General features: G+C 32.7%; 47 protein-coding genes, 2 tRNA genes and 1 pseudogene (2 of these 50 cut by a window edge). 18 read left to right on the plus strand and 32 right to left on the minus strand.

Annotation, left to right across the window (positions count from 1 at the left end; all coding sequences use genetic code 11):
• The 3 genes in view from F596_RS0101010 to F596_RS0101020 are tightly spaced (at most 20 nt apart) and all read left to right on the plus strand, a layout consistent with a single transcriptional unit that may run on beyond the window.
• Nucleotides 1-375, plus strand: the final stretch of a protein-coding gene (locus tag F596_RS0101010; RefSeq protein WP_019035521.1) for a glycoside hydrolase family 18. 726 nt of this gene lie to the left of the window's left edge; only the last 375 of its 1,101 coding nucleotides appear in the window; its start codon lies off the left edge, out of view; its stop codon occupies nucleotides 373-375.
• A 19-nt stretch (nucleotides 376-394) separates the two neighbouring features.
• Nucleotides 395-1,564 (plus strand): DUF1735 and LamG domain-containing protein, encoded by a 1,170-nt coding sequence (locus F596_RS0101015; protein ID WP_019035522.1) that lies wholly within the window; start codon nucleotides 395-397, stop codon nucleotides 1,562-1,564.
• A 20-nt stretch (nucleotides 1,565-1,584) separates the two neighbouring features.
• Nucleotides 1,585-2,589, plus strand: coding sequence for a DUF1735 domain-containing protein (locus F596_RS0101020; protein WP_036857729.1), 1,005 nt, complete (start codon nucleotides 1,585-1,587; stop codon nucleotides 2,587-2,589).
• Between the two features lie 168 nt (nucleotides 2,590-2,757).
• Here F596_RS0101020 and F596_RS0101025 read toward each other — a convergent pair whose 3' ends face one another.
• On the minus strand, nucleotides 2,758-4,284 hold the full coding sequence (locus F596_RS0101025; RefSeq protein ID WP_019035524.1) for an alpha-L-fucosidase: 1,527 nt from the start codon (nucleotides 4,282-4,284) through the stop codon (nucleotides 2,758-2,760).
• A gap of 104 nt (nucleotides 4,285-4,388) precedes the next feature.
• Between F596_RS0101025 and F596_RS0101030 the strand changes: the two genes are divergently transcribed.
• Nucleotides 4,389-5,660 (plus strand): MFS transporter, encoded by a 1,272-nt coding sequence (locus F596_RS0101030; RefSeq protein ID WP_019035525.1) that lies wholly within the window; start codon nucleotides 4,389-4,391, stop codon nucleotides 5,658-5,660.
• A gap of 40 nt (nucleotides 5,661-5,700) precedes the next feature.
• Entirely contained in the window at nucleotides 5,701-7,338 is a 1,638-nt protein-coding gene (locus F596_RS0101035; protein ID WP_019035526.1) for a beta-N-acetylhexosaminidase, read from the plus strand.
• An 18-nt stretch (nucleotides 7,339-7,356) separates the two neighbouring features.
• On the opposite strand, the gene F596_RS0101040 is transcribed toward F596_RS0101035, so the two are convergent.
• The 15 genes from F596_RS0101040 to ftsY all read right to left on the minus strand — a co-directional run bounded on the left by F596_RS0101040 (nucleotide 7,357) and on the right by ftsY (nucleotide 25,688).
• Nucleotides 7,357-8,043, minus strand: a complete 687-nt coding sequence (locus F596_RS0101040; RefSeq protein ID WP_019035527.1) for a tetratricopeptide repeat protein — start codon at nucleotides 8,041-8,043, stop codon at nucleotides 7,357-7,359.
• A gap of 100 nt (nucleotides 8,044-8,143) precedes the next feature.
• Nucleotides 8,144-10,111: an NAD(+) synthase gene (locus F596_RS0101045; protein WP_019035528.1), complete on the minus strand. Its 1,968-nt coding sequence runs from the start codon at nucleotides 10,109-10,111 to the stop codon at nucleotides 8,144-8,146.
• 32 nt (nucleotides 10,112-10,143) lie between these two features.
• Nucleotides 10,144-11,370: a DUF2027 domain-containing protein gene (locus F596_RS0101050; RefSeq protein WP_019035529.1), complete on the minus strand. Its 1,227-nt coding sequence runs from the start codon at nucleotides 11,368-11,370 to the stop codon at nucleotides 10,144-10,146.
• Between the two features lie 32 nt (nucleotides 11,371-11,402).
• Nucleotides 11,403-12,674: an S-adenosylmethionine:tRNA ribosyltransferase-isomerase gene (locus tag F596_RS0101055; RefSeq protein WP_019035530.1), complete on the minus strand. Its 1,272-nt coding sequence runs from the start codon at nucleotides 12,672-12,674 to the stop codon at nucleotides 11,403-11,405.
• 20 nt (nucleotides 12,675-12,694) lie between these two features.
• A complete protein-coding gene (locus F596_RS0101060; protein ID WP_019035531.1) occupies nucleotides 12,695-13,384 on the minus strand; it encodes a phosphatase PAP2 family protein in 690 nt (229 codons plus the stop codon).
• Between the two features lie 32 nt (nucleotides 13,385-13,416).
• A complete protein-coding gene (locus F596_RS0101065) occupies nucleotides 13,417-16,002 on the minus strand; it encodes a BatD family protein (RefSeq protein WP_036857728.1) in 2,586 nt (861 codons plus the stop codon).
• Nucleotides 16,003-16,006: 4 nt separating this feature from the next.
• A complete protein-coding gene (locus F596_RS0101070) occupies nucleotides 16,007-17,707 on the minus strand; it encodes a VWA domain-containing protein (protein ID WP_019035533.1) in 1,701 nt (566 codons plus the stop codon).
• A 32-nt stretch (nucleotides 17,708-17,739) separates the two neighbouring features.
• Nucleotides 17,740-18,696: a vWA domain-containing protein gene (locus F596_RS0101075; RefSeq protein WP_019035534.1), complete on the minus strand. Its 957-nt coding sequence runs from the start codon at nucleotides 18,694-18,696 to the stop codon at nucleotides 17,740-17,742.
• 14 nt (nucleotides 18,697-18,710) lie between these two features.
• Nucleotides 18,711-19,778, minus strand: coding sequence for a hypothetical protein (locus F596_RS0101080; protein ID WP_019035535.1), 1,068 nt, complete (start codon nucleotides 19,776-19,778; stop codon nucleotides 18,711-18,713).
• Nucleotides 19,775-20,647: a DUF58 domain-containing protein gene (locus F596_RS0101085; RefSeq protein ID WP_019035536.1), complete on the minus strand. Its 873-nt coding sequence runs from the start codon at nucleotides 20,645-20,647 to the stop codon at nucleotides 19,775-19,777. Before F596_RS0101085 ends, F596_RS0101080 begins: the two co-directional genes overlap by 4 nt.
• 21 nt (nucleotides 20,648-20,668) lie before the next feature.
• A complete protein-coding gene (locus F596_RS0101090) occupies nucleotides 20,669-21,664 on the minus strand; it encodes an AAA family ATPase (RefSeq protein ID WP_008448819.1) in 996 nt (331 codons plus the stop codon).
• 146 nt (nucleotides 21,665-21,810) lie between these two features.
• Nucleotides 21,811-23,106: an HU family DNA-binding protein gene (locus F596_RS0101095; protein ID WP_019035537.1), complete on the minus strand. Its 1,296-nt coding sequence runs from the start codon at nucleotides 23,104-23,106 to the stop codon at nucleotides 21,811-21,813.
• Complete coding sequence (locus F596_RS0101100; protein ID WP_008448826.1) at nucleotides 23,106-23,396, minus strand: HU family DNA-binding protein; 291 nt, start codon at nucleotides 23,394-23,396, stop codon at nucleotides 23,106-23,108. The genes F596_RS0101095 and F596_RS0101100 overlap by 1 nt, the downstream gene beginning before the upstream one ends.
• A gap of 11 nt (nucleotides 23,397-23,407) precedes the next feature.
• The gene (gene rimO, locus F596_RS0101105; RefSeq protein ID WP_008448814.1) at nucleotides 23,408-24,706 is read right to left on the minus strand and encodes a 30S ribosomal protein S12 methylthiotransferase RimO; all 1,299 of its coding nucleotides are present in this window, start codon (nucleotides 24,704-24,706) and stop codon (nucleotides 23,408-23,410) included.
• Nucleotides 24,707-24,734: 28 nt separating this feature from the next.
• Nucleotides 24,735-25,688: a signal recognition particle-docking protein FtsY gene (ftsY, locus tag F596_RS0101110; RefSeq protein WP_019035538.1), complete on the minus strand. Its 954-nt coding sequence runs from the start codon at nucleotides 25,686-25,688 to the stop codon at nucleotides 24,735-24,737.
• A 654-nt stretch (nucleotides 25,689-26,342) separates the two neighbouring features.
• Between ftsY and F596_RS0101115 the strand changes: the two genes are divergently transcribed.
• Genes F596_RS0101115 through F596_RS0101140 form a run of 6 tightly spaced genes read left to right on the plus strand, consistent with a single transcriptional unit; the run spans nucleotide 26,343 to nucleotide 32,498 of the window.
• Nucleotides 26,343-26,759 (plus strand): PaaI family thioesterase, encoded by a 417-nt coding sequence (locus F596_RS0101115; protein ID WP_019035539.1) that lies wholly within the window; start codon nucleotides 26,343-26,345, stop codon nucleotides 26,757-26,759.
• Nucleotides 26,760-26,791: 32 nt separating this feature from the next.
• Nucleotides 26,792-27,850, plus strand: a complete 1,059-nt coding sequence (locus F596_RS0101120; RefSeq protein ID WP_019035540.1) for an isochorismate synthase — start codon at nucleotides 26,792-26,794, stop codon at nucleotides 27,848-27,850.
• A gap of 9 nt (nucleotides 27,851-27,859) precedes the next feature.
• Complete coding sequence (menD, locus tag F596_RS0101125) at nucleotides 27,860-29,524, plus strand: 2-succinyl-5-enolpyruvyl-6-hydroxy-3-cyclohexene-1-carboxylic-acid synthase (RefSeq protein ID WP_008448857.1); 1,665 nt, start codon at nucleotides 27,860-27,862, stop codon at nucleotides 29,522-29,524.
• 51 nt (nucleotides 29,525-29,575) lie between these two features.
• Nucleotides 29,576-30,403 (plus strand): 1,4-dihydroxy-2-naphthoyl-CoA synthase, encoded by an 828-nt coding sequence (menB, locus tag F596_RS0101130; protein ID WP_008448685.1) that lies wholly within the window; start codon nucleotides 29,576-29,578, stop codon nucleotides 30,401-30,403.
• A 31-nt stretch (nucleotides 30,404-30,434) separates the two neighbouring features.
• Nucleotides 30,435-31,472: an o-succinylbenzoate synthase gene (locus F596_RS0101135; protein WP_019035541.1), complete on the plus strand. Its 1,038-nt coding sequence runs from the start codon at nucleotides 30,435-30,437 to the stop codon at nucleotides 31,470-31,472.
• A 24-nt stretch (nucleotides 31,473-31,496) separates the two neighbouring features.
• Nucleotides 31,497-32,498, plus strand: a complete 1,002-nt coding sequence (locus F596_RS0101140) for an AMP-binding protein (RefSeq protein ID WP_019035542.1) — start codon at nucleotides 31,497-31,499, stop codon at nucleotides 32,496-32,498.
• Nucleotides 32,499-32,747: 249 nt separating this feature from the next.
• Here the strand turns inward: F596_RS0101140 and F596_RS0101145 are convergent, their stop codons facing one another.
• The gene (locus F596_RS0101145) at nucleotides 32,748-33,347 is read right to left on the minus strand and encodes a Crp/Fnr family transcriptional regulator (protein WP_019035543.1); all 600 of its coding nucleotides are present in this window, start codon (nucleotides 33,345-33,347) and stop codon (nucleotides 32,748-32,750) included.
• Between the two features lie 33 nt (nucleotides 33,348-33,380).
• A complete protein-coding gene (gene lepA, locus F596_RS0101150) occupies nucleotides 33,381-35,162 on the minus strand; it encodes a translation elongation factor 4 (protein WP_008448838.1) in 1,782 nt (593 codons plus the stop codon).
• Nucleotides 35,163-35,686: 524 nt separating this feature from the next.
• Here lepA and F596_RS0101155 point away from each other — a divergent pair.
• Nucleotides 35,687-36,235 (plus strand): glutathione peroxidase, encoded by a 549-nt coding sequence (locus tag F596_RS0101155; RefSeq protein ID WP_019035544.1) that lies wholly within the window; start codon nucleotides 35,687-35,689, stop codon nucleotides 36,233-36,235.
• Nucleotides 36,236-36,656: 421 nt separating this feature from the next.
• Here the strand turns inward: F596_RS0101155 and rprY are convergent, their stop codons facing one another.
• Nucleotides 36,657-37,364 carry a response regulator transcription factor RprY gene (gene rprY / locus F596_RS0101160; RefSeq protein WP_008448673.1) on the minus strand — a complete coding sequence of 236 codons (708 nt, stop codon included), beginning with the start codon at nucleotides 37,362-37,364 and terminating at the stop codon, nucleotides 36,657-36,659.
• A 46-nt stretch (nucleotides 37,365-37,410) separates the two neighbouring features.
• Entirely contained in the window at nucleotides 37,411-38,973 is a 1,563-nt protein-coding gene (locus tag F596_RS0101165) for a sensor histidine kinase (RefSeq protein WP_024992621.1), read from the minus strand.
• Between the two features lie 408 nt (nucleotides 38,974-39,381).
• Between F596_RS0101165 and F596_RS10725 the strand changes: the two are divergent.
• Nucleotides 39,382-39,657, plus strand: a pseudogene (locus F596_RS10725) (transposase); the annotation flags it as partial.
• A gap of 37 nt (nucleotides 39,658-39,694) precedes the next feature.
• On the opposite strand, the gene F596_RS0101175 reads toward F596_RS10725, so the two are convergent.
• Nucleotides 39,695-41,698 carry a phosphatidylinositol-specific phospholipase C gene (locus F596_RS0101175; protein WP_024992620.1) on the minus strand — a complete coding sequence of 668 codons (2,004 nt, stop codon included), beginning with the start codon at nucleotides 41,696-41,698 and terminating at the stop codon, nucleotides 39,695-39,697.
• Nucleotides 41,699-42,013: 315 nt separating this feature from the next.
• Here F596_RS0101175 and F596_RS0101180 point away from each other — a divergent pair, with 315 nt between their 5' ends.
• Nucleotides 42,014-43,213: a C1 family peptidase gene (locus F596_RS0101180; RefSeq protein ID WP_008449816.1), complete on the plus strand. Its 1,200-nt coding sequence runs from the start codon at nucleotides 42,014-42,016 to the stop codon at nucleotides 43,211-43,213.
• A gap of 110 nt (nucleotides 43,214-43,323) precedes the next feature.
• On the opposite strand, the gene F596_RS0101185 is transcribed toward F596_RS0101180, so the two are convergent.
• From F596_RS0101185 to F596_RS0101195, 3 genes are all read right to left on the minus strand, one after another.
• Entirely contained in the window at nucleotides 43,324-44,793 is a 1,470-nt protein-coding gene (locus tag F596_RS0101185) for a trypsin-like peptidase domain-containing protein (protein ID WP_019035547.1), read from the minus strand.
• A gap of 404 nt (nucleotides 44,794-45,197) precedes the next feature.
• Complete coding sequence (locus tag F596_RS0101190; protein ID WP_008449814.1) at nucleotides 45,198-45,674, minus strand: ferritin; 477 nt, start codon at nucleotides 45,672-45,674, stop codon at nucleotides 45,198-45,200.
• 243 nt (nucleotides 45,675-45,917) lie between these two features.
• The gene (locus F596_RS0101195; protein ID WP_019035548.1) at nucleotides 45,918-47,666 is read right to left on the minus strand and encodes a phospho-sugar mutase; all 1,749 of its coding nucleotides are present in this window, start codon (nucleotides 47,664-47,666) and stop codon (nucleotides 45,918-45,920) included.
• 191 nt (nucleotides 47,667-47,857) lie between these two features.
• On the opposite strand from F596_RS0101195, the gene F596_RS0101200 reads away from it, so the two are divergent.
• Nucleotides 47,858-48,181, plus strand: coding sequence for a DUF4491 family protein (locus F596_RS0101200; protein WP_008449820.1), 324 nt, complete (start codon nucleotides 47,858-47,860; stop codon nucleotides 48,179-48,181).
• On the plus strand, nucleotides 48,178-48,648 hold the full coding sequence (rlmH, locus tag F596_RS0101205) for a 23S rRNA (pseudouridine(1915)-N(3))-methyltransferase RlmH (RefSeq protein ID WP_019035549.1): 471 nt from the start codon (nucleotides 48,178-48,180) through the stop codon (nucleotides 48,646-48,648). Before F596_RS0101200 ends, rlmH begins: the two co-directional genes overlap by 4 nt.
• Nucleotides 48,649-48,833: 185 nt before the next feature.
• Here rlmH and F596_RS10730 read toward each other — a convergent pair whose 3' ends face one another.
• From F596_RS10730 to pncB, 4 genes are all read right to left on the minus strand, one after another.
• Nucleotides 48,834-49,796, minus strand: a complete 963-nt coding sequence (locus F596_RS10730; protein WP_019035550.1) for a glycosyltransferase family 2 protein — start codon at nucleotides 49,794-49,796, stop codon at nucleotides 48,834-48,836.
• 52 nt (nucleotides 49,797-49,848) lie between these two features.
• Nucleotides 49,849-50,823: an aminodeoxychorismate synthase component I gene (locus tag F596_RS0101215; protein ID WP_019035551.1), complete on the minus strand. Its 975-nt coding sequence runs from the start codon at nucleotides 50,821-50,823 to the stop codon at nucleotides 49,849-49,851.
• Entirely contained in the window at nucleotides 50,820-51,392 is a 573-nt protein-coding gene (locus F596_RS0101220; RefSeq protein WP_019035552.1) for an anthranilate synthase component II, read from the minus strand. The genes F596_RS0101215 and F596_RS0101220 overlap by 4 nt, the downstream gene beginning before the upstream one ends.
• 89 nt (nucleotides 51,393-51,481) lie before the next feature.
• Nucleotides 51,482-52,687, minus strand: coding sequence for a nicotinate phosphoribosyltransferase (gene pncB / locus F596_RS0101225; RefSeq protein WP_024992619.1), 1,206 nt, complete (start codon nucleotides 52,685-52,687; stop codon nucleotides 51,482-51,484).
• A gap of 273 nt (nucleotides 52,688-52,960) precedes the next feature.
• Between pncB and F596_RS0101230 the strand changes: the two genes are divergently transcribed.
• Together F596_RS0101230 and F596_RS0101235 are read left to right on the plus strand one after the other, a co-directional pair.
• Nucleotides 52,961-53,776, plus strand: a complete 816-nt coding sequence (locus tag F596_RS0101230; RefSeq protein ID WP_024992618.1) for a Nif3-like dinuclear metal center hexameric protein — start codon at nucleotides 52,961-52,963, stop codon at nucleotides 53,774-53,776.
• Between the two features lie 39 nt (nucleotides 53,777-53,815).
• The gene (locus F596_RS0101235) at nucleotides 53,816-54,640 is read left to right on the plus strand and encodes a zinc ribbon domain-containing protein (RefSeq protein WP_008446935.1); all 825 of its coding nucleotides are present in this window, start codon (nucleotides 53,816-53,818) and stop codon (nucleotides 54,638-54,640) included.
• 158 nt (nucleotides 54,641-54,798) lie between these two features.
• Here F596_RS0101235 and F596_RS0101240 read toward each other — a convergent pair whose 3' ends face one another.
• The 4 genes from F596_RS0101240 to F596_RS0101255 all read right to left on the minus strand — a co-directional run.
• Entirely contained in the window at nucleotides 54,799-55,263 is a 465-nt protein-coding gene (locus tag F596_RS0101240) for a MaoC family dehydratase (protein WP_008446957.1), read from the minus strand.
• Between the two features lie 115 nt (nucleotides 55,264-55,378).
• Nucleotides 55,379-55,449, minus strand: a tRNA-Gly gene (locus tag F596_RS0101245).
• Nucleotides 55,450-55,455: 6 nt separating this feature from the next.
• Nucleotides 55,456-55,528 (minus strand) — tRNA-Thr (locus F596_RS0101250).
• A 130-nt stretch (nucleotides 55,529-55,658) separates the two neighbouring features.
• Nucleotides 55,659-57,671 carry the 3' portion of a tetratricopeptide repeat protein gene (locus tag F596_RS0101255; RefSeq protein WP_019035555.1) on the minus strand. The gene runs 162 nt beyond the window's last position, so the window shows 2,013 of its 2,175 coding nt (coding positions 163-2,175); its start codon lies beyond the right edge, outside the window; it ends in the stop codon at nucleotides 55,659-55,661.

Below are 57,671 nucleotides of genomic sequence, written 5' to 3' on the forward strand. Positions count from 1 at the left end.
GGTAGCTATTTCGACTATTTTATCCTACAAGCATACGGTAATAGCTCTAATTCGGGATTAGATAGAAGAGTAACAGGACAAATACGGCATTTTAAAGGAACTCTTAAAGTGGAAGAGATTGCTAAAAAAATTATAGTATGTGAGAACTTTGAAAGCTATGCAAGCTCAGGTGGTGTGGCTTTTAGAGACCCTCATGGTAAAACAATGCCATCTCTATGGGGCTTTGCACAATGGGAGCCTACCTACGATGGTAAGACTTATAGAAAAGGTGGTGTAGGTACTTTCCACATGGAATATGAGTATGGACCTAAAAACTCTATTACTTACCCATATTTGCGCAAAGCTATTAATATAATGAACCCTATTATTAAATAACGATTAATAAGAAAAGAAAATGAAAAATTATCTACCAAAATACGTTTTAGGTGGCTTAATAATGGGCACTGTGGCTTTTTCTTCTTGCAATAATGCAGAATATTCTGAATTGACACATCAAGCATATATAGCACAGACAGCCACAAATGGTAATTCTTCTACAAAGATAACATTAGGACAGAAAGCTGTTACACAAAACATCAGTGTGCGCCTTTCAGACATAGCTCAGGAAAACAGCTCTTTCGAGCTAACTCCTGACCCTGAAGCTCTAAACGCTTTTAACAAGCATAACGAGACAAGCTACACCTTTTTACCAGAAGGTAGTTATAGCTTATCGGCTTCTGAAATTACCGTGGGCAAAGGGAAAGTTACTTCACAACCAGCTATCCTCACTATAAACCCACTTTCTAAGGCTTTAAAAGATAGCGGAAAGAAGTATGCCATAGCGTTCAAGCTAAAGGCTAAAGATGCTGAAGAGCAGGTGCTTACATCTGGTAGCACCATGGTATATATTTTAGACCAGGTAGTATATCAGGCTGTTCCTACTATTAACAGTAGTAGCAACATTAAGCTAAACTTTAGAAAAGAGCTTTCGCTTAAGGAGTGGACTCTCGAGATGAACGTAAACATCAGCATGCTTGGCACTCGTGTAGGCGAGCTTAACAACCAGACCCTCTTTGGCTGCTGGGCACCAGAAGGTAAAGACGGAGAGATATATACACGCTTTGGAGATGCTCCTATAGAGGGTAATCGCTTACAGGTAAAGACACAAGGTACACAGATGAATAGCAATATGCTCTTTAAGCCTAACACATGGTACCACTTAGCTTTTGTATGTCAAGGGACAAAGTTATATCTATATGTTAACGGCACATTAGACAACTCTATGGACTTACCCGGTAAGGTGGTAAACCTTAAAGACCATGCACAGTTTGGAAATCAAGATTATCTTAAAGCAAATGTTATGGTTAGCGAACTTCGTTTATGGACTAAAGCACGTTCTAAATCGGAAATTGCTAATAATATGTACTCTTGCGACCCAACAAGTCCTGGCTTAGAGGCTTACTGGAAACTAAACGAGGGAGAGGGACAAGAGTTTAAAGATGCTACAGGGCATGGCAAACCTGCTACTGTTCCTACTGCTATAACATGGACTAAAGATGTTCGTATAGATGGACATAATAACTAATAACCTATAAAAAATATCTCATGAAACTATTTTCAAAAACAACAATATTAGTAGCCACTGCCCTAATGCCTTTCTTGGTATCGTGCCAAAGCGAACCAGAAGTGGGGAGCGGACTATATCCTGAAGAGAAAGAAGACTATTCGGCTATAGCTTTCATAGACAATCTTGGCAAGGAAAGCTATATCAACTTTACCCAAATAGTAGGTACTAAGATGTTAGAAGTGCCTAAAGATGACCTAAAGTTTAAAGTTCGCCTAACAGCAACAGCAGATAAAGACCTTACTTTTAATATTAAGGTAGATAACAGTAAGCTCGCTACAAAGAAAGGTGTTACTTCTTTAGGTGAAGATGCTGTAAACTTCTCATCAAAGACCGTTACTATAAAGCAAGGTGAAACCTCGTCTAAAGATGTTGTTATAACACTTAACAAAACATCAAAATCGCTGCTCGACATGCAGAAAGATGGACGTATAGCATTCACTATAGTGTCAAATGACGGCACAAGGGTAAGTAAGCAATATAGTCATTATGTATGGAACGTTACTAAAAAGCAAAGCTATATCAACTCTGCCGGAACTTTAGATGGTAAAACATTAATACCTGTAACTGACTATACCATACCTAACGAATATTCTGGCTCAAACTATATACAAGATGAAAATGGGTTATTTAAAGGTAGTTTTTTCAACTTCAACCTTAATTATGATGATTCTTTTATCAATATCAATCTAACAAATGAGCAAGAAGTAGCAGGGTTTGAATTTCTTTTACCTATTAAATATGGATATGATGATGTTTCTAATTTTATCCCTACGCACATTATAGTATATGGTGGCACAGATGAAAATAATATGGAAAAATTAGGGGAGGCTTCTTTAAAGAAGAAACCTACTACCGAAAACGAAGCTTGGGGTATTGTGTTTTCAAAACCTATAAAATTGAAATATCTTCGAATCAATCCTACAGAGCGATTTGATAAGTCTACAGGATATTCATTTATTAGCGGTTTCAAACTCTATAAATAAAGTATTATTTGTAAATGAAGAACTTTTTATAGCATAGAGCTAATATAAAAGAAAACCTCCTTAGAGCAAATTTTAGACGACTCTAAGGAGGTTTTTATATAATTAAAACTACTATATATAGTAGTTTTGCCACTTACAAAATAAATGCGTTTAAGAAAAGATAATGGTTTATTCCATATATAAGCCAAACTCTGATAAATATACCTTACCACGTGTTTGCTTGATAACAAGTCGTATTTCTTGAGCAGTTACGGTATTAAAACGCAAAAGACGCTTATAACCTATAGTAGTGCCTTCTGCCACTTTTTCCCAGCTACCTCCTACTCTTCTTGCCTCAACTATAAACGATTCTACACGTTGCCCTTTACTGATATCTTCCTGTAAGGCACAAACATTAAACGTAATAGGCGACTTTAAATAATAGGTAAGCACTTTGTTTTTAGCCTTATTTTCATTATCAGCTAAAACAGAAGAAGTTTCATAACGTCCATCTATGCTTGGCTTAAGAGCCTTAAAAACCTTTACTCTGTTTTTATCTATATACTTGGTTAACAAATTAGTCTTAAAGATATTATCTATATTTTCCTTAAAAGACTTTAAAGACTTTACGTCTTCAGCAGAAAGGCGTCCTTCCTTATTAGGAGGAATGTTAAGCAAGAGCACACCATTACGCCCTACCGATGAAAAATAAATGTCGGTTAGCTCTTTTGACGATTTTACCTTATTGTCTTCAGCCTTATGATAAAACCAACCAGGACGTATAGATACATCTATTTCAGCAGGATACCACGCCAAAACCTTTGCTTTTAATATCTTACTCCTACTACCTATATCGTCGCCTACCATATCGCCTTCAGGGGGTAAAAGTTCTGTCTGCTGCGAATGTTTAGCTATTAATGTAGGGTCGAGGTTGTCTTTAGGCACTACGCTCCATTCTGTTTCACGTCCACGCCCCGTCTCTGTACCTACCCAACGCACATCTGGCCCCATTACGGCAATAACAGCTTGTGGCTGTAGCTTGCGTATAAGCTTATACCAACGCACAAAATCGTATTTCTGCTTCTTACCATTAGGACCCTCTCCATTAGCCCCATCAAACCACACTTCGCTAACATGACCATACTGGGTAAGCAGCTCTTCAAGCTGTTTTATAAAATAATCATTATAGGCTTTGCCCTGCCCATATAGCAGAGAGTTACGATCCCATGGTGAGAGATATACACCAAAACCTACTCCATACTTCTTACACGCATTGCTAACCTCGCGCACAACATCGCCCTTTCCTTGTTTCCATGGCGAGCTTTTTACGCTATAATCGGTATAAGCACTTGGCCAAAGACAAAAGCCATCATGATGCTTACAGGTAAGAATAACACTCTTAAAACCTGCATCTCGCAAGGTCTTAACCCACTGCTCTGCATCAATCTCAGTGGGACAGAACAGGCTCGGACTATCTTTGCCATCTCCCCACTCCTTATTAGTAAATGTATTCATTCCAAAATGAATAAAAGCAGTTAGCTCCTGACGCTGCCATAAATACTGCCTCAACGAAGGCACGACATTAGCAGCCTTAGAGATAATAGAAGAAGGTGTGTCTTGAGGCGATATAACTACCATGTTTTGCCCTTTAACATAAACAGGCAATGATGATAAGCATAAGGGTAACACACCAGAGATAATAGATTTTAATATCATAATAGGTTTTATTTTATATATATACAAAAGTAAAAAAAATATCGTACCTTTGCAACAACTTTTGTAAAAATATAATCAACTAATAACCTAAAAACAAAAAAACAATGGATCAGATCACTTCTGAAAGAAAAAAAACGAGTCCTATAACTTGGGTACCTACTCTTTATTTTGCCATGGGTATACCATTTGTTGTACTTAACATGGTATGCACCTTAATGTATAAAGGTATGGGGGTATCTGATACTAAGATAGCTTATTGGACCTCTTTAATCATGCTTCCATGGACATTAAAGCCCATCTGGAGCCCATTTCTTGAGATTTACAAAACAAAAAAATTTTTTGTTGTCACTACGCAGCTGCTTTCAGGTATCATGTTTGCATTGATAGCTTTTGCCTTAGGGGCATCTTCTTTTTTTGCTATTACCATTGCCATGCTTGCAGTGGTAGCATTAAGCGGTGCTACTCATGATATAGCAGCCGATGGCACTTATATCTCTGTGCTTTCAAAAGAGGAACAAGCACGTTGGATAGGCTGGCAAGGAGCATTTTATAATATAGCAAAGATAGCAGCCACAGGTGGTTTGGTATATCTTGCAGGCATATTTATTAAGATGTTTGGTGTTGCTAAAGCGTGGATGATAATAATGCTCATTATAGGTATTATAATGATAGCTTTAAGCATTTATCACTACGCTTTCTTACCTAAAGAAGAGAAAACAAATAAGAAAATAACTACTTTCAAGCAAACTTTAAACGAACTGTTATTCTTTTTTAAAGAGTTTTTTCAGAAAAAGCATATATGGTATTATATTATCTTCATTATCCTCTATCGGTTTGCTGAAGGGTTTGCTATAAAGATAGTTCCTCTTTTTTTAAAAGCATCTACTACTGTAGGTGGATTAGGATTGAGCGAAAAAGAAATAGGCTTATGTTATGGCACTTTTGGGGCAGCAGCTTTTGTTATAGGAAGTATCCTCGGAGGAAACTATATTGCTAAACGAGGACTTAAAAAAAGTCTTTTCTCTTTAGCATTGATTTTTAACATACCTTTTGTAGCTTATACCTTATTAGCCGTATATCAGCCCTCTGATATTTGGATTATAGGGTGCGGTATAGTTATGGAATACTTCGGTTACGGTTTTGGCTTTGTAGGTCTTACACTGTTTATGATGCAACAAATAGCTCCGGGTAAACACAAAATGGCACATTATGCCTTTGCAAGTGGTATAATGAACCTTGGCGTGATGCTTCCAGGTATGCTTAGTGGTGTAGTAAGTGATGCAATAGGTTATAAACACTTCTTTATCTTTGTGCTATTCTGTACCATTCCTGCACTGCTTATTACATGGTTTGTACCTTTTACTTACGAAGATTAATATCTACTGAAAATCTTTTATATATTTAATTTACAAAAATATGACAAAAAAAATATTACTATCCTTAGTACTAAGCCTTTTTGTGGCAACAGGTTTTGCTACAGATGCGTCTTATGATGTAATACCTCTACCACAAAGTATTGTAATGGTAAAGGGAAAATCCTTTATTCTAAATAACAACACCACTATTTTTTGCTCTTCTAAAGACGATTTAATGCAAAAAAACGCATGTTTTCTGTCTTGTTATATAGCAGACCTAACAGGATTAAAACTCAAAGTATCTGACATTAAACCAAAGAAAGGTAACTACATAGAATTATTATTAAACAACAAAAACATAAAAGGCAAAGAGGCGTACACTATAAATATTAATAATAAAAATATTAAAATTAGTGGTTTTACATCAGCAGGAGTTTTTTACGGTATACAAACATTAAGGAAATCGCTCCCTATATGCAATGCTACTAATAATCCTATCGTATTACCAGCAGCAGAAATTAAAGATGCACCTCGATTTAAATACAGAGGAATGATGTTAGATTGCTCTCGCCATTTCTTCTCTATAGATTTCATTAAGAAATTTATTGATCTCATAGCCTTACATAACATGAACACCTTTCATTGGCATCTTAACGATGATCAGGGATGGCGCATAGAGATAAAAAAATATCCTAAGCTCATAGAAATAGGGTCTGTACGCACAGGCACCGTGATGGGACGTAATAGCGATGTAGATGATAGTATTAAGTATGGTGGCTATTACACGCAAGAGCAATGCCGTGAGATAGTGGAATATGCACGTCAGCGTCATATCACTGTTATACCTGAAATAGATATGCCTGGACATATGAAAGCTGTGCTTGCATCATATCCTAATCTTGGGTGTACAGGCGGTCCATATAAAGTGGGACACAACTGGGGAGTATATTATGATGTTTTATGTATAGGCAACGAAGATACCTTTAAGTTTGTAGAAGGTGTTCTTGATGAGATAATAGATATTTTCCCTTCGAGGTATATTCATATAGGAGGAGATGAAACTCCAACAAAACGCTGGAGCGAATGTTCAAAGTGTGAAAAAATTATGCAAAAGGAAGGTCTTCCTATTAATAAATTACAAGCTTATTTTACCAATCGTATAGAAAAATATCTTAACAGTAAAGGAAGATCTATAATAGGTTGGGACGAAATACTTGATGGAGATATTAACAAAAGTGCAACAATAATGAGTTGGCGTGGTATTGAGCCTGGCGAAAAAGGAGCTAAAATGGGACATGATGTTATTATGTCGCCCACCTCACATTGTTATTTCGACTACGCTCAAACAAAAGAACAATATTCTGAACCTTTAACACAGGTGCACTCCTTAGATGTAGAGCAAGTATACAGTCTCGATCCTGCTCCTAAAACAATGTCTGAAGAAAGTAAAAAGCATATTTTAGGTGTACAAGCAAACCTTTGGACAGAATACATTAGCAATCCAAACCTTGCCACTTATATGCTTCTTCCACGTATGGCAGCACTCTCAGAGGTGCAATGGACGAGTCCTGCGCAAAAAGACTTTAAACAATTTAAGATTCGTGCTACTCGCCTTTCAAAGCTATACGACAAATACGGCTATATATATGCTTTACATCTATGGCAAGAAAGATATAAGCATAATAGGGAAAACTGGTAAGAAGAGGTCGAATACATATTATATTTTATTTTTCAGCTTATCTAAAAAAGGCTTTATATCACAGAAAGAAGCTCCTAATTTTTTAAGCAAGTCAACATCTCGTTTGGCTTGCTTATATTTTTTTTGTTTAATATATACCTCTATACGTTGAATAATATAATCAATATTATTAACATCTCTTATAATAGCCTGAGTATAATCGTATTCTGCTAATGTAAGAAGTCCCCTTTCTTTCTCTATTCCTGCTCTAACAGCATAGGCTATAGCACTATCAGGAGCCTGCTCTATTAAGCTATTAATACCGTCCATAGCCTCAGTGTAATGCTTATCCTTCTCGTTTAATAAAACCAAACCTAATTGTGCTTCAAAATGTCCTGGAGCCAACTTTAAAAGGTTATTATAATCTTGTCGTGCAAAGCCATACCTACCTAAACGCTCATTAGCATAAGCACGAAAAAACAACGCTCCAATATTATTAGGATTATGATTAAGAATTATATCATAATCATCTTTAGCCGAACTCCATTTTTCAAGCAATAAATACCATGAAGCACGCTTTAAACGCAAATCTACTGAAGCAACATTCTCCTCTAACCTATGCGTTGCTACTAATAAAGAGTCGCGTAAAGGGTTTACTTGAGCACTTACATTATAGCCCTCTAATAACACGATTATCACTAAAAAGACTTTTTTTATATTTACCATATACCTTTTTTAATGTGAATATTTATGTCTTATAAATGTAGCAAATATAGTGTTAATAGTCTATAAATTACTCTTATTATTAATATTAATAATTAAAAACTTAGCTCTCTATATTCTCAAGATCTCGTATCCATTCAGAGTACATAGCATCGGAAGGCATTCTCCAATCGCCTCTTGGAGAAAGGCTTACACTTCCCACCTTAGGGCCATCAGGCAGACAAGAACGTTTAAACTGTTGTGAAAAGAAGCGTTTATAAAATATACGAAGCCAATGAAGAATAATACCATCAGCATATTCTCCTTTAAAAGCTTGCTGTGCTAACCAAAAGATCTTTTTCGGACGAAAGCCAAATCTTAACATATAATATAAAAAGAAATCATGCAGCTCATAAGGTCCAACAAGATCTTCTGTCTTTTGTATAATATTACCATTTTTATCTGCCGGAGTTAGCTCTGGTGATATTGGAGTATTTATAATATCATTAAGTGTACACTTAGTAACCTCTTCTGTACTATCTTTTGCTATATAATATACTAAATGCTTTATCAATGTTTTAGGAATACCTATATTTACTGCATACATACTCATATGATCACCATTATAAGTACACCACCCAAGAGCTAATTCGCTCAAATCTCCTGTGCCTATAACAATCCCTCCCGCTTGATTGCTTATATCCATTAATATTTGTGTACGTTCGCGAGCCTGCGAATTTTCATATGTGGTATTATGCAAATTTATATCATGCTCTATATCAGCAAAATGTTGCTTAACAGATTCTGAAATGTTTATTTCACGAATAGTTATATCTAATTTTTGCATTAATGTAATAGCATTGCTATATGTGCGGTCTGTAGTTCCAAAGCCTGGCATAGTAACACCTATGATACCTTTACGATTATATCCTAACTTGTCAAAGGCAAGAGATGCAACAAGTAAAGCTAAGGTAGAATCTAATCCTCCACTCACTCCTATAACTACTGTTTTACAATTAATATGCAATAAGCGTTTGGCCAAACCACATACTTGGATATTTAGTATCTCTTCACAATGCTCACGAAGCTCTTCTCCTTTAGGTATAAAAGGATACTTATATACAGAACGAGTAAGAATAAACTCTCGCTGGATAGATGGTGGTATACAAGTGGGGATATTGCTTAAAATAGCTTGATTATTAGCTCTTAGACGCTGCATCATAGTGGGACGTTGAGCATTAACAAAAGTAGTATTAGCTCTACGCTCTATACGCAACCTATCAATATCTATTTCTGAGATAATAATCTGTGCTTCCACTTCAAAACGTTTAGCTTCTGCTAATAACTTACCATTCTCATATATTAAAGCATTGCCTCCATAAACTACGTCCTGTGTGCTTTCGCCAAAACCACAGCTACTATATACATAACCACAAATAGTTCGTGCACTTTGTTGAGCCACTAAAGTTTTAAGATAATTATGCTTGCCTATAAGATCATCACTTGCTGAAAGATTAAAAATAAGTTCTGCTCCTGCCAATGTTAACTGATTACTTGGTGGAAGAGGAGACCATAAGTCTTCACAGATTTCTATGCCAAACCTAACTCCTTGAGAGGTAGAAAACAGCTGAATATCTGTAGAAATATCTATCTTATCACCTACATAATAAATACTTTGCAGCTGCAAATCTTGCGAAGAAGCAAACCAACGTTTTTCATAAAATTCACCATAATTAGGTAAATAAGTCTTTGGAACAATACCCAACAATTTGCCATGCTGTATCACTAAAGCACAATTAAGCAAAACAGAGTTGACACAAATAGGTGCCCCTACTATGATAGTTATATCCAGTTGCCTTGTAAAATCTAATAGCTGTACTACTGCTATTTCTATATTATCAAGCAAAACCTGCTGTTGAAAAAGGTCTTGACACGAATATCCTGTAAGAGATAATTCTGGAAAAACAATTATTTCTACACCTTCTCCTTCTGCCTTTATAACTTGCTTCTCTATCTCTGATAGATTATACTGTATATCTGCTACTTTTACAGCAGGTATAGCTGATGCTACTTTTATAAATCCGTATTTCATAACACTTAGGTATAAGATAGAACAAATATTTCTTATTTTATAGTAACTTGCGTTGCCCCATAACCATATTCACGAAAGGACGCATCTTGATAAGAATAATGCTTATAACGATAGTTCAGCTCATGTAGTAAAGATTGTCGTAAAACACCCTCTCCTTTTCCATGAATGAATATTATTTTTTGACCTTTAATATTCTTATATTCTTCTAAGGTTTTACGAAAAAAATCTAATTGATATTCTAAAATATCAGCTGATGTCATTCCTTGAATGGTTTCTAAAAGAGAATCAGCATGTAAATCGATAATAATTTTATCTTCACGCATCAACTTCTTTACTTTCCTAATAGGCAAAATTGGAGATGTTTCTGTAAAATGCTTCTGCAAAGTTTCTAAATTATCCTTATTAACCGATTTTTGTATACGAGCAGGTTTACATACGGAATCTTTTCTTGTATCTACTTCCAAACAATATTTTTCAGGTTTAACAGTTGCATTATATCTCTGCTTATCATCTAATACTAAATTACAAAGAATAGCTGGTTTATTAAAAAAAATATTTTCATGGAAGGAATTCTGGTTATAAAATTTTATTGCATCAAGTTTCAATTGAACATCATATACTGACTTTAATTCAAAATCTTTATCTTGTTTATATGCAATAAATTGCACATTCCCTCTTAATAAATCATTTAGTTCTTCTTTTCCAAACTGTTCTAATACCATTTTTGTATTTGGCTCTACTTCACCATGAGCATGAAGAGTCCATTTATTATCACTTTCATTTGCTATTTGATAAGTAAATGTAATATAATAATTAGAATCATTAATTATATAAGATTCAAATCGAGTAGCAGAAAGATTATCCTTATCAATAGGAACATACGCAATATATACCGAAAGTTTATCTCCACCTATACGCTCTTGTACAGGAATCTTAAAACCTACAGAAGGATCTTCGTCAGGCTTAACATCAGCATCTATATTACGCCAATTATCTAAACTTTCTTCAGGATCTAAGGAAAGTTGCTGCTTAATACTTTTATTAGTTTTATTTGCATCAATATTTTTTTCTTTCTCTTCTATGCGGCTTAATGCTTTCTCTTCAGCACATGAATCTTCTATAACAATAACATCTTTTATATTTGTAGGTATTTGAAACCCATCTTCATCTTCTATTAATACTATATTCTTATTCTGGAAGCCAGCAATTATGCCTCCTCCTTTCTCATTAAGAAATCTTACTTTATCACCTTTTTTCATAAATAAAATCTTTTTTAAATTATAACATTTGTTTAAGGAATTAATAAAGAAGAGTCACCATAACTCAAAAATCGAAAATCATGATTAAGAGCATAATCATATATGTTACGCCAATCGCCCTTAACAAAAGCACTTACTAATAATATAAGTGTTGATTGAGGTTGATGAAAATTAGTTATAAGAGCTTTTACTATCTTATATGTATATCCAGGAGCGATAATAATCTGCGTACTTGAGTGAAGTGCTTGTAAATTATCTTTTTTTAAATAAAAAAGTATGTTCTCTATAGCCTTTCTTACTGTTATTGCCACACCTTTTATTATTACAAGTCCTTCTTCATTATGTGGTAAATCATAAGGTTCCCACTGCTTTATGTGCAAATCTGCTTCAGAAGCGTTAGGATTTTCTTCAAGATGTATACCCATATAATATAAACTTTCCAATGTTCTTACACTTGTTGTTCCAACAGCTATAGCAGAACAATCATGTAAAAGTAATTGCTCTAAAGTGTGTCGTTGCACTACAACATATTCAGAATGCATATTATGTCCTTCTATCTCTTCGCTTTTTACAGGTTTAAAAGTACCAGCTCCCACATGTAGTGTAAGTTCATCACGAACAATACCACATTCATCTATAGCTTTCAATACTTCTGGTGTAAAATGAAGGCCTGCAGTAGGCGCAGCTACTGATCCTTTTATTTTGGAATATACTGTTTGATAAGTTTCTTTATCGCTTTCCTCTGTATCACGGTTAAGATAAGGAGGTATTGGCAGTTCACCCACTATTTCTAATATTTCAGCAAATGATACATTTTCATTATCCCATGTAAAGTCTATCCAATGATTAGTTCCTCCTAAAGTGTTAAGAGTTTTTTCTTTATTTAACGAAGCTATTAATGTTAATTTTTCGCCTTTTATGTCAAACTTACGCTTTAATTTACCATCCTTCCATTTTTTTAAATTACCTACCATACAAAGCCATGAACAATTATGAGTAGTTTGAAACATCAATTCATAGTCCACTGGATCAGCAGGTTCCAAAAGGAATATCTCTATTAAAGCCCCTGTTTCCTTGCGAAAATGGATACGTGCTTGAATAACCTTTGTGTTATTACAAACCATCAATCCTCCACTTGGTAGATATTTTGGTAAATTATAAAAAACGTCTTCTGTTATTTTACCTTGTCTATATAACAACAATTTACTATTATCACGTTTAGCTAAAGGATACTTAGCTATACGACTATCAGGTAAATGATAGTTATAATCGGAAATGCTAATATGTTTTGTTTCTTCTGACATAATAATATTTTTATTTATAGTTATAATATTGCATGAAACATTGTGTATATTAATATCAACATTAAAATATTTAATACAGTATCTATATCTGATAGGCTATATCCTGTTTCTGTATATTTAGCAGATATAAAATGTAAATGTTCGTTTGTTATTTTATATATTTTATAAAATGAAAAATATCCTAATACTGCTAATGAAATACCTAAAAATACTCCCATTATAATATCAGTAGGGTAATGTACTCCAAGATATAATCTTGTCCAAGCAATGGTTATAGCCCATAATAAAAGAAAAAAAGACAAAGTTTTATTACGTATAAGTAATGTTAGAAATGTGAATATAAAAAAGCTATTACTTGTATGTGAAGAATAAAAACTAAATCCTTTAGCAGTATAGCCATTAATTAAAGGTAATAAAGAATGTAAATGTGGGTCATTAAAAGGACGAAGACGCTCAAAAGAAGGTTTAACTATAACGTTATTTATAATATTACTTAATATGATAGTAACGGCAAAAATGCCTAAGATAAGTGATATCTTTCTCCAGCTTTCATTATTTTTAATTATCAACAATAATAGTGATAAATAAAGTGGTATCCATATATAAGAAGTAGTAAAGATAATGGCAAATTTGTCTAAAAACAAATTGTTACCACCATGTAAGGCAATAACTAAATTATTATCCAAGTGCCTAAGAAATTCTATACCCATTCTTTTTCTTCCTATCTTTTAAATGTGAATAATTAAATTACTTCTGCAACACCTTTTTCTATCCAACCTTTCCTTCCATCATCAAGAACAACTTCCCACCATTGATCCATTGAATTATCTATAATTTTCAATTTAGTCCCTTCGTGTATGATAAACGCTTTACTTGCTGCTGCATCTGGTGTTGTTTTCACAACAACAGAAGGAGATATTACAATAGCAAAATCATGCGAACATATAAAACTTTTTTGTTGAAATGCAAAAAAGATAGAAAACACAAATAGTATTATTAATATGACAAATATCTTAGTTAAAGTCTTTCTAATACTAAGTTTTTTTATCTGTATAAAAGCACACATTCCACAAATAATAAGTATAAGAGAAAATATAGAAATCCATGCCCAACCATCAATACTCAATAAGTTCACTAACGATTTATACCATGTTATAAAAAACATTTCTGATTTAGATGGTATATTATCTATAGTTTTAGATTGAGCTAATTGGAGATTAAATTTTATATCATTATCATCAGGAGACAAACGTAGAGCACGTTCATAAGCTATTACAGCCTTAGCTATACTATCCTGTTTATAATAAGCATTACCTAAGTTATAATAAAGAGATGGTGATATATTCTTTTGTAAAAGGAATTCATATACCTGCGCTGCAGCTGCATAATTACCTTTATTATATAGTCTATTAGCTTCATTTTTTGATGTATTTATTCCAAATGAAGACAATGTAAATATAGTAAGAATGCCAAATAAAAGCAATAACGATTTCATTTTTCTTATTTTCTTATTTCTTTTTGAAACATCTTCTATAGAACTAATAGCTGTTATAGCTTTATCATAAGTACGACGCATATTCCCACGCTCATCACCAGGAGCATAACGTTCATACTCACATTCATCTAAAGCAGATATAAATTTTTCAATCACATTATTTGGAATATTAATATAAGCAAGCGATTCTGTGATATTTTCACGCGATAGTTCTCCTACAGCTATATGTAGCTTATCACTAACATAGCCCCAAAGAGCATGAGATATTTCTTCATAAAATTCTATATTATCACCTTTCAACATCATAGCATAAGCCGAATCTAATCGTGATGTTGCTGTTTTATTGGCATTTTTTTCCAACTTTAAAGAAAAATCAGCAGAACTACTCTTTAACCCATCTCTAAAAAAATAGATTATTAATACTATAATTACAAATAAGATAAATATAAAAAACCAATAAAGAAATGAATTAAAGAAAGTATATTTAAAGTTATTAAAAGAACTTTCTTCTAATTTCAGTGGATGAATATCATTATCTAAAGAAGCAGCATCATCTACTTCCTTATTTTTTATACTTTTATTTTTTAATATTTTTAGACAAAGTTTTTCTGTCTCTATTGTAACATATTTCTGCTGAGACACATCAAAATATGTAAACTTTATAGGGTTAATGGTGAATCTACCTTCATTATGAGGTACTACTATTTGGTCATAAATCATATTACCCTCTGTACCTTTTACAGTCAATCGAGTTTTATCAGAAATATTAACATCGTATGCCTCAAAAGATTTTGGATAAATTATTTTAGGTTGCTTAATAAGTTTTAAGTTACCATTACCACTTATAACTACACGAATAGATAAAGGATCGCCTGCTTTAACTTCTTTTTTATCAGCCTGAATAGAAATATTAAAGTGCCCTACTCCACCTGAAAAATTAGCTGGTTTATTAGGTAAAGGTAATACTTTAATGGCTAAACTTGGCGCAATTATATCTTTTTGAATATCACGACTATTATCTATGCCAAAAGCTTCAAAAGGATTAAAATCAGGATCACTTATTTGGACAATACCTTTAAACGTCAACGATGGTACTTTTAGAATTCCTGTCATTTGTGGATATATAACATATTGACTCCATGTAACAGTGTTATAAACTTTATTTTTTACACGTTCCTTATGGAAGGACTTTTGCTGTGGCAAATTTATTTCCTGTACATGAAAACCTACAAGATCAGGCATTTTGCCTGCAAGTTGTTTCAAGTTTTTAGTAGTATAAACTTTATAAGTCAATAATACTGGTTCTTGTTCATGCACAATAGTCTTATTTGCTATAACTTTAATAAATAAATCTTTAGATGTTATAGAAGATGGAGATGAAGAATAATCTGTATTTTCATCTTCACTCATAGAAGAGGATCCTTTAGAAGAAGCTCTTGAGGTATTTACATTTCCTACAGCCGTAATTCTAACTGGTGTAGAAGCCAGCATTTGCCCTCCTATATCAATACGAGCTGGACCAACAGTTAAAAGACCTTTCTTATTTGCTACAAAAACATAGGCAAAAGAGATAGACGAAGAGCTACTTGTATGTCCATCAACAAAACGAATACTTCGCTGAGAAGAGGTAGCTGGTCCATAAATCTTTTCTAAGCCAGATGAAATCTTTCCCAAATGAAAACGTCGCACATCTTGAGTATATACAGTATATTCTATTTGAAATTCTTCACCTACTGATACTCTTCTTGGTGCTACGACTCGTACATGTTGTGCCATTATTATTTGAAAGCATAACAATAATAGTAATAAAAGAAGATGACGCTTAATATTCATTGTATTACCAGTTTTTATTTAATTGATGATCAGATGGCTGATGCATTGCCTTAGATAAGCGTTTTTGAGTAAGTTTTTCTTGCTGCATAGCTGCATCTAAAAGTCTCTCAGCATTATCTTTACTCATTTCCTTATCACGTTTCTGATCACGTTTATTAGAATTATTCTTGTTCTTTTTATTTTTGTTCTGCTGTTTACTATTGTTTTTTTTGTTTTTAGATTTTTGTTGCTGTTGTCGTTTTTGTTGTTGTCGTTTTTGTTGTTGTTTACAAAGTTCTAAATTATATCTGGCATTATTATTATTTGGATTATTTCGTAATGCATCTTTATATGATTCTATTGCTTCGTCATATTTTTTTTGTCCTTGAAATATAGTTCCAATATTATAATATGCTTTCGACTTATGCAAAGAATTTTCACTTACCTTTGTTGCTTTTTTATATTCACTTAAAGCTTCCTTATTTTTTTTCTGAGCTTGTAATGCACACCCTAAGTTATAAATAGTAATATCGCTTTTATTATTTTTAATTAAACTTTTACGGAAAGCTATCTCTGATTCTAAATAATTTTTAGATCTAAAAAACTTATTACCTTTTCTAATAAGTTGGTTTTCTGACTGTGCATAAATCATAAAATTACAGAAAAAAGATAAGAAAAATATACAAATTAATAGCTTTGCAAAATTATTTTTTATCATATACCATTTTTTCTTTTTTGTATTTTTACGTTCAAGTATGCATACCTCTCCTATTATTAATATTATAAGGATTATAGCAATAGCTTGGAATTGTTCATCATAATCGCTATAAACAATATTATTAATGTCATCTTTTTGTAATTTAGATAACTGTTTTTTTAAGATCTGTTGTGCGTCGCTATTATTATCTACATGTATATAAATACCTTTACCTGCATCAGCTATACCTTTGCACATATCTTCATTAAGATGTGATACAACAATATTTCCTCTTTTATCTTTCAATTTTTCACCATTACCAATAGGAATTTCTGCTCCAGATGTAGATCCTATACCAAGGATATAGATATGAAAACCTGCTTCTTGAGCTTTTTTTGCCATAGCTTCTGCACCTCCTTCATTATCCTCTCCATCTGTGATTATTATTATAGCCTTACCTGCTTTTGATGTAGGAGAAAAACTATGCATAGCAAGATTAATAGCTTTTCCTATATCAGTACCTTGAGTACCAATTAAAGAAGGATTAATGTCATTAAGAAACATCTTTGCTGAAATAAAATCGGACGTAATAGGTAACTGTACAAAAGCATCTCCTGCAAAAACTATTAATCCTACCTTATCATTATCAAAAGAGCGGAGAAGGTCTTCTATAAGTAATTTACTTTTATCTAAACGTGAAGGTATAACATCTTGAGCTAACATAGAGTTACTAATATCTAAAGCTATAACAGTTTCTATACCTTTTCCATTTTTTGTAGTAGCTATACGATTTCCTATTTGTGGGCGTGCTATTATAAGTACCATTAAAGCTATAGAGCTTTGCATAAGAAGAAACTTTATAAAACGACGCCTGTTTGATAAAGCAGGGGATAGTTGTTTTACTAACTCTATATCACCAAACTTTTTAATGCGTTGCTTTCTATGCTGATATAAAATATAATAAAATATTGATAATAAAGGTATCAACAATAATAACCAAAGATATATAGGACTTTCAAATCTAAACATTTTTATTTATTTTATGACTATAATGGAAAACACTAAGGAATACGTTTAAAAACAGTAAGACGTAATAATATCTCCAGCAAAAAGCAAATTAAAGCTGCTATTGCAAAAGGCATATAGACTTCATATTTTACACTCTTTCCTTTTATTTTTAATTTAGTTTTCTCTAACTTATTAATATCTTTATATATCTGTGATAATTCTGTTTGGCTTTGTGCACTATAAAATTTACCATTAGTTACATTTGCTATTCGTCTTAATGTAGTATAATCAATATCACTATATCCGTTATTTTGTTCAGTTCCAAGCCCAATTGTATAAACTCGAATATTGAATTTTTTAGCAATTTCTGCTGCTGTCATTGGAGATATAGAACCTACATTGTTACTACCATCTGTTAATAAAATAACAACTTTACTCTTTGCTTTAGATGATTTTAATCTTCCAACAGCATTTATCAGCCCCATGCCTATTGCTGTACCATCTTGTATCAATCCCTTTACAACTAAATCAGTCCTAACACTGTTAAGCAAGTTGATTAAAGATGCATGATCTGTTGTGAGTGGACATTGTGTAAAAGCTTCACCTGCAAAAATAGTAAGTCCTATGTTATCATTAGGTCGCCCACTTATAAAATCGGACGCTACTTCCTTTGCCACTTCTAATCTATTAGGGATAACATCATTTGTTAGCATACTTGCAGAAATATCCATTGCTAACATAATATCAATGCCTTCACTATCTTTATTTTCCCATGCCGAATAGCTTTGTGGACGAGCCAGTACTATAACGACTAAAGAAAAAGTTATACAACGTAAAAACATTGGTAAGTGGATAAAACGAACACGAGCACTCTTTGGTGAATTTAGATAAGCATAAGTATCACTCATACGCATCGTAGGTTCTGTCCGCCTACCTTTATAGAAATACCATATTATATATGGTATCAAAAGTAGTAATAAAAACAAATATCCACTATCAGCAAAATCCATTTTTTCTTTTTTTTTTAAATCACAATAGTATAAAACTTATAACAAGCATATAATAACAAGACTATTGATACCAACGCTACAATATATATAATACTTTTTATTATCGTTCTTCTATAATTTACTTTTAATCTATTGTCATTATTTTTATCTTCTGTACTTGAATCAATATTTGTTTCTACTATTGCAGCTTTTGTGTCTTCTATAAAACAAACAACTTTAGATAAATAATATTCTTTATCATTTTCAGTAGTGGAGAATTTGGCAAATTTCACTAAGTCGGCTGTAGAAAACAAATTTTGTAATTCGTTGATCTTTAAATTATCACATTGAGATTTTAAAGATTCTATTATCTCTTCAGAGGTCATCTCTAATGAGTTTATATTAAACCGCTTATATATATACCATCTTATTATTTCTGTTATCTTTGTATAATATTTCTTCTGATCAGTAATATTTTTAAATTTATCTCTTAGCTTATTTAAAGCTTTCATAGACTCTTCATAGGGAGATAACTTAACAGGCATACTTTTAAGTGGAATAAACTTATTCTTTTTAATTATTCTTTTATACAAAATAAAACATACTATAAATCCTATAAATGAAATTATAAAGTATAAAAATGAGGGAATAAGATCTATCCATTTAAAAGGTACATCTATAATGGTATCTGATGGTTTTTGATGTGCTTGTTTTTTATTGATTTTTATTTCGTCTACAGTAAGTAAAAACTCCTTACTGATAAATGTTTTTCCTTCTACCATAACAGGTAAGGACGGTATCTTATAGGTGTTTTTATCCCAAGAGGTAAGTATGTAGGTAACGCTATAGCCTTTGTTAGTATTGTTAGTTATAGTATCACGTTTTATATTTAAGATCTCTATTCCTGGTACTATTTCTTGCCTAATCTTAAATTTAGGAAATATAGGTGATACGTTTTTAGGCACTTCTATTGAAATTTTTAGAGCCGCTCTTCCCCCTATTAATATCCTTTTTGCGTCTAATTCTGTTTTTAAGCTAACATGTGCAACACTAAAAATGCTACATACTAATAATATATATAATAAAACTATACTACGTTTCATCTGCTTCTTTTTGAAAATAAAGCCATCAGCTTCTCTACATAATCATCATTAGTAGCAATAGAAACACTATCTACTCTACTTTTATTTAAAATCTCTTTAAGTTGTGTATTACGGTTTATCCAATAATCGTGATGTACCTTTCGTAATCGTATATCATGAGTGTCAATATACATTTCGTGCCCTGTTTCTGCATCTACTACCTTCAGCAAACCTATATCTGGCAACATCTTTGCACGCTCATCATATACCTGAATAGCTACAACATCATGTTTTTTATTTGCTATGATAAGCGATTGCTCAAAATTAAATTTTGTATAAAAATCACTTATAATAAAAGCAGTACATTTGCGCTTTAATACCTTTGTTAGATATTCTATTGCTATTTGCAAATCGGTATGCTTACTCTTTGGTTTAAAAGTAAGCATTTCTCTTATACAATAAAGAATATGTTTACGTCCTTTAGATGGCACAATATATTTTTCTATCGTATCTGAAAAGAAAATAACTCCTACCTTGTCATTATTCTCAATAGCTGAAAATGCTAATGTTGCAGCAACCTCTGTAACACGATCACGTTTCATTTGCAGTTGCGTACCAAAGTCAAGCGATCCACTTACATCTACTAAAAGCATTACTGTCAGTTCACGTTCCTCTTCAAATACTTTCACATAAGGATGATGAAAACGCCCTGTTACATTCCATTCTATATCTCTTACATCATCTCCATATTGATACTCACGAACTTCAGAAAAAGCCATACCTCTACCCTTAAATGCAGAATGATACTTACCTGCAAAGATATTTTTACTCAAACCTTGAGTCTTTATCTCTATTTTTCTTACTTTTCTAAGCAGCTTCGTTGTATCCATAATATAAAGAACAAAACAAGATTAAGGTACTTGGATTTTATTTAATATTTCAGTAATAATTTGCTCAGATGCCATATTAGAGGCTTCTGCCTCATAAGACAATCCAATACGATGTCTTAACACATCATATGCTACAGCACGCACATCTTCAGGTATAACATAACCTCTATGTTTAATAAAAGCATAAGCTCTTGCTGTCTTAGCAAGATTAATACTTGCACGAGGGCTACCTCCAAAAGTTATCATCTGCTTTAACTCTCCCAACTTATAACGTTCAGGATAGCGTGTTGCAAAAACAATATCTGCAATATATTGCATTATTTTATCGTCTAAATATACTTCTTTTACAATTTTTCTTGCAGAAATAATGTCGTTTAAACTTACTATAGGACTTACTGTAGGCATTGAGGATTGCAAATTTTCACTGATAATAAGTTTCTCCTCCTCTATTGTAGGATAATCTATAATTACCTTTAACATAAAACGGTCTACCTGTGCTTCTGGTAAAGAATAAGTACCTTCTTGCTCTACAGGATTTTGAGTTGCCATCACAAGGAAAGGGTTTGGCAAAAGAAAAGTATCATCACCTATTGTTACTTGATGTTCCTGCATTGCTTCTAATAAAGCACTTTGCACTTTTGCAGGAGCTCTATTAATCTCATCTGCTAAAATAAAATTAGCAAATACAGGACCTTTTTTTACATTGAAACTTTCGTCTTTCTGAGAATAAATTTGGGTACCTATAACATCGGCAGGCAAAAGATCTGGAGTAAACTGTATTCTACTATATTTTGCATCAATAAGATCTGATAAAGTCTTAATAGCCAAAGTCTTTGCTAATCCCGGAACGCCTTCCAGCAAAATATGTCCATCACTTAATAAACTTATAAGAAGAGATTCTATCAAGTGCTTTTGTCCTACTATCACTTGATGCATTCCTACTGTTAAATTTGTAATAAAAGAGCTTTGCTGCTCTATCCGTGCATTAAGCTCACGAATATCTATTGCTTCTGCCATTTATAACTATTTTTAGTTTACTACTATCATTTATTTATTATCATACAAAAGTACAATAAATAATAGTCTTAGGTTGTTATCTACAGTCTAAATAACCTTAAAAAAGGTTTTCTAAAACCTTATGTGTTAGAAAACCTTTTCTTATATTAGTATCTTTCTTTTCTTTTCTTTTGATATTGAGGACGATACCTAACCTTTGGCACTTTCATAGTATCTCCTTCATACATTTCATCTACTCCATTTAAAACTTGAAAATATCCTAACATATCTGGCCCTAATGTTCTACGGCTATATTTTGTCATAGAATCGCCACTTTTTAAAACAACAACCTTTTCTATTCCTATGATATTATAAGCCCCATAACGTATTTTAGGATCGTTACTCAAGCTTTCATACCTCGACTCTTCTGATATCTTTTTTATCTTAGCAGATTTTTTCTTTGATGTAATAACTCTATGTACTAAAGATGAATCTACATGTTTTGGAACATATTTTACGGGTTTTACTATGTTTTTAATAGTATTATCCTTTACAATTTCTTTTTTAAAAGATTGATCATAAAAAGTCGTCTTTACGTAATAACCTCCAAAAGCTATTATTGCTATAATTAATACTATCAGTAAAATGCAGCATAAAGATCGCATTTCACGCTCATCATCTGTTGGCTCTTCTTTTTCTATACAATTATCTGTAGCTGTAATATCTTTATTTTTTTCTTCTGTAACTTTTTGTATAATTTTATCTGATAAAACGCTTGAGTCTTCTTTTTGTAAAGATTCAGTAGTATTTTGACATGAAGTGATCTTGTCATTTAATATTTTTTCTTCATTATACAGAGTCTTATCTGCGTCTTTTTCCGAAAAATCATCTTTATTTTCATCTAATTTAGAAATAGTATTATCATTAGATGGCTCTACAGAACTTAAAATAGGGCTTTCTTTACATGATTTTTCACATATCTCTGCATTTTCTTTAATATCAATAGCGGTATCAGAAGAACTTGCTGCGGTTTTTTCTTTTAAAGTTTTTTCTAATGGTATTTTGACATTATCTTCTTCTATACATTCTTCATCATTTTCTGTATTATCCTCATTTTGGTCGTTTTCATCTTCAAATTCTACTCCATCATTCAAAACAACAGTATCAAACTGTGCAAAAGGCTTATTTACAATATCTTTCATTGCTTGGTCTGGCGTAAAAGATATTTTATCGTGTCCTTCTATAAGGACACGTTCCCCTGTATTTACATTAACACTTTCACGAGGTTTTACTGACTGCAATTTAAATGTGCCAAGCCCTTTTATTTTAACAGGATTACTATTTTTAAGTTCGTCTATAATGATATTAAACATTGTTTCTACAAACTTTATAGCATCTGCATTTGATAAGTTGTTTTTCTTTGCAATTGCAGTAGCAAGCATCTGGATAGAACTTTTTGCCATTATTCAGCCACTCCTCCTTTCTTTATATGTGCTTTTATAGTATTAGTAGGCTTAAAACTTAACACCAATTTAGGGGGTACAAGCATTCTTACTCCTGTAGCTGGATTTACTATAATTCGTTCCATACGCTTTTTTATATCAAACGATCCAAAGCCTGATATTTGAATAGGTTTACCTAATTCGAAAGATTTACCCATTTCATCGAGTAAAGTCTTAACACATTTCTGACTTTCTTCTTGTGTAAACCCCATTTGGTTAGATAACTTAGCTATGAACTCTTTATTATTCATTCGGTAAAAATTTATCTTATTTCTCCATAAAGATCGAACTCATCGGAACTTGTGATATACACATTATAGAATTCACCTACTCGCAATGTATCCTCTTTCATTGGGATTAAAACCTCTGGGTCTACCTCTGGTGAGCAAAACTCTGTACGTCCTACATAATAATCTCCTTCTTTTCTATCTATGATTACTTTAAAAGTATGCCCTACTTTAGCTCTTTCTATTTCTGTTGAAATATCCTGCTGGATAGCCATTAATTCGTTAAGTCGTTGCATCTTAACCTCTTCAGGAACATCATCTTCATAATGCTCTGCGCTATAAGTACCTTCCTCGCGGGAATAAGAGAAAGCCCCCATACGCTCAAACCGTGCTTGACGAACAAAATCTTTTAACTCTTCAAAATCTTCATCCGTTTCTCCGGGAAAACCTACCAATAAAGTTGTGCGTAAATGAATATTTGGTACACGACTACGTATTTCTTTTATCAGACTGAGCGTTTCTTGTTTGCTTACATGTCGATGCATTCTGTTAAGCATATTATCAGAAATATGCTGAAAAGCTATATCAAGATATTTACATACATTTGGCTTATCTGCTATAACATCGAGCAAACTTAAAGGAAACTGATTAGGATAAGCATAATGAAGGCGAATCCATTCTACTCCTTTTATATCAGCTATCTTTGAAATCAAATCAGATATATGGTGTTTTCCATCAATATCCACTCCATAATAAGTAAGCTCTTGCTCTATTATCTGAAATTCTTTTACGCCTTCCTTTACAAGTTGTTCTACTTCTTGCAAAACATCTTCCATTTTTCTTGATTGATGCTTTCCTGTAATAAGTGGTATTGCACAATAAGCACAATGCCTATCACAACCTTCTGCTATCTTTATATACGCATAATGGCGTGGTGTGGTAAGATGGCGTACACCATTGCATGAGGCTACACTGGCTTTGCCCAGATCTGTTAATAGCTGTTTATAGTTAAATTTACCATAAAATTTATCTACTTCAGGTATTTCTTTTTTTAACTCCTCCTTATAACGTTGCGATAAGCACCCCATAACAAAGAGCTTATTTAGCTGTCCTTTTTCTTTCCTGTTTACAAATTCCAATATAGTATTGATGCTTTCCTCCTTAGCTGTTTCTATAAATCCACATGTATTGATAACAGCTATTTCTCCATCTGGCTTATCTGAATCATGGGTACATTTAAAACCATTAGCCTCAAACTGCTTCATAAGCAATTCTGAATCTACAAGGTTTTTAGAACACCCCATTGTTATAATATCTATCTGATTTTTATTCATATATTAATGAAAACGTAAGAAAGCAAACTTAATCCTTAAACAAACTATCTACAAATTCTTCTTTATTAAATAACTGCAGATCTTCCATTCCTTCACCTAAACCGATATATTTTACAGGTACTTTTAATTGATCGCTAATACCTATAACAACACCTCCTTTAGCAGTTCCGTCAAGCTTTGTAATTGCTAAAGAAGAGATCTGAGTAACAGCAGCAAACTGTTTAGCTTGTTCAAAAGCGTTTTGTCCGGTGCTACCATCTAAGACTAACATTACTTCGTGTGGAGCATCTGGTATAACCTTTTTCATTACTTCTTTTATCTTTTTAAGCTCATTCATAAGGTTCACCTTATTATGCAAACGCCCAGCTGTATCTATCAATACAACATCTGCATCATTGGCTTTAGCACTCTGTAATGTGTCGAAAGCTACACTGGCTGGATCTGCACCCATTTGCTGCTTTATTACAGGGACCCCTACTCTTTTCCCCCAAATATCAATCTGTTCTACTGCTGCTGCACGAAACGTATCTGCTGCACCTAAGTAAACCTTTTTGCCTGCATGCTTAAATTGATATGCCAGCTTGCCTATTGTCGTAGTTTTACCAACTCCGTTTACTCCCACTACAAGAATAACATAAGGCTTTTTACCCACTAACATCTCACTATTAGCAATATCTCCGGTGTTGTTTTCTGCTAATAAGTTAGCTATCTCGCTCTTTAATATAGCATTTAGTTCACTTGTTGAAACATATTTATCCCTTGCTACACGTTTTTCTATTCGATGAATTATCTTTATTGTAGTATCTACACCAACATCTGATGTTACTAAAATCTCTTCTAAGTTGTCTAAAACATCGTCATCTACCGTAGATTTTCCTGCTACAGCACGTGCCAATTTAGAAAAAACATTCGCTTTTGTTTTTTCCAATCCTTTATCTAACGTATCCTTCTTACTTTTATTAAATAATCCAAATAAACCCATAATATGCTATTTTTATGCAAAGATAAATAAATAAGATGATATAACAAAACACCTTAATATATTAAATCATAAAACAATACCTGCTACTTTTATTTTTTACCTTCAGTGATGAATATTTATCATAAATATAAAAACTACTAAACTAACATCATCTTTCACTATATAAATATTTATTTATTAGTGCATAAAAGTTTACCTTTTTAGTTAGCAAAAGAGATGATGTAATGATAAAAATAATTTATTTTTATCTGATTTTTAATTTATTTTTAATCCAAAAATAACTTATTTTTCATCTTAATTAGTTATCTTTTTCAAGGAAAAACTCATTCTTATTACTATAAAACATTAGCTTTCTACACCTAAAAATTATTATTTTTTACTGGATATAAGAAGTTTATATGTTTTTATTGCTGTCCTGATCAATAAAAATATATTAGCTACAAAAAAAGTAAAGTGGTTTTTATTTATTTCTATAAAACCAATTTGTGGTGATAAGGGGGCTTTTTTATAAACTTTTTTTATTGCCTAAATAGTATTTTCCAAAATTTATTACTAACTTTGTATATAATAGATTATACTTGTCTAAAGTAGGTTATAAGGGTATATGTATTACTCTTATTGCTTATCTTTAATAGTTATAATAGAAAGGATATAATGGATATTTCATACTTTTGGGATAAGTTTAAAAAAGATGATGGGTTAACACGTTCTCTTGGAATAGAATTTATTAACACTCCTGACCCTGATACTTTACAAGCAAAAATGCTTGTTTGCGATAAAAACAAACAACCCTTTGGAGTCTTAGCAGGCGGCGCATCACTATCAATGGCAGAAAACTTAACTGGTGTTGGCTCTATGGCAGTATGCCCTGGTTATATTGCTGTGGGGATAAATGTAAATGGGACTCATGTAAAGCCTGCATATATAGGCGATGTAGTTACTGCTTATGGCAAACTCATTCATAAGGGTAAAACTTTACATGTTTGGCATGTTGATATAAAAAATCAGAACGGTGAGCTTATTTCTACAATACAAGTAACTAACTACTTAATGCCAAACCCAAAGCTATAAGTAAAATGTAGTTATTTAAATAGCAATTAGTAATGCCATCATTTTATAATTTTCTTTTAACAGAAAAAATACAGAAAGGATCATTTGCGCTTAGTCGCTTACCTTTCTCCGATAGTTGTACATGTTATTACCAAGCATCTCCACCTTCGGAATTTTACAATCTTAATAGTCTTAATGGAAAGAAGGGCTTTATCTTTGCTCCTTTTATAGCAAGTAAAAAATATCCTATTTTGCTTTTTGAAGATGCTGTATCCAAAAAGATCACGTTGCCCCCTTCTGGAGAAAAAATATTATTAAAAGATTTTGAAAATAAAGATATAGATATATCTTACACTAAAGCTTTTAATACATTCTATAATGCATTGCAAAACAACTTGTTTGATAAATTAGTTTTAGCTCGATATGTAGATATAAAAATATCACATATTAACCTTGAAAGCATTTTTTTAGAAGCCTGCAAGCAATATCCGCAGCAGCACATAATATTAGTATCTACACCACAATCAGGTATATGGCTTATGGCTACTCCTGAAATATTATTAGATAAAATAAATGGTAACATTTGGCATACTATGGCTTTAGCTGGTACTATGCATAAAGATAAATGTAACATAAAATGGTCTAACAAGAATAAAGAAGAGCACAACTATGTGGTTAAATATATTTTAAATTGTCTACAGCAATATAGCAATTCCATTAATGTTAGCGAGCCTTTTACTACTTTTGCTTCTAACCTCGCTCACTTACGAACTGATTTTCAATTTACACTTACTAATGAAAACAATATAGGAAATTTACTTTCAACCCTTCATCCTACTCCGGCTGTATGTGGTATACCTAAAGAAGCAGCTAAAGATTTTATTTTATCAAATGAGGGAATAGATAGGAGTTATTATAGCGGTTTTATAGGTCCACTAAATATAAACAATGAAACTCATCTTTATGTTTCACTTCGATGTATGCAAATAATGGACAATTGTTGTAGACTTTATGCTGGGGGTGGACTTTTATCAGAAAGTAAAAAAGAAAGTGAATGGCAGGAAACGGAAGCAAAGCTTCAGACAATGCTTCAACTTTTGCAACAGACATAAATAAAAGACATGTATAGTAGTAAAAAAAATGTAAATATCCTTACGTCGTTATTGTTATCGCACGGCATTCATACTGCTGTAGTTTGTCCTGGTTCGCGCAATTCTCCTATTGTACATAATTTATTGGAGACAAACGAAATAACCTGTTATCCTGTTACCGATGAGCGTTCTGCTGGCTTTATAGCAATAGGCATTTCTGAAGCTATTAATGCCCCTGTTGTGGTATGCGTTACTTCAGGATCGGCACTTCTCAATCTATCACCAGCCGTAGCTGAGGCTTATTATCGTAACATTCCTATCATTATTATCTCTGCCGATAGACCACAACAGTGGATAGGACAGAGTGATGGGCAAACACTTAAGCAGGCAAATGCTCTCAAACCAAATGTTCGCAAGCATATTAACATCTCCGAGCCACGCACAGAAGAAGAACTATGGTATTGCAATAGATTAGTAAATGAGGCACTGAATGCTACCGTATCATACGGCGGCGGACCAGTACACATCAATGTACCGCTATCTGAACCTCTTTACGAATATAATATAACACAGCTGCCTAAAGAGCGTTATATATTTTTAGGAACAGCTGTTAGCGATACTGATAAGCTGGAATTATTAGCTAACGAACTATCTCGGGCAAGTAAGCCTTTGATTGTTATAGGGCAGTTAGATGCTGATGTTGCCGAAGCTTTGTCGGCTGATATTGCTAAAATCCATGAGCATTATGTTCTCTTGCAGGACAATCTGTCGTCAGGTGGCAATCCGTATGCACAACATCTTGATGCAGTCTTGACACGAATAGATAATGATACTACCTTTTTACCCGATTTCATTGTTTATATAGGTGGCACAATTGTTAGCAAACGACTTAAGCAATACCTACGAAAGGCACGAGGAATAACCTCTGTTCTTATTGATGAACACGGTGAGGTACGTGATGTTTTTATGAATCTTTCATGGGTGATACAAGCTTATCCAGCTTTATTTGTACACTTATTGGCAGCACATAGCAAACAGCATAAGGTAAATAATTATTATCAACAGTGGTTAACAGTGAGAAAAGCGGTGGCAGAACAAGCTGAAAGCTACCTCCCAGCCTATTCTCAGATGTTAGCAGTAAAGCTTTTTCATACATATCTTTATACATATAAAGGTAAGCATAGCCTGTTTTATGCCAATAGTTCTGCCGTGCGTTTAGGCAATATCTATTCGCAAGAATATATCCATGTCAATCGTGGGGTGAATGGTATAGAGGGGAGTTTGTCGGTCGCTGTAGGGTACTCGCTTAAGGATTCAGAGGCTGAGCAAGTATATTGTGTAATAGGCGATCTAAGTTTTTTCTATGACAATAATGCCCTTTGGAATATATGTTCTAAGCGTCTTCTAAAAGTGTTATTACTCAATAACGGTGGTGGCGGTATATTTTACCAAATGAAAGACCCTAAAAAATCACCTTATTGTGAAGAATATATAGCAGCAAGTCATCACACATCGGCTGAAGGTATCTGCCATTCCTATGGCTTACAATACCTTAGTGCGCATAATGAGGAGGAGCTGCGTGAGCAAATGCAGCGTTTTGTAACAAATACGGAAGGGGCTGTTCTGTTGGAAGTTTTTACTAATCCCAATAATGATGCACAAGTAATGAATGAATATTTTCAATGTATATTATAAAAAATACAAGAATAAAATTGAAATATAGAATAATAATTAAAATAGAAGAATATGCAAGAAAGAGAATGGAAACCCATTGAAGGGTTTAGTTTTGAGGATATACTCTTTGAGGAATTTAATCATATTGCAAAGATAACTATTAATCGTCCTCGCTATCGCAATGCCTTTACTCCCAAGACAGTATGGGAGATGTCTCAAGCTTTTAGCTATTGTCGCGAATCTCTTGATATTCGTGTAGTTATTCTTACAGGTGCTGGCGATAAGGCATTTTGCTCTGGTGGCGATATGCACGTTAAAGGTCAAGGTGGATATATTGGAACTGATGGTGTACCACGTCTAAATGTTCTTGATGTACAAATGCAAATACGTCGTTTAACTAAACCTGTAATAGCCATGGTTAATGGTTATGCTATTGGTGGAGGACATGTTTTGCATATAATGTGCGATTTATCTATTGCTTCTGATAATGCTATTTTTGGACAGACAGGTCCTCGTGTAGGCTCTTTCGATGCTGGATTTGGAGCTTCTTATCTGGCTCGTATTGTAGGACAGAAAAAAGCGCGTGAAATATGGTTTATGTGTCGCCAATATAATGCTATAGAGGCTGAACGAATGGGATTAATTAACAAAGTGGTTGCTTTCGATCATTTAGAAGATGAATGTGTAGCATGGGCTGAACGCATGATGGAACATTCTCCACTTGCTCTTCGTATGATAAAAGCAGGATTAAACGCAGAATTAGATGGTCAGGCAGGTATACAAGAGCTTGCAGGTGATGCCACTATGTTATATTATAATATGGAAGAGGCACATGAAGGTGGGCAAGCTTTTCTTGAAAAACGTAAGCCAGACTTTGATAAATATCCACAGTTTCCATAGTTTATGAAAATGTCTTTTATATAAAAAGGCTATGTATAAAATAAATATTACTAAAAAGATTTTTCATTTCAAAGTTCCTGCTACTACTTCAAGGGGAGTATATCTTACACGTAAAAGTTGGTATGTAACTATACATGATACAGATAAACCTCATATAAAAGGTATTGGTGAGTGTGCTACACTTCCAGATTTATCATGCGATGCCATGCCTGATTATGATTATGAACATATCTTAAAACATTTCTGTAACGATATAGAACATACAGGGAAAATAAATTATACAGCACTAAGACCTTATCCCTCTATGCTATTTGGACTTGAAACAGCAATGAAACAATTAGATAGAAAAGGAAGTTTAGACCTTTTTAATACTCCCTTTGGTAAAGGTGAGAAAGGGATAACCATTAACGGACTAATATGGATGGGGACTTTTGATGAAATGTTTCAGCGTTTAGAAGAAAAACTAAAATCAGGTTTTCATTGCATAAAATTAAAAATAGGATCTATTGATTTTACTAAAGAGTTAGAGCTTATAAAACATATTCGAGCATCTTTTACAAAAGAACAAATAGAGCTGCGTGTAGATGCTAATGGTGCTTTTTCACCTAATGAGGCTCTTTCACGTTTAGAAGCATTAGCTAAATATGACATTCATTCCATAGAGCAACCTATCAAACAAAATCAATGGCAAGAAATGGCTTTCATTTGTAAGAATAGTCCATTACCTATAGCTCTCGACGAAGAGTTGATAGGAATAAACTATATAGATAAGAAAAAAATATTATTAGATACCATAAGACCTCAATATATTATATTAAAACCTAGTCTACATGGTGGCTTGCAAGGCTCTCGAGAATGGATAAACATGGCAAAAGAACGCAACATTGACTCATGGATAACATCTGCTTTAGAAAGTAACATAGGACTAAATGCTATTGCACAATTTACAGCAAGTATTTATGGCTCTGAACTTGTTACTCCACAAGGGTTAGGTACAGGACATCTCTTTATAGATAACATACCTTTACCTTTAGAAATAAGAGGAGATAAACTGTTTTTCTGTGGTTAATATTTTACATAAATATTTATAATAATGACCTTACACGATTTTTTATTAGAGTGGCATAATGATAAAAGTACGCTACTTGTGCATACCAGTGGCTCTACAGGTACCCCTAAAAATATGCTTGTAAAAAAACAGAATATGCTAAACTCTGCTAAAATAACTTGCGATTTTCTTAACTTAAAGAAAGACGACACAGCCCTTCTATGTCTACCTCTTGATTTTATTGCAGGTAAAATGATGGTAGTACGTAGCATAGAACGTGGATTGAAACTTATCTATGTAGAACCTAATGGACATCCTCTTTCTAACAACTCTCTTAGAGAATCAGGCTATTCTGGTGAAATAACTTTTGCGGCAATGATACCTTTACAAGTAGCCAACTCTCTCAAAGTTCCTTCTGAACGTAAACGGCTAATGGCTATAAAGAATCTTATCATAGGCGGTGGGGCTATAGATGTAAACATGGAGACTATTTTAAAATCGTTCCCTAATGCAGTATGGAGTACATACGGCATGACAGAAACTTTATCTCATATTGCCCTACGACCACTTAGTGGTGCTGCTGCAAGTGAATGGTATGAACCTTTTGATAGTGTAAAGTTATCTGTAGATTCAGACAATAGTCTAATTATTAACGCTCCTTTAGTATGCGATAACATACTTAAAACAAATGACAGAGTGGAGTTAAAACAAACAAAACAGGGTAAAACTCTTTTTCGCATTTTAGGTCGTAAGGATAATATTATCAATTCTGGTGGAATAAAAATACAAATAGAAGAAGTGGAAACCATTCTCAGACCATATTTATCAGCTCCTTTTGTAATTACAAAAAAGAAAGATAAGATATTCGGAGAGATAGTTGTTATGCTTACAGAAAACAATGATTTAGATGAAATTAGAAATATATGTAAACAATATTTACCAAAGTTTTGGCAGCCTAAACATATTGCTCATTTAGCGCATATACCTCTTACAAAAAATGGCAAGATAGCTCGAGCAAAGGCAGAAACTATTGCTAAAGATATATAGGAAATGTTTAAAAGCTTATTGGTTTTGTTTTTTGATTTCAAATACTTTTTTGTATAATAAGAAAGGAAGCTCTTCCATGTTTTATTATAAAGCAAGAAGACCGAATTAGATAACAAGGATTTTACAAGACATCAATAATAAAAGACAAACTTTTATATGAAAGAGGTATTATAGCTTAACCATACCTCTTTTTCTTTTATTTATTATTAGTTCTATCCTTATTAAATCACTATGCTAACTATTATTTTTTTATTCTAAAAGGGTCGATGATCTCACTCTACTTAAAGTTTCTGGCGTCATTTGAAGATAACTTGCTATATATACTAAAGGTGCACGTAATATAACCTGTGGACACAACTTGCAAAATCTTTTATATCTATCTTGCGCAGTCTCAAAGCGCACAAGATCGGCATGTATCTGAGAAGTTATTAGGCTTTCTTCCAAAATTTTTCTATAAAGTATTTGAATATTTACATTATGAAGCGCCACTTGTTCTAATCTAAATTTAGGAATAGCATATATAATAGTTGGCTCTAAAGCCTCTACTTGCAAAGAGGTAGGTTCTTCTTTAAAAAGACTCTCTATACACATAAAGATGGTATGATCTTCACCCAAGTGTTCTGTTATTTGTTTACCTTTTTTAAAATAGAACTGGCGTATCAACCCTTGTTCTATGTAATAAATGTTTTTACATACCTCACCCTCTTTAAGTATCATTTGCCCCTTTGCAAAACGCATGGGCTCAAGAATATTCTCAAGCACATTTAACTCTTCATGAGTCATTGTACTATACTTTCTTGCTAATTCTCTTGCAATGTTTCTAGTTTCGCTTATATCATCTATACGCATACAAAAACCTCCCCATAAAGTTATATTTTATTCTTAATCAAGTTTCAATACAGCAAGGAAGGCTTTTTGTGGAACTTGTACATTACCTACCTGCTTCATACGTTTCTTACCCTTTTTTTGCTTTTCTAATAATTTTCTCTTACGACTAACATCTCCTCCATAACATTTTGCTGTAACATCTTTTCGCACCTGCTTAACTGTTTCACGTGCTATAATTTTGGCACCAATAGCAGCCTGAATAGCTATATCAAACTGTTGTCGTGGGATAAGCTCCTTTAGTTTTTCACAGATACGACGCCCAAAGGCTACTGCATTTGATTCATGCGTTAATGTAGAGAGAGCATCGACGGGCTCACCATTAAGTAAAATATCAAGTTTAGCCAACTTTGATGGACGAAAAGAATCAATATGATAATCGAAAGAAGCATAGCCTTTAGATATACTTTTTAGTTTGTCATAAAAATCAATAACTATTTCACCTAAAGGTAACATAAAAATTAATTCTAACCTATTGCCACTAACATAATTTTGACTTATTAGCTCGCCTCGTTTATCAAGACATAATGTCATAATAGGACCAATAAAATCGGAAATAGTAATAATAGAAGCCTTTATATAAGGTTCTTCTATATGTTCTATCATGGTCTGTTCTGGCAACCCTGACGGGTTATGTACTTCTTTTTTATTACCTTGCTTATCGTATACCATGTAGCTAACATTGGGAACGGTAGTTATTACATCCATATTAAACTCTCTATCTAATCGTTCCTGTACTATTTCCATGTGCAATAATCCTAAAAAGCCACAACGAAAACCAAAACCTAAGGCTTGTGAGCTCTCTGGCATAAACGTAAGTGAAGCATCATTAAGCTGAAGCTTTTCTAATGATGAACGCAAATTTTCATAATCATTAGGATCAATGGGGTAAACACCTGCAAAGACCATAGGCTTAACCTCTTGAAAACCGTCTATAGCCTTCTCACAAGGATTATCTACATTGGTAATAGTATCACCGACCTTTACCTCAGTAGCATTCTTAATACCAGATATAATATACCCTACTTCGCCTGTAGATAGCTCCTTTGTTGGTTTCATATCCATTTTTAAAACGCCCACCTCGTCAGCAATATATTCCATTCCTGTCTGTACAAATTTCACCTTATCACCTTTTTTTATCACACCGTTTTCTACTTTACATAGTGTAATTATACCTCTAAATGAATTAAAAATAGAATCGAATATTAATGCTTGCAATGGAGATTTTAAATCACCTTTAGGAGCTGGTACTTTCTCTACAATTGCATCAAGGATAGCATCTACCCCCTCGCCTGTCTTACCACTTGCCAAAATAATATCTGCAGGTTCGCAACCAATAAGGTCAACAATCTCGTCTTCAACCTCTTCTGGCATAGCATTAGGCATATCTATTTTATTTATAACAGGAATAATTTCCAAGTTATGTTCTATTGCCATATAAAGATTTGATATTGTTTGTGCTTGCACACCCTGCGTTGCATCAACAACAAGCAACGCACCTTCACAAGCAGCAATACTTCGAGATACTTCATAGGAAAAATCAACATGACCTGGAGTGTCTATAAGGTTAAGAACATACTTATTACCATTCTTTTTATATTCCATTTGTATGGCATGACTTTTAATAGTAATACCACGCTCTTTCTCCAAGTCCATATTATCGAGCATTTGACCTTGAGTTATTTGAATAGTATTTGTATGCTCTAATAATCTATCAGCCAAAGTTGATTTACCATGATCGATATGAGCTATAATGCAAAAATTTCTGATATGTTCCATTGATACATAATTGTATATATACCTGCAAAAATAACAATAAAAAACGAAAAACTAAAAAAAGGTGTAGTTTTTTATATGAAATAATTTAATAATCGTTCTTGAAAACTATTTTACTTGTTGATAATAAACAAAATAACCCATTTTTAATTTACGTATTCCTATAATATTTTCTTATTTTATAATATATTGCAAATCGACAATATATGAATATTCTCCAAACATAATTATTTGATAATCTTGAGAAAAAGTTTTATTCTGAACTTTTCTCTATACACCAAGTTAATCAAAAAGATAAATAAGAATTTGTTTTAATTGTCCTTTGTTTCTTCTATAAAAGTTTTTTAAAGACCTATTAATATTATAACTTTCATTTGCTATATAACTGCATTGCATTTAGTCCTTAAGCATACTAATAAAAACAAAAATATAGTTAAGTTTCTTTTATATCGCTTACGATAGTAAGAAAAATATATACCTTTGTAAAAAATACAATAATATTTCAATAACAAAAAAATAATACGAAAATGGAAACAGTTTACAATTTTAGTCTTCCTGACAAAAAAAACAAAGAAGTATGTCTTTCTGAGTATAAAGGTAAAGTACTTCTTATAATTAATACTGCTACAGGTTGTGGTTTTACTCCACAATATGAAGAATTAGAAGCTCTTTACAAAAAACTAAAAGAGAAAGGATTTGAAATATTGGATATTCCTTGTAACCAATTTGGACATCAAACTCCAGGTACTGATGAAGATGTAACAAACTTTTGTACTACAAAATTTGGCACCGATTTCCCTCAATTTAAAATATCTGATGTTAATGGTGAAAACGAGCTTCCTCTCTTCACATGGTTAAAGAAAGAAAAACCTCATGGGCTTGGCAAATATGAAGATAAATTAGCAGCTATTATGGAAGATCTTTATAACAAAGCTAATAAAGTGCCTCGCAACGAAACAGATATAAAATGGAATTTCACCAAATTTTTAGTAGATCGTGAAGGTAATGTTGTTGAACGTTTCGAGCCTACATATAGTATTTCTGAAATAGAAAACAAAATTAATTCTATAATATAAAAAATATTACTGCACGGTAAAACTTTTATTAATTTTAATCAAGTAGGAGATAAACATACTAATTATAGATGCTTGTCTCCTACTTTCATATATAATAACCTCTTATACAATACAGTACGTAACGTTCATATATAGAAATATCTATTTGAGATATCATTCAATATATTAACCATTTAAAATAACATAACTTCTCTGAAGTATATTTTCTCGGATTATAATCCTATTACGTGTTAATTTATTAGAGCTTATAAAGTCCTATGCTCTATATTTGGGATAATTCAGAAGCTATAATCTGAAGATGCACATTTTTGATAAACTTTTCCCAGCTTACTCCTTTTAAAATATACATCTAAAAAGATGAAATCTTTTTGCATAAAAAAGAGGTTGTGTCAATTTTGACACAACCCCTTTTCATATTTTCTTATTCCTGACCTGGAATGATTAATTTATACCCCTTACCATGAATATTAATTATTTCAATATTAGGATCTGGTTTTAAATGCTTACGAAGCTTAGTAATATAAACATCCATAGACCTTGCATTAAAATAATTGTCGTCTATCCATATTGTTTTTAAAGCATAATCACGTTGTAATATCTCATTAGCATGAGCGCATAGCAATGCTAAAAGTTCATTTTCTTTCGTTGTTAACTTTGTTATTTTTACAGGGTCGTTATCAAGAGTAAGTAATTGCTTCTGAGTATCAAAAACAAACCTACCAAGAGTATATAAAGTTTGCTCCTTTACTTTTTTACCTCTGACTCTACGAAGTATTGCTTCTATACGAAAAACTAGTTCCTCCATAGAGAAAGGCTTTGTAATATAATCATCTGCACCTATCTTAAAACCTTCTAATATATCCTCTTTAAGCTGCTTAGCTGTTAAAAATATAATAGGTATTTCTGCATTAACCTGACGAATTTCTGTAGCTAAAGCAAAACCATCCATCTTAGGCATCATAACATCTAACACACAAATATCAAACTTACTCTTTAGAAAAGCCTTAAAACCAGCTTCCCCATCAGGACAAAGTTCTGCCTCATACCCTTTAGCTTGTAAATACTCACTAAGAAGAGTACCTAAATTCTCATCATCTTCACACAATAAAATTTTTAATTTCTCATCCATATCGCTTAAACTTTAAATGTTATTATTTCGTTTTACTAAAATATATTTATCTTTTATTTTCATCTTCTTGATCATGAATAACAGGTAACTTTATAACAAACTTAGTACCTTTACCATAATCACTAATTACTTTTATATCACCTTCATGCAAATCTATCATTCTCTTAACATAAGCTAAGCCTAAGCCAAACCCCTTAACATCATGTCGATTACCTGTATGTACACGATAAAACTTATCAAAAATCTTTTTTAAATTCTCTTTTTTTATACCCATACCTGTATCACGAATAGAAAGATATAAATGCTCATTAGTATTCCATGTTTTCATATATATATTTAATGGCTCTCCTGATTTAGCATACTTAACAGCATTATCCATTAAATTAAAAATTACATTTTGAAAATGTGTTTCGTCAACATACATTGTTGAGTCAACAGCTTCTACGTCTGTATATACTTTACCTCCAGTATGCTCTACACGTAATGAAAAAGAATTAGCTATATTCTCTACCATTTCATTCATATCAGTATAAGTCTTCTTAAGCACAGCTCGCTTACTATCATATAAGCTCATTTGTAAAACTTTTTCTACAAGAAAACGAAGCCGCTTTGACTCATCAGCTACTACACTACTAAGATGATCAAGCATTTTTGGCGTTTTGTTAAGAGATTTATCTGTTAACATCTGTGCTGCTAATGAAATACTTGCAATAGGAGTTTTAAGCTCATGGGTCATATTATTAATAAAATCGTTCTTTATTTCACTATATTTCTTTTGACGAAATATAATAACTATAGTATAAATAAATGTAACCAATAAAACAAATATAAAAATAATAGAAGGTATCATAAACTGTACACTTGAGAAAATATAACTATTCATATCAGGAAAGTGTATCTTTATAATTCCCATCCTATTGACTGGATCATTTCGAAACAAAATTTGTGAATACGAGTTTTGCTCACCTTCTGATACATAATCCGGACAACGATATACCTCTCTTCCATCTTGGGTACTTACAGAAAAATGATAAGGAATATCTATTCCATTATTCATTAACTCCGCTTTTAAATCTTGATCTAATAATTTAAAATTTACTCTTTCTTTTAATGGCTTGTCTGAAGCAGAATACAATATATTATAAATAACCTCATCAAGCATAGCTTTTTTATATACATACCTATTTCTTACAATACCCTGTATATCACGTTTAGTTGCTGAAATAGAATTGCTGTCATTTCGTAAGATTAAAGCTTTTGGCGTAAGCGTTGGTTTTGTTCTCAATAGTTTGCTCTCGAAAGAAGAATATGGCTCGCCCTGAATATCAGAAGGTGGAATCTGATGAGTCTTTGGAGAAACAACTGATACCATTTTATTTTCATTACTATCTTTTTTCTCATGCTTATTTATATCACTTTCAAGATAACGCAAAGTTTCATTAAGTTCCATATTACGAGATGCCTGATATAAAGCACGACTTACCGATTCTGCAAATTGTTCTTTCTTCATGCTAACCATTTCTTCTATATAGTTAAACTGAATAAAAAGCAAACCAAGAAATGATAATCCCATAATGATTGCAACTGCCCAAATTGTTTTCTTACTCATAATACTATCTTTTCTCATCTTTATTACAACATATAATAAGAATAATACTTAAATATGTTAATAATGCAAATATAAACAAACCTAAGATAAATTAATAATCAAAAGTTAATAAAGTTGCTTGTTTTTTTATATTTTAACCAAATATAGTTATTTTGATTTATAAAAATCATATATAAGTCAATGTAGATACTTAAAACAAACAACTTATTAGATCTTCTTTTACAAGATTTTACTATATATATAAGTTTTCTGAAAACTAAAAATAATATATTAAACTCATAAAATTGATCTAAATAGTCATTCCTTATAAACCTAATATTCCTCAGATTTACAATATATTATACTCAAATTATTTGCTTATATTTTCATTTTTTTTTGACCTTTACATTATAAATCTTGCAGATATTTATGCTTAAACGTACATCCAAACAGCTCTCTTTGTTCTCTTCTTTAGAGGACATACTCAGTCTTCACCCCCCTTTCCAACTTAGTAATAAGATTGTTGGGAGCGTTTTGAAAATGCTTTTTCTCCATTGTATTGCAGCACTAACTGTCGCCCCGCTCCCCTATTCGCTTGATGTGTGTGGACTTTTAATCTTAAAACATTTGCGTGATGTATCAGATGAAATAGTGATTTCTCAATGGGGTGAGAATGCTTACTACCAATATTTTTGTATTGGACTTTAATTTATACCAAAATAACCCTGTAACGCTATGTTTTCTATTCATCTTCATAACGTTGTATAAGTTTCGGTGGGAATTTCTTGTTAAATTTAATAACCTCTTTAGTTAGTCCATACCAACCTTCAAAATTGAATAGTAGAATGCCTGTAGTACGCAATTGCTGGTCTTTATTAAGAATATCTTTTACATAAGGGTCTACATATCCTGTAACAACATTCGGAGTACCTATGCCGTTTGGACCCGTGTACGAGCAGAATGTAATAAACCATTCGGGAGCCATTCCTCCATACGCTTCACTAGCTTTAATCAAATTCTGGCGAACGAGGTTTACCTTATCACCTGCACGGCATTTATATGTATCCTCCACATGCAGCGTGGTAGTGGAATAATTAGTAGAAGCAAGCGTAGTAGAAAACTGTCTGTTATCAGGCCAACTTGTTATCCAGCCAGAGTTTGTAGAATACCAACCCTCACGGCTCACTATAAGCATCTTACCACGAATATCGCCCATAGTTAGATCCGGACTAAAAGCTCCTGCTATATATTGCTTAATATAAGGATCTGCATTTAAGATATTGCCTACTGCTGTACGATACCTATTACCACCATCATCATATTTTTTACAGTCACGCTTTATAGTCATGATAACCGTTTCAGAAGGGTGATCTCGTAAAAAATCGGCAGTAGCACGCAATACATCTTTATGAAACGTGCGGTCGAACACTACACTGGAGTGGCACAGCTTCAGCACATCACCATCAAGCACCAAGCGTATATCGAAGAAGCGTATGCCATTTTCTAGCTGCCCTTTGATATCTTTGTCTTGTGTCTTTACCCACCAAATACCTGAAGACCATGCTCCGGTATCGTGTGTTCCGGGTATGGACATCTTGCATATTAGCCGGTCGTCCTCCATATCCTGCATCCAATTATTTAGTTTGGTAGGCACTATAGAACGTAGCTTGGGCTTAAAAGTATAACTTTTACCAGCCTCTTGTCCTTGAGAATTGCTCATTCCATCTAAAGGTGTATGATATAACCACCATTCTGACCGTTTAGCAATAGCCTCTGTTTGAGGCACTATATAAAGGTCGTTAGAAAAACTTACATTCTTACCTACTGGCATTACCCAAAAGCCATATACTTTAGACATTTCTTTAGGCTTTAGAGTAATTGGCTTATCGAGCTTACATATTAAATCCTCTCCATTTTTTAGCAGAACAGGAACTACTATAGGCGAATCCTTTTGTTCGTCTACTTGCCATTTTGCTTCCCATACAAAGGGGGCAGCCTGCATCGAATTGTCTGTTGGCTTCATACGAAGTGCAGCTATATTAATATCTTTCTCCGTAGTATTAGCTATCTTCATACGAATAAAAGATCCTTGTGGGAGAAAATTTACTCGTGGGGTGCTCATATTTACGCCATCTTCCGTAGAAAGTGGTAACCACTTAGATAGATAAGGCATATCCCATCGTTGCTCTTTCCTAATAGTTATAGGTCGTGCAAAATGTTCTCCGCTAAATATTACACTATGACTCTTCTCGTCATACTTACCTGAACCAAGAAGGAAACAAGCCTCCCACTTACCTATTTTCTCATTATTAGGACATTTTATATCTGCGGTGAAATTATCACATCTTACCCCATTTTCACCTCCTTTCCACACCACCTTTATACATCTTAATGGTATTTTAGGATTTTCATTTCTTATTAAGCAAAGCCCTTCTTCTACATCATCTGCTTTGAGGCGTAACAAAGGTAATGCTTGCTTATTATTAAAGTCGTACGCAAAAGCCCTCGTACTTTCCTTATTATCATTTTTAACTATAGCACCATCTACCTTAACATTAAGATATACTATATGAACCCCTTGCTGCTGTTCAGATTCAACATTATCTATATTATGGCTACAACTACAAAGCAACATATATATAGCAATAATAACCATACTCCAAAACATAAATAACACGCTATTTGTAAGCACAGCATGAGCTATGCTATGAGCTGATTTATGTTTATTATTTTCAATTATGGACATTTCGTGTTTTCTCGGAATCATCATATCTTATCAATTTTTTTATGTAAATTATTTTGAAGAACACAAAGTTAGTAATTTATTTGCAAATATCAAAGAACATAATACCTTTATTAAGCATCTATCCCATATATATTAACTTTTATATACCTTATATATAAGGTATTTATATTTTAAAAACTTCAAAGACGTTTTCACCTTTATTGTCTAATTATTCTCATTGATTGATTTTAAATATTTTTCAAAAAAAACTTATTCACTATTTACCTTAACCTTTTTTTATGTAACTTTGCTTTAAATTAAAATTAATTACACTATATGAAAAAGCAATATTTAGCATTAGCATTTACAGCTATAAGCATATCTGTATATGCGCAAAATAAAGAAAATAGCAATGCTTCTGATTTCCATTTTACTACTATAAAAGCTAACGCTATTACTCCTGTAAAAAATCAATATAAAAGTGGTACCTGCTGGTGTTATGCTACATTAGGATTTTTTGAAAGTGAGATACTTAAATCTACAGGTAAAACTTATGACCTTAGTGAAATGTTTGTAGCTAATAAAAACTATCTTGACGAAGCTATATTTCACACCCGTATGCATGGTTATAGTAGATTTTCAGAAGGAGGCAGTGCTGACGATGCTTTGGAAATGATTAAAACTTATGGGATAGTGCCTGAAAATGTCATGCCAAAACCTGGATCTTTGGTTGGAGATAGCCTTGCTAATTTTACCGAATTTTTTCCAGGACTTGAGAAGTATATGACTACTATAGCACAAGGAAATCATGAAGAGTTAAGCCCAGCATGGCAGAACAGCGTGCAAGGTATTATAGATTCTTATATTGGTAAATGTCCTCAAACGTTCACTTATAAAGGTAAACAATATACACCAAAAACATTTGCTTCATCATTAGGAATAGACTGGAACAATTATATTAGTATAACAAGTTTTACTCATCATCCATTCTATAGCTCTTTTGTAATAGAAGCGCCATATAAATGGAGAATGAAACAAAGCTATAATATCCCATTAAATGATATGATGAAGATTATTGACGATGCTATTGATGCTGGCTATACAATAGCTTGGGGAGGTGATGTTAGTGAAGATGGCTTTACACGCAATGGGCTTGCATTAGATGTAGATAACGACAAGATATCATCTATAATAGGTTCTGATGCTGCAAGATGGTTACAATTATCAAAGACAGAGCGAGGCAATAAGATAGCAAAGATAGGTATTAACACACCAGAAGTGTCTGTTACACAAGAACGCCGCCAAAAACGCTTTGACAACTGGCGCATGACCTACGATCATGTTATGGTTATTTATGGCAAGGCTAAAGATCAAAAAGGTAAAGATTTTTATATGGTGAAAAATTCATGGGGTACTAATAACAAATATAATGGTACTTGGTATATGTCTCGCAACTTTATTGCAGACAATACCATATATATATTCCTTAATAAGAATGCTATAAGTAAAAAGATGATGAAACAAATAAAACTTTAGTTTAACCTTATAACATAAAACTACTTATAAAAGAAAGATCCCTACCAATTGGGAAAAAACACCAATTTGGTAGGGAATCTTACATTAATTATTTTATAACAATTACTTTCTTATTCTGATAAAGGAACTGCAAAATAACCCTTCTTACCTGTTGGATAAATACCTTGAATATAAAGCACAGGATATTTACTTGTGGAAGCTTTCTTTACAATACTTTGCAAGTCGTCTATAGTCTTAACAGGAGTATCATTTACATTTTGTATAATATAATCACGAGGAATACCTGCTTTTTTCAATGCACCATTATTTACCTTTATTACTTCTAAGCCATAATTAATGCCTAACTGCTGTTTCATTGATTTGCTAACTGGACGGAACTGTCCACCTAAAACATCTATATCTGCCTGCTCTAAAAGTTTTGTTGTACCTTGAGCATTTTTTAAAGTTATAAGCTTTTTAATAACCTTCTTATTACGCATATAAGTAATATAAACTTTATCGCCAGGACGTTTTGCATTAAGAGCTTGCTGAAGTTCTGACATTTTAGTAACTTTCGTTCCATCAAACTGAGTAATAACATCACCCTTCTGCAGCCCTGCCGCTGCACCATTACCATCATCATTTGTAATTTTATCTACATAAACACCCTCATTTGTACCAAGATCTACTGTTTTCCCATCATCTTTTTGAGCATTTATATAATCAAGCACATCACCCCCTTGAATACCAAGCATTACACGTTGTACACTGCCATATTTCTTTATATCATCTACTACCTTTATCATTATAGACGTAGGAATAGCAAAACCATAACCACTATACGACCCTGTCCTAGAATAAAGCATTGCATTAATACCTACAAGTTCACCTTTTGTGTTAACAAGAGCACCACCAGAATTGCCTGGATTAATAGCAGCATCTGTTTGTATAAAGCTTTCTATACCTCCTTGAGTAGCTCCTAAACCACGAGCCTTAGCACTTACTATACCTGCTGTTACCGTAGAACTTAAATTATAAGGATTACCTACTGCTATTACCCATTCACCTACTTTCAACTTTTCTGAATCACCTATAGGCAATACAGGCAAGTTTTTTGCATTAACCTTAAGCAAAGCCAAGTCTGTTTGCTTATCAGTACCTACTATTTTTGCACTAAACTCACGGTTGTCATTCAACGTAACAGTTAGCTCATCTGCACCTTCTACTACATGATTATTTGTTACTATATATCCATCTGAAGATATAATAACACCACTTCCTGTAGCTTCCTTCTTAGGAGTTTGTATCTGCTGACGACGCCTATTACCATCCCCCTGACGCTGATCGAAGAAACCAAAAGGATCAAAAAAACCTCCAAATGGATCCTCTTCAACTTCTACTGTCTTCGTCTTTGAATTCTGAACATATTTAATATGCACAACTGCAGGTAACGCTTTTTCAGACGCATAAGTTAAATCTACTGGCTGACCATAGGCTGCAACAGTAGTTGGAGCTGCGCAGACTTTAATAAAAGCCCCTGTTGATAAAGCAAGAGCAGAAAAGCAAGATGCTCCTACTAATAATTTTGAAAGATTTTTCATCTATAATTTAATTTATTTATTTGATTTTTCTCTTTTTATTTCTTATTCTTTAATCATCTTCTATTAATGATTATGCAAATATAAAGGCAAAAAACGTAATAAACACATAACACAACTAATCTTTATTCGATTTTAACACTTACAATTTAACAATTAACGGCAATTAAAAAGCACCACATCTAATTTTAAATTCATTTATAATTACTCTTCTGTTAAGCTGAAAATAAATCCTTACTGTTTTATCTTACACATTAAAAACAACAATAATACAGCAGCTAATTAGAATCCCTTTTTACTCGAAATATTTATATAAAAACAATGTAATATGAAAAAACTCACTACCCTTTCTCAGAGTAGTGAGTTCCACTTTATAATAATCAGATTATTATTAATTTTAAGTCAGATTAAATAAACTTTTTATCCATATGTGCTACATCATGATTTTCCTGATGTTCCCAATCTTTTAATATATCACGCACATTCTTCTCTTCTTCTACCTGCTCATCAACATACTTAGCTATAAAATTTTGAGAAGCACGATCATTCTCTTTTTCAGCTACTTCTGCTAAGTTATAAATCAATTCGGTTACATGCTGCTCATGCTGATAAACATTTTCAAAAACAGATTTTTCATCTTTCCATGAAGTAGTAACAGCATCAATTGCACCTAACACTACTTCGCCTCCACGATCAAAAACATAATTAGCCATATCTGTAGCATGTTCTCTTTCTTCTTCAGAATGCTTAAACATATAATTTGCAAAGCCTTTCCAGCCTTCCTTTTGAAACCAAAAAGCCATTTGCAAATAAAGATTAGAAGACCACAATTCAGATATAATCTGCTGGCTAAATGCCTCTTGCATAGTTTTACTTATATTCATAACTATCTACTTTTTATTATTATAATGATTTGTATTATCCTACTACAAAGGTAAAAAATATTTTATATCAAACAAGTTATTCTACACAACAATATTATTCAAATCATAGAATAATAACAATCTTTATATTTTACTATTATGTTTTTACAGAAAAACATAATCTACTATAAAATAAAAGAGCATTCTCTTAAAACGAATGCCCTTTTATTTCATCTATAATTCTATTGTTATCATACCTCAATTCTAATTGAGATTTAAGCTCTTTTTTATAGCTTCTATCTTTTCTTTTGCATGACTGACACAATTATTATAATCATTAGGAGAAGTCATGTTTTCTTTTATTTCAAGATAGAACTTAATCTTAGGTTCTGTACCCGAAGGACGAACACTAACCTTATTACCATCTTCGCAAAACCATTGCAGCACATTACTTGTTTCTGGCATATCAATTTTTTCCTTTGTACCATCGGCTTTTATAGCTTCCAAAGTTTGATAATCCTTCCATATTGCTATCTTACTACCTCCAAGTTCCTTAGGTGCCTTGGTACGGAAATTCTGCATCATTTGCTGAATTTCATCTGCACCTGTCTTTCCTGGGCGTTCTACATTAATGGTATATTCATAACTAAAACCATACTCCATATAAATATCCATTACTATATCATATAAAGTCTTGCCATGATCTTTAGCATAGGCGCATATTTCAGCCAAAAGACAACATGCACTAACTGCATCTTTATCACGGCAAAAGCTCTCAGCCATAAAGCCATAGCTTTCTTCTCCACCACCTATATAATCTTGCTTACCTTCTGAAAGCGCAACTTCACGTGCAATCCATTTAAAACCTGTATAGCAATCACGCATTTCTACATGTTGCTTCTCTGCTATTTTACGGATAACTTCAGTAGTAACAATAGTTTTAACAATAAAATCGGTAGGCTTTAATAACCCCATAGCTTTACGGTTAGTTAGAATATACCACAAGAAAATCAAACAAGTCTGATTACCATTAATCAATACCCACTCGCCATTACTATTTTTACAAGCCATACCTACACGATCAGCATCAGGATCTGAAGCCATAAGAATATCTGCATCTATCTTCTTAGCATCACGTAAGCCTAACGTAAGAGCCTCTGCTATCTCTGGATTAGGACGGTCTACTGTAGGAAAATTCCCGTCTTTTACCATCTGTTCCTCTACACAATGGATATTATCAAATCCCCAAGAACGTAAAGCACGCGGAATCATCACACGTCCTGCACCATGTAAAGGAGTATATACTATTTTTAAGTCATGCTGATTCTTTATAACTGAAGGATCAATGCTTACTGTTTTTACTGCATCTAAGAAAAGCTTATCTATATCTTCTCCTATTATTTGAATAAGCTCTTTTTTACCTTCAAACTTTACATCTTCTACTCTTACTTTATTAACCTCTTCTATAATACCCTTATCATGTGGAGCTAATACTTGTGCTCCATCTTCCCAATAAGCCTTATATCCATTATATTCGCGAGGGTTATGGCTGGCTGTGATATTAACACCTGCTTGTGCTCTAAGATTGCGAATAGCAAACGAACATTCTGGGGTTGGACGTAAATCTTCAAATAAAAACACTTTTATATCATTTGCTGAAAAGATGTTAGCTACCGTTTCTGCAAAAAGACGTGAGTTATTACGACAATCATGACATACTACAACACTTATCTGTTCTCTTTCTTTAAAATTTCTTTTCAAATAATTAGCAAAGCCCTGTGTAGCCATTCCCACTGTATAAATGTTCATGCGGTTAGAACCTGCTCCCATTATACCACGTAAACCACCTGTACCAAACTCTAAATCTTTATAGAAGCTATCTATTAAACAACTCTTGTCTGTAGCCTCTATCATGTTTTTTACTGCCAAACGTGTCTCTTCATCAAAAGATGGCGACATCCATGACTTAGCTTTATCCTCACATTGCTCAATAAGTTTTAAATCTTTTGCCATATTGTTACTCTTTTATAATTATTTATCATTCTACTTGCAAATATACAAATAAATAACCAAATACAAATAAGCATACATATTTTCCTTTATCAAAAAATACTATTGAAATTCATTTATAAGTCTATCTGATATGACAGATATTTTATTACCTTTGCAATTATTTTTTATCAATATAAAAGACTTATTATAATATGAACTTTGAAGGCGTTTTCCTTGCAATTTGTACTTTTATTATTATCGGCTTATTGCATCCTATAGTAATTAAAACTGAATATTATTTTGGTACTAAACCATGGTGGTTATGGTTAATTGGAGGATTAGGATGTTGTGTAGCTGCCTTATTTGTATCTTCTATATTTTGGTCTGCCTTACTTGGAGTAACAGGTGCATCATTGCTTTGGGGTATTGGCGAGCTATTTGAACAAAAAGAACGTGTAAAAAAAGGATGGTTCCCTATGAATCCTAAACGCATTAAAGAATATAATGAAAAGAATAATAAAGATGTGAAACGATGAAAACTATTTTGATAGTTGTAGGTAAAACTGTTAACAAAATATTCCAAACAGGAATAGATGATTACACTAATAGGATAGGGCATTATATGCCTTTTTCTATTATAACTATTCCTGAATTAAAAAACACTAAAAACCTAACTATAGATCTACAAAAGAAAAAAGAAGGAGAACTTATCTTAAAAGAAATACAACCAACAGATACTATTATTTTACTTGATGAAAAAGGTACAGAGTTTCGTTCAACAGAATATGCTAAATGGCTTAAACAAAAGCAATCTATTTCCAGACGTTTAATATTTATAATAGGTGGTTCATACGGCTTCTCTAAAGAGATTTACGAACGTGCTAATGAAAAGATTTCTCTTTCTAAAATGACTTTTTCACACCAGATGGTACGCCTTATATTTGTCGAACAACTTTACAGGGCTTGTACTATTCTTAAAGGTGAACCATATCACCATGAATAGACATATATAAGAACACTATAAGACAAAAAATATAAACATATGTTGTGTCAGTAACTATTTTTTTAGTAACTAAATACTAACCAAACATATTCTGCAAAATAACAAAATATATAACCACTATATCTTAGTTATTCCTGTTCTCTTTTATAATAAGATGCTATATATTGTATTATATAATATCATTGCTAATGTATAAAGAGTAATATTTTATAAAGCTGTGGAAAGGACATAAAGAAATATATAAAACTTTTCTGCTTAAAAGATAAATTATTATTCTTCTTAACTTTCTTCCAATATTTATTATGAACCTGCTTAATAATAATTTCTACAAGATTTTCAAATTTTGTATCTTTAGCATAATATCTTACACTAAACATGCGTCGATAAAGTTTCCATAATGCCCACGCCTCATAATTTATATGTCCTTCAACTCTTTTTACTGCATTTGCATAAGTATTAATAGAATAAATAAACCTACTCTTTATTAATTTATTATCAATAATATCTTTATGAGTAATAGAGTTTGGATTTTGATAATAATAATATAATATATCATTCACACATATTGCTCTTTTGCTTTTCAAAAATACTTTAAGATTATAATCAAAATCTTCTGACACAACGTCTTCAAATAAAACATCACATATATTTTCTCTCTTATATAGTTTATTCCATACTGCCAAATATTTCATTTCAATGCCAGAAGGGGCAAATAGCCCATATATTAAGCTTTCCTGCTCAAATATCTCTCCCCCCCCCACTAAGGCAGGTATAGGCTCTGTATGGGTCTGTATCGGCTTATAATTGCACATAGAGAAGTCATAATCTCCATTATGTAAAGCTTCAAACAATTTTTCTAACATTTGTGGGTGTAACATGTCATCACTATCTACAAAACAAATATAATCTCCATTTGCTTCTTTAACTCCTATATTACGCGCTTTTGCAATACCTTCATTAATCTTGTGAATTACCCGAAACCTTTTATCCAACTGACAAAATTTATCACATATTAAACCAGATTTATCCATAGAACCATCATCTACCAATATAACTTCTATATCAGTATATGTTTGTTTCTGAATACTTGATAGACAATAAGTTAAAACTTTCTCTACATTATATATAGGAACTACTACTGTTATCATTGCTTTTATATATTATTAATAATATTAGTATACACTTTAAATAATAAAGCCATTATCTTGGGATATAAATCTTTTCAATTACTTCATTGTATTCTGATATACAACTACTATTCACGGTAATGCCACCACCACTACGAAAGAAATATTTTCCTTCTATTTCCTCTATATATCTGATTAACACACCACTATCTACACGTTTCCCATCATAATATCCAAAAACACCTGTGTAAAACCCACGCTTTTGACCTTGTTCTGCTTTTCGTATAATCTTAGTAGTAGCAACTTTCGGGGCACCTGAAACAGAGCCTGCTGGTAACATAGATAAAATAATATCCCCCAATCGTGTTTGCCAATCATCTTCAAGTGTACCTTTTATTTCGCTGCTGACTTGCAAAATAGAACGTTGAAAAGTATCTATTTTATTTATATATCTATATTTTACCACTCTTATATCATTGGCATTTAATCCTAAATCATTACGAAGTAGGTCTACTACAGTAACATGTTCTGCTGCCTCTTTAGGATTATTAAGAATAGTTTCTTTAGCATTTTTTACAGTAGCATCTATTGTTCCCTTCATTGGAAAAGTAGAAATTGTATTACCATTTATACGCACAAATATCTCAGGAGAAAAACATACGAACTTTTTAGGCACAAAGAGACAATAAGGAGCATTTGATGTTTCAAATATTTCAAGCAACGAAGTTTTACAAGTAATAGGTGTTTGCACTGTGAGATTAGTTAAAAACGAGTCGCCACGATATAAACCTTCACTAACAATATCAAAACGTTTTTTATAAGTTTTAAAACTTATTGGTTTCGCTATAAGACAATCTTTTATATGTTTATTTTTAACAAGACTATTACCTCCCAAAGGTGTTCGAAAAAGAACCTTTTGCTGTTCAAGAGGGTTTTCTATAAAAAAAGCATTCTCTATCTCAAAGTCGAAAGCAAAAAGAAAAGGAATTTTACTTGCTGCACAACGATTCATCTCTTTCACAACAATCTCTGGTCTCTCTATTTTCATAGATTATAAAAGTTTTGAAGTATTTGTAATCCACATGAAGTCATAAACGACTCTGGGTGAAATTGAACACCATACAAAGGCGCATTACGATGTTGCAATCCCATGATGATACCCGTTTTAGTTTCTGAAATAATTTCAAACGAACATGGTAAACTATTCCTTTCCACAACCCATGAATGATAACGTGCTACTATTATATAACTATTCAAATGCTTAAAAATAGAAGATTTATTATTAATGACAACCTGTGATGTACCTCCATGAACAGGGACGGGTAACTGACATAACCTTGCTCCATATGCCTCAGCTAATGCCTGATGCCCTAAACATACCCCAAAATAAGGAACTCTATCCTCTATCTTTGTAAATATTTTCAACAGGCTACCAGCTTCACAAGGTAAGCCCGGTCCTGGAGATGCAACGATACGATGATATTTCTGCAATTTAGAAAAGCAAACTTCATCGTTTTTTAGCACTTCAAAAGTTTCATTTTTGGGGGCAGCTAACTGTAACAGATGAAAAAGATTATAAGTAAAAGAATCGTAATTATCAATGATTAACGTGCGCATTAATATATAGATATTTTATTAAAACAAATAGCTATTGCTTTTATTTATATTATTTTACATCTTTAGTAAAAGCCATTATATTCTTATAATTACTCCTTAAAATGTATTAATTTCATAAATCTCTCTATAACATCTGGCTTCCCTGTATGTTTTCCTTTATCCTCTGAAATTTTACACGTATCGTTAAAATATGGCCAAGACTCTGTTATTTTTACTGCAACAAGTTTTATAACAATATTACGAGGCTTTACACCTGCAAAATCATTTGTAAAATGAGTCCCTATCCCAAAAGATGGAATAACTCGCTTGAATGCTACTCTATTTAACTCTATAACGCTATCAGTATCTAATGCATTAGAAAAAACAACTTGTTTTGTTTTAGGATCAATGCCAAGTGATTTATACTTTGCACAGATCTTATCTAACTGATCATAATTATCACCAGAATCTACACGCAAACCCTTAAACATCTGAGCAAAATTTTCCGCAAAATTATAAGAAAATATATCCCATCCAAAAGAATCATAAAGGAAAGTTCCTAAGGCACCACGAAAAGTATGACTCCAAGCTTCCATTGCAATATGATTAGCCATCTGAGGTCCAAACATACCTCCTATAGCACAAATAAATTCATGAGCCATAGTTCCAACAGGGGTTATATCATGCTTCATAGCTAAATAAACATTACTTGTACCAACAAACTTTCCTGCCCATAACCTACTATTAGCACAATCTTTAAGAGCTTTAACAGCTGTATCTTCTGCTACTAAACTTGCACGACGGCGAGTTCCAAAATCAGAAAAAACACAGCCCGCTTCTAATAAACGCTCTGCCTTATGGTATGTTTTATTATATAACTCTTTATAATCAAGTTCTTCTGCTTGACCATTAAATATATAATACAATTCGGAAATGATGGCAAGTACCTTTACCTCTAACAATATAGTATCTGCCCAAAGACCTTCAAACTCAATATGTAAATAGCCCTCCTCAGTTTGCCATACCTTTACCCAGCTATGATCAAAACGATAACCTCTTAGATAAGTTAAAAACCACTCGGGCAAAAAGGTACATTTACGCTTCATAAAGTCTATCTCTTCATCACTAATAACTATATTTTCTAATAATTCTATTTGATGTCGAACCTCTTCAGCAAACCCGAAAGGATAAATTGTGTCGTCACGGTCTACAAACTGATAACGCACTTGAGCACGCGGATAGTTGTCAATAACAGCACAACACATTGATAACTTATACAGGTCATCATCTGTAAAATGATTTATAATTTGACGCATCTTCAATCTTAACATGATAAATATAACAATACCTTCATGACAAAACTAATTTGCCAATAAAATATTTTAAGAAACCAAAAGTATAAAAAAAATATATAAGCACAAAATATAACCGAAATAAAAATATAACAATCATATAAATATAAAATCCCCATACAAAAAGAAAATATCTGTTTTAAATAATATTAAATAGCTACTATAGTATAGTAACCTTTTAGCATAATTGTTGGCAATATGCTATAAAATATATACCTTTGTATCCTAAATAATTTTATGCATAGCATGAAAATAAAGGAAGTTATTAACGCCCTTGAACAATTCGCACCTCTGCCATTGCAAGAAAGCTACGATAATGCTGGCTTACAAATAGGATTAACAGACGTGGATGTCTCAGGGGTTTTATTATGTCTTGACGTAACAGAGCCTATTGTAGATGAAGCTGTATATAAGGGATGCAATCTTATTGTAGCCCACCACCCTCTTATATTTCACAAATTAGCTCATATCACTACTGAAACTTATGTGCAACGCACAATTATAAAAGCTATACAAAATGGTATTACAGTAGTAGCCATGCACACTAATATGGATACTGTATGGGGAGGAGTAAATAATAAAATAGCCGAAAAACTCCATTTAACTAATCTTCGAACATTTGGAAAAACAAAGCAAGTAGCTAATAATATTAAAGGTGAAATAACTTATGCCTCAGATGGTATTATAGGAGATTTTCCTGTTCCTTTAGCTGCTGACGATTTTATTATTTTGCTTAAAAAATGTTTTAATGTAGAGTGTCTTCAAGCAAATCAACTGTTAAGGCGCAACATAAAAACTATTGCTCTATGTGGTGGTTCAGGAGCTTTCCTCATAAAAGATGCCGTAGAAGCAGGAGTTGATGCGTTTGTTACTGGAGAAATAAATTACCATGATTTTTTTGGTTATGAACAAACTATACAACTTTGTGCCATTGGACATTATCAAAGTGAGCAATTTACTGTTGAAATATTTAAAGCTATCATAGAGAGAGATTGCTCTAAGGTAAAATGCTATCTATCTAATATAAATACTAATCCTATTATCTACTTGTAACAAAAACAAAATAACAAAATTAATATATAAATAACAATTATGGCAAAAAAAGATCTTAAGGAGTTACCAGTGGAAGATAAACTAAAAAATCTTTTTGCATTGCAACAAACCTTGTCTACCATTGATGAAAAGCGTGCATTGCGAGGAGAGCTACCACTTGAAGTACGTGATTTAGAAGACGACCTTGAAGGACTTCATACTCGTATAGAAAAAATAGAACAAGACATAAAAGATTTCCAACACTCTATTACACAGAAAAAAGGAGAGATCATTGAAGCAGAAGCTAGTCTTAAACGTTACAACCAACAGTTAGAAACTGTTGCTAATAATCGTGAATACGATTCTTTAACAAAGCAGATAGAGTTCCAAACATTGGAAATTGAGCTTTGTAACAAAAAAATAAAAGAGGCGCAAATTAAAGTAGAAGAGAAACAAGCAGATCTTATAACAACACATGAACAGCTTGATAACAAGCAACATGCTTTAAATGATAAACGTAACGAGCTCGATGACATAATGCAGGAGACTCGTGAAGAAGAAACTGAACTAAAGTCAAAAGCAAGTGAGCTTGAAACAAAGATCGAACCTGGACTACTTCGCAGCTTTAAACGCATTCGTAAAGGAGCTCGCAATGGTTTAGGTATCGTTTATGTGCAACGTGATGCGTGTGGAGGCTGCTTTAATAAGATTCCACCTCAGAGACAATTAGACATTAAGATGCACAAGAAGATTATTGTCTGTGAATATTGTGGCAGAATCTTAATAGATCCCGAACTTGCTGGAGTTAAGGTAGATCTTCCTGAAGATAAGGTTAAGAAGCGTAGAGGTCCACGAAAAAAAACAGAAGAAAACGAAGATATATAATTAAGTATAATATAAAATCACAGCAAACCCCTTATATCGTAAATTATAAAAGATATAAGGGGCTTATTTTATTTTAACACATTTGTTTTAATCATAAATTTGCACAAGCCTAAAAAATATATTTTACTAAAATATCTATAAATAATAAAGATAATATTTTAGGCAAAATAATATAAAAATGTTGCTATTCCTTCTAATGCAGGCTTGCGCTGTCCTTCTATTTCTATCTGAAATTTAATACCTGCACGACAAATACCACGAAGATTTTCTATTGTATCAAGAGTTGCAACAAGTCTTATACGTGATCCTGTTATAACAGGATTGCCAAAACGCATTTTATCCATACCGTAATTTACCATCATCTTCAGATTATTAACCTTAATAATCTGATTCCACATATATGGTAGTAATGACAATGTAAGATAGCCATGCGCTATAGTACTATGATAAGGCGACTCCTCATTAGCACGCTTTGTATCTACATGTATCCATTGATGATCAAGAGTAGCATCAGCAAAAAGATTTATACGATCTTGATCTACTGCAAGCCACTCACTCTCACCTAACTTCTTACCTAAATATGATGCAAACTCATCATAACTATTTATTAATAACTGTTCCATGATGTTTTGGTTTGTCTTATATTAATTATTATATTTTTTTTTTATAGACTACAAAAGTAAGAAAATAAAATTAAAAAAACGACTTCCTAAATATAGGAAATCGTTTTCAATCTTGAGCGGAATACGGGAATCGAACCCGCCTCCCAGGCTTGGGAAGCCCGTGCACTACCGATGTGCTAATTCCGCAATATGAGCCGATACCGGGACTCGAACCCGGGACCTACGCATTACGAATGCGTTGCTCTACCAACTGAGCCATATCGGCGATAAAAATTTATAAGAGTGTGCTGCGTTATCACTCAGACGTTCTTTATCTTAATCCGAAACAGCTACCAATACTCAAATCCGATACAAAGGTACAATATAAAATAAAAGTGAGCAAATTTATTTTTATTTTATTTTTCTACCAGTGCTTGCATCAATATTTTAGAAACGTCTGATATACCATATTTGTCGAGTAAATCTTTATCACGCGCAAATTCACGATCTAATGATGTTTCCGATTGATTAACATGTGTAGCCCAACGTTTAAATAATTTAGAAGCTTCATCTATATCGCCTTTAAACCACCTTGAATAACCAGCATTAAGATAATCTTCAGCCTTTACAGAGGGCATTTCTAATAATTCTGTATATACATTATATGCTTTTTCTATATTATCATCTTTAAGCATTATCCACGCAAATAGTCGCTTTACATTTTTATTTGTATCATATTTATAATATACCTTAAATATCATACTCTTTGCCTTTTCCAATTTGTCTAAATTCAAAAGACATAGTGTATAGTTAAGTGTATATGATAAATTATCAGGATGTTCTTTCATTAGTTGAAGATAAAGTTTTTCTGCTTTATCATACATAGAAACAGATAACAGACCTTTAGCATATCCTTCTAAAGCCCACTCGTTAGATGGATCTAATGCTATTGCCTTGGTGAAATCATTAAAATTCACCATAGGTAGAGCTGCCTTAGCTGAAAGAGCATAATAATCTGACTTTTCTTCTTTAAAGGTGCGTAGTAAGCTACTTGTCTCATACTTCATTTTACGTTTATAAAGCTGGAAAGCAACTTTTAGCTTATAAGCATCTAACCCTGTCTTCTCAAAAACTTTATTTATAAAGAACAGAATATTTGGCGATTCTAATGTAACTTTTATCTGATTAAAAGGATTAACTATACCTGTTAAATTTGGAAATAACTCAAAAAATCTATAAAGGTCTTGTATAAACATTCTACGAATGTAAGCTGGTGCGCATAAATGTTCTACATCTAATCCGCCTAATGGCATCAAAGTAGCATTACTATAAAGAGCCTCTTTCATCTGAGGTGGAATCCTATCAATAACAGCTCCCAAAGCACAAGTAAATGAATATTTATCCGACTCACAGAAAGCTCCGTTCTTAACTAATGTGTCTATTATCTTATCAGCTCCTACCTTCTCACACACCTGCCTAAGTCCTGGATGTTCTGCATAAAATGGAGAAAACCATGTTACTATAGAACGAAAAATGGGAAAAGATTTCATCTGGCGAAATCCTCCAAAATAAACATCTGAGCCATTTCTGAACATCTCTCCCATCTTATTAATCTTATCCTCCATCTTTTCCATCATTTCTTCCTCTGCATGTGCATTAAAGATATCGTCCTCGCTAATTTTATTTTCGAGATTAATGCCTATTCTGTCGCTCTGTAGATTTTGAGCTTTAATTATATCTGGCATAATATCTCGTTCTATAGCAGCATTATCTTTTTTAGCATCTTTACTAAGAAGAAATTGTATCTGAAGCTCATAAAGAGTCTTTGCTATATTTTTATTACAACAAAGATCTTCTATGATTTTTTTATACTCATTATATATAAAACCTTCTTCACTGAGCATAAGAACCCAGCCTACTAATGCTCGCTGACGTACACCTTCTTCTGTAGCTTTGCTATAAATGTTTACAAGCAATTTAAACTTGTTTACATCAAACTGATTCATACCACTCATCATAACAGCTGCTATGATAATCTGTTGATCAATTACATCTATAGTTGGTGCTAAGAGAAGTTTCTCATAAAAATCACGTTCGTCATCATTCCATTGCAAAGAAATAATAATAGTACTAAATAATCTGTCTATAAAAACAAGATGCCTTTCATAAAGCTCTTCTTGTTTTTGTTTCCTAACTACATCTTCCTTTAATGATAACAATGCTACATCAGAAACAAACTCCTCTAAAACAGTACGTAAAAAGTCATAACTTGTATTTAAATGATTGCTTTTACGAAAAGAATCAATATATATAGGGGTGTGCTTACAATGCCAGCTAACCTTTAAATTAGCTGTAACTGCATATAATCGCTGCAACAATGTTATATAAAGATCATCACGATGAGGATCTTCAACATTCTTCTGCATATA

Source organism: Prevotella amnii DSM 23384 = JCM 14753, from assembly GCF_000378745.1.
Taxonomy (GTDB): Bacteria; Bacteroidota; Bacteroidia; order Bacteroidales; family Bacteroidaceae; genus Prevotella; species Prevotella amnii.

Excerpts from the sequence above, each read along its gene's own strand:
- F596_RS0101015 (WP_019035522.1), top strand. The coding sequence starts at position 395 with ATGAAAAATTATCTACCAAAATACGTTTTAGGTGGCTTAATAATGGGC.
- F596_RS0101020 (WP_036857729.1), top strand. The coding sequence starts at position 1,585 with ATGAAACTATTTTCAAAAACAACAATATTAGTAGCCACTGCCCTAATG.
- F596_RS0101025 (WP_019035524.1), bottom strand. The coding sequence starts at position 4,284 with ATGATATTAAAATCTATTATCTCTGGTGTGTTACCCTTATGCTTATCA.
- F596_RS0101030 (WP_019035525.1), top strand. The coding sequence starts at position 4,389 with ATGGATCAGATCACTTCTGAAAGAAAAAAAACGAGTCCTATAACTTGG.
- F596_RS0101035 (WP_019035526.1), top strand. The coding sequence starts at position 5,701 with ATGACAAAAAAAATATTACTATCCTTAGTACTAAGCCTTTTTGTGGCA.
- F596_RS0101040 (WP_019035527.1), bottom strand. The coding sequence starts at position 8,043 with ATGGTAAATATAAAAAAAGTCTTTTTAGTGATAATCGTGTTATTAGAG.
- F596_RS0101045 (WP_019035528.1), bottom strand. The coding sequence starts at position 10,111 with ATGAAATACGGATTTATAAAAGTAGCATCAGCTATACCTGCTGTAAAA.
- F596_RS0101050 (WP_019035529.1), bottom strand. The coding sequence starts at position 11,370 with ATGAAAAAAGGTGATAAAGTAAGATTTCTTAATGAGAAAGGAGGAGGC.
- F596_RS0101055 (WP_019035530.1), bottom strand. The coding sequence starts at position 12,674 with ATGTCAGAAGAAACAAAACATATTAGCATTTCCGATTATAACTATCAT.
- F596_RS0101060 (WP_019035531.1), bottom strand. The coding sequence starts at position 13,384 with ATGGGTATAGAATTTCTTAGGCACTTGGATAATAATTTAGTTATTGCC.
- F596_RS0101065 (WP_036857728.1), bottom strand. The coding sequence starts at position 16,002 with ATGAATATTAAGCGTCATCTTCTTTTATTACTATTATTGTTATGCTTT.
- F596_RS0101070 (WP_019035533.1), bottom strand. The coding sequence starts at position 17,707 with ATGTTTAGATTTGAAAGTCCTATATATCTTTGGTTATTATTGTTGATA.
- F596_RS0101075 (WP_019035534.1), bottom strand. The coding sequence starts at position 18,696 with ATGGATTTTGCTGATAGTGGATATTTGTTTTTATTACTACTTTTGATA.
- F596_RS0101080 (WP_019035535.1), bottom strand. The coding sequence starts at position 19,778 with ATGAAACGTAGTATAGTTTTATTATATATATTATTAGTATGTAGCATT.
- F596_RS0101085 (WP_019035536.1), bottom strand. The coding sequence starts at position 20,647 with ATGGATACAACGAAGCTGCTTAGAAAAGTAAGAAAAATAGAGATAAAG.
- F596_RS0101090 (WP_008448819.1), bottom strand. The coding sequence starts at position 21,664 with ATGGCAGAAGCAATAGATATTCGTGAGCTTAATGCACGGATAGAGCAG.
- F596_RS0101095 (WP_019035537.1), bottom strand. The coding sequence starts at position 23,106 with ATGGCAAAAAGTTCTATCCAGATGCTTGCTACTGCAATTGCAAAGAAA.
- F596_RS0101100 (WP_008448826.1), bottom strand. The coding sequence starts at position 23,396 with ATGAATAATAAAGAGTTCATAGCTAAGTTATCTAACCAAATGGGGTTT.
- rimO (WP_008448814.1), bottom strand. The coding sequence starts at position 24,706 with ATGAATAAAAATCAGATAGATATTATAACAATGGGGTGTTCTAAAAAC.
- ftsY (WP_019035538.1), bottom strand. The coding sequence starts at position 25,688 with ATGGGTTTATTTGGATTATTTAATAAAAGTAAGAAGGATACGTTAGAT.
- F596_RS0101115 (WP_019035539.1), top strand. The coding sequence starts at position 26,343 with ATGGATATTTCATACTTTTGGGATAAGTTTAAAAAAGATGATGGGTTA.
- F596_RS0101120 (WP_019035540.1), top strand. The coding sequence starts at position 26,792 with ATGCCATCATTTTATAATTTTCTTTTAACAGAAAAAATACAGAAAGGA.
- menD (WP_008448857.1), top strand. The coding sequence starts at position 27,860 with ATGTATAGTAGTAAAAAAAATGTAAATATCCTTACGTCGTTATTGTTA.
- menB (WP_008448685.1), top strand. The coding sequence starts at position 29,576 with ATGCAAGAAAGAGAATGGAAACCCATTGAAGGGTTTAGTTTTGAGGAT.
- F596_RS0101135 (WP_019035541.1), top strand. The coding sequence starts at position 30,435 with ATGTATAAAATAAATATTACTAAAAAGATTTTTCATTTCAAAGTTCCT.
- F596_RS0101140 (WP_019035542.1), top strand. The coding sequence starts at position 31,497 with ATGACCTTACACGATTTTTTATTAGAGTGGCATAATGATAAAAGTACG.
- F596_RS0101145 (WP_019035543.1), bottom strand. The coding sequence starts at position 33,347 with ATGCGTATAGATGATATAAGCGAAACTAGAAACATTGCAAGAGAATTA.
- lepA (WP_008448838.1), bottom strand. The coding sequence starts at position 35,162 with ATGGAACATATCAGAAATTTTTGCATTATAGCTCATATCGATCATGGT.
- F596_RS0101155 (WP_019035544.1), top strand. The coding sequence starts at position 35,687 with ATGGAAACAGTTTACAATTTTAGTCTTCCTGACAAAAAAAACAAAGAA.
- rprY (WP_008448673.1), bottom strand. The coding sequence starts at position 37,364 with ATGGATGAGAAATTAAAAATTTTATTGTGTGAAGATGATGAGAATTTA.
- F596_RS0101165 (WP_024992621.1), bottom strand. The coding sequence starts at position 38,973 with ATGAGTAAGAAAACAATTTGGGCAGTTGCAATCATTATGGGATTATCA.
- F596_RS0101175 (WP_024992620.1), bottom strand. The coding sequence starts at position 41,698 with ATGTCCATAATTGAAAATAATAAACATAAATCAGCTCATAGCATAGCT.
- F596_RS0101180 (WP_008449816.1), top strand. The coding sequence starts at position 42,014 with ATGAAAAAGCAATATTTAGCATTAGCATTTACAGCTATAAGCATATCT.
- F596_RS0101185 (WP_019035547.1), bottom strand. The coding sequence starts at position 44,793 with ATGAAAAATCTTTCAAAATTATTAGTAGGAGCATCTTGCTTTTCTGCT.
- F596_RS0101190 (WP_008449814.1), bottom strand. The coding sequence starts at position 45,674 with ATGAATATAAGTAAAACTATGCAAGAGGCATTTAGCCAGCAGATTATA.
- F596_RS0101195 (WP_019035548.1), bottom strand. The coding sequence starts at position 47,666 with ATGGCAAAAGATTTAAAACTTATTGAGCAATGTGAGGATAAAGCTAAG.
- F596_RS0101200 (WP_008449820.1), top strand. The coding sequence starts at position 47,858 with ATGAACTTTGAAGGCGTTTTCCTTGCAATTTGTACTTTTATTATTATC.
- rlmH (WP_019035549.1), top strand. The coding sequence starts at position 48,178 with ATGAAAACTATTTTGATAGTTGTAGGTAAAACTGTTAACAAAATATTC.
- F596_RS10730 (WP_019035550.1), bottom strand. The coding sequence starts at position 49,796 with ATGATAACAGTAGTAGTTCCTATATATAATGTAGAGAAAGTTTTAACT.
- F596_RS0101215 (WP_019035551.1), bottom strand. The coding sequence starts at position 50,823 with ATGAAAATAGAGAGACCAGAGATTGTTGTGAAAGAGATGAATCGTTGT.
- F596_RS0101220 (WP_019035552.1), bottom strand. The coding sequence starts at position 51,392 with ATGCGCACGTTAATCATTGATAATTACGATTCTTTTACTTATAATCTT.
- pncB (WP_024992619.1), bottom strand. The coding sequence starts at position 52,687 with ATGCGTCAAATTATAAATCATTTTACAGATGATGACCTGTATAAGTTA.
- F596_RS0101230 (WP_024992618.1), top strand. The coding sequence starts at position 52,961 with ATGCATAGCATGAAAATAAAGGAAGTTATTAACGCCCTTGAACAATTC.
- F596_RS0101235 (WP_008446935.1), top strand. The coding sequence starts at position 53,816 with ATGGCAAAAAAAGATCTTAAGGAGTTACCAGTGGAAGATAAACTAAAA.
- F596_RS0101240 (WP_008446957.1), bottom strand. The coding sequence starts at position 55,263 with ATGGAACAGTTATTAATAAATAGTTATGATGAGTTTGCATCATATTTA.